The organism is Chitinophaga sp. Cy-1792 (assembly GCF_011752935.1).
In the GTDB taxonomy this organism is placed as follows: Bacteria; Bacteroidota; Bacteroidia; order Chitinophagales; family Chitinophagaceae; genus Chitinophaga.
In genome coordinates this window covers 1095760-1153430 of record NZ_VWWO01000001.1, presented here as the reverse complement: position 1 = coordinate 1153430, position 57671 = coordinate 1095760, and the positions used below count along the sequence as shown (strand labels likewise).

Sequence of the window (57671 nt, the reverse complement as noted above, 5' to 3'; positions counted from 1 at the left end):
AATAGTTGCAGGTCCTAACCCTTCATCCGTTTATCGCTTTTCTTATCTTCTGTAAATATTTATCTTTAGCCCAACCTATATTCATAAGAAGACATGATCAAAAAACTTTCATGCCTGCTGCTATTGGTATTTTCAGTGCGGATGGCAGGCGCGCAGGACATTACTCATCTTTACCAGAACTGGTACACTTATTTCGGTACCGCTAAAATCAACAGCAAATGGGCGGTTCCTTTCGACGTTCAGTTACGACTCCGTGACGGTATCAGCGACAGAGGCCAGCTGCTGATGCGGGGAGGCTTACAGTACTCTCTCAACAAACAGAACCACGTATTATTGGGATACGCCTATGTGCCTACCTACAATAATACCGCCGACTCCTGGTTACCGGAGCACCGTATTTTCGAGCAGTTTATTCACAAAAGCAAAAAAGTGGATATGACGCACCGCTTCAGACTGGAGCAGCGCTGGGTAGGACAACCGGACCCTGCCGGTGAGCACAAGCCAGTAACCAACTGGAAATATGGTAACCGTACACGCTACTTCAATCGTACTCAGCTGGCAATCAAACATAAAGAGACGACCACGCCGTTTTATGTAGCCCTCCAGGACGAAATCTTTCTAAATCTCTGGGGAAACCAGATCAGCAACCTGCTATTCGATCAGAACCGCTTCCTGGTAGCGGCCGGTTATCAGTTTAATGCCAATCTCAAAGCCGATATCGGTTATATGAACCAGCTCATCCAGGTAACTTCAGGTGCTAAAACCATGAATCATATTCTGCACCTCTCCGTTTTCCACACATTTGAGCTATAATACATTATTCCGGGGTTCGGGGGGCTGGCCTCTACGAAGTAGAGGCCAGCCCCCCGTCCAACAAAAAGCGATGCCGGAGGCATCGCTTTTTGTTGGACGAAATAAATCATACGCACATAAAAAAAGCGCCATCAGGCGCTTTCTTACGATATCTTCTCTTTCAATAACCTCAAACATTCTTTATACGCCTCCGGCGTCTCAAATGCACTGCTGGGAATAAGAAAAAATGTTTTTTGATCTCTATATAGGTAGATGAATTTTTTTGTTTCTACCACCTTCGAAAACTTATTCCAGCCGATTACCCGTTCATGATAGGTAGCTCCGGTAGAAATCACTAATCCGTCGTCATTGAATCTCAGGCGGATATCATCTTTAAAGGTAGCTGCTTTATTGTAGATAGAAACCGGGAGTAAATACCAGAATATCCATACTAATGCCAGGATCATGATGGTAATACCAGTCAAGGCATTGATGGTAACCAGGTGGTAAAAATACCCGGCAAAGGTCGCTAGCAGGAAGATAATGATGGTATTGCGAAAGACTTTTATTTCGCCTCGATGCAGAAAATGATACCGCAATGCACTCAACACCTCATTTCTATCGTAGTTAAACTCTAAATGCATTAGGCAATCCCGACTTTCAATGATTTACTATCTGTTTACAGAAATGGATAATGGATTATCCATATCGTCGCGTCTGGTAACGGGTTCGTTCTTACGCGGACGTTTTACATTACTCAGGTCATCTTCGCTGAAACCTGGAAAATTCTTTTTTACAAAGAGAAAATACTGTTGCAGCACCTTAGGATCCACTTTAAATGGAAACAAAGGAGAACTACCATCCGTCGTCTTCAGGAAGTCGTTGGTATTGATCTTATTTTCGTTCTGCAGGTACCATTTGTACAGGTCCACAATCGCTTTTTCCAACTCACCTTCATCTACTTTTTCAGTAGTTTCAGCTTTGGGAAATAATAACAAAAACTCTTCTAAACGAACAGGCTTGTTATTGGTAGTGACGGTTTTGGAATCTTTACGGTTATCGTTGTTATCTCCTCCGTTTTTATCCCCGTTGTTATCTCCATAGATGAAGATCTTTTCTCCGTACTTTATTACCCCAGTGTTGGCATTTGCTGATGCGGCTGCGGCCAGTACTACCAACAGCAAGAACAACAGCTTCTTCATAAGGCGTAAATTTTTCGAGTCTAAAAATACAAATTATTTTCAGAAATCCTGCCTCGCCACAAAATTTTGCGCTGGAAAATTAACGCTTCTTTTTTTGCCAAAATCAACCAAAAACTCAAAGTTTTAGTCATTTTTGACTTAAAAAAGCAATCTGATCAGCTTTTTTATCTCTCTAAAAATCAATAAAAAAGATAATGAAAACTCAATCTTTGCCATTACCAACAAAACATAAGCCTTATGCTGCTTTGCTCCTTATGCTGCTCTGCGTGAAAGAAAAAGCGCCGAAGGCGCAACTCCCGGAAAAAACAAAAGCAATGGGCGAACCATTGCTTTCGAGAGTCATTTACGTGCGTGAAGAGTCACGCTGTAGGAATATTTGGTTTTTCATAGGACAGTAACCATAATAAAAATTAATACAATAACAAATATAATAAAATTATATCATGATGATCAGATCATGACAAATATTGAGAAATGAAAAAAATAACCCCTTGATTTTTCGATATCTCGAAAAAAAAGGCTCGTTTTTAAATGAAAATGAAAATCCTGATCAGCCGATGGGAATATCGGAGATAGAGTAGATGGTAAGTATGGACCGCAAATAGTAGTATTCCAGGAAAAAACACCCAATCGGGGTCTTTTTTAAAAAGTAAAAGGGCGCCTAGAAAAGCGCCCTCAATTTGTTACTATCCTATGAAAACCCTATTTGAATACAAAGGTAAGGGCATGTTATTTTTCTTTGAAATTTTAGAGCCTAAATAACATATCATTAACAAGAAGTTGCAACACCAAATCAGCTACAACCCATACTGTTACCGCAATTCAGGCATTTGTAGCACGTTCCCGAACGCACTGTTATATGACCGCAAACATTACAGGCAGGCGCATCACTTTGCATGCTTCGCATATAATCTTGCGTACTATTTTCACCTTTATGCACACCGGCAAGAGACTGCTTCACAGGCCTGGAGGCCGGCTGACCACTATCCACCTGGTTCCCCGGCGCCGTTACCCGCACACCCGACAGGGGAGGAGCAGGCAATTCCTCCGCAGTACCATCATCTTCCCCGGTATTGCCAGGCGCATCCAGCAAATGCACCAGGTCGGTCCGACCCAGGTACTCGTAACCCAACACCCGGAATATATAATCCACCAAAGACGTAGCCGTCTTTATATTCGGATGGTCTACCATCCCCGCAGGCTCAAACCTGGTAAATACAAACTTGTCCACAAACTCTTCCAGCGGCACCCCATACTGCAACCCCACCGATACCGCAATGGCAAAGCAGTTCATCAGACTGCGCAACGTAGAACCTTCCTTCGCCAGATCAATAAATATCTCTCCCAAAGTGCCATCGTTATACTCGCCCGTCCGCAGGAAGATAGTTTGACCTCCTACCTGTGCCTTCTGCGTAAAACCACCCCGCTTACCCGGTAATGTCTTATGCTCCACAATCCTCGACAACTGACGCTTTAATGTCGTATCCTTGCTGGCTATCATCCGTTTACTCACCTCTTCCAGCAGCTCTTCTGTACGCAGCTGTTCCAGGTCCGTCAACTGCAAAGGCTGCGCTGCGGAGGCATCTGCAGTCTTCTTCTTGTCGGCCTTATTACTCAGCGGCTGACTTAATTTACTGCCGTCCCTGTATAATGCACAGGCCTTCAATCCAAGCTCCCAGCTTAGATAATAAGCATCCGCAATTTCTTCCACCACCGCCTCATGTGGCAAATTGATCGTTTTTGAAATAGCCCCCGATATAAATGGCTGAGCTGCCGCCATCATGCGAATATGCCCGTGCGGATGAATATATCGCTGACCATTTTTTCCACATTTGTTGGCACAATCAAATACCGGCAGATGCTCTTCTTTCAGATAGGGCGCACCTTCCACCGTCATTGTACCACACACATAATCATTTGCTGCATCTATCTGATCATCTGTAAAACCCAGGGCATGTAACAGACTAAATTCTAAACTGAAATATTGTTCAGGCGTAAAACCCAATCTTTGTAAACATTCTTCTCCCAATGTATGTACATTAAAAACAAATGATATATCAAAGGAAGAAATAACCGCATTATCCAGCTTTTTCAATTCATCCCCGATAAATCCCTTCTCGCTCAGCGACTGATGATTGATATAAGGCGCTCCTGCAAAAGACCCCGTACCTTTCGCATAGGCTACTATCGCTTTTATTTCTGCAGATGAATAACCTAGATTTTTTAATGCAGTGGGTATAGACTGATTAATGATCTTGAAATATCCTCCTCCTGATAATTTCTTAAATTTCACCAGCGCAAAATCAGGTTCCACGCCGGTTGTATCACAATCCATCACTAATCCGATGGTGCCTGTTGGCGCGATCACCGTTGCCTGTGCATTACGGTACCCATACTGCTCTCCTAACTGCACGGCCTCGTCCCAGGCTACAGTTGCGGCTTTCAGCAGATAATCCGGACAATACACCGCATTGATCCCACCGGGCTTTATCTCTAATCCTTCGTAGGCATCAGCAGCATCATAAGCGGCAGCACGATGATTCCGCATAACGCGCAACATATCTTCCCTGTTAGCTGCATACCGCGCAAAAGGCCCCAGATGCGCCGCCATCTCCGCAGATGTTTTATAGGCAACACCTGTCATAATAGCGGTAATAGCACCGGTAATGCCACGCGCTTCTTCGCTGTCGTAAGGTATCCCACTCACCATCAGCATAGAGCCTAAATTGGCATAGCCCAGCCCCAGCGTTCTGTAATCATAACTCAGCTGCGCCACTTCCTTCGAAGGAAATTGTGCCATCAATACTGATATCTCCAGCACCACCGTCCAGAGACGCACCGTATACTCAAATCCAGGTACATCAAAACGGTTCGAATCTTCATCAAAGAACCGGCGAAGGTTCACCGACGCCAGGTTACAGGCAGTGTTGTCCAGGAACATATATTCCGAACACGGATTCGACGCATTGATTCGCCCTCCCTGCGGACAGGTATGCCACTCATTGATAGTGGTATCGTACTGGGTGCCGGGATCGGCACAGCGCCACGCCGCATAGGCTATCTGATCCCACAACTCGCGCGCAGCAATGGTTTTGACAGACTTACCCGTGGTACGGGCAATCAGGTCCCAGTCGCCACCTTCCTGTAACTGATGGAAAAATTTATTAGGAATACGAACGGAGTTATTGGAATTTTGTCCGGATACAGTTTTATAAGCTTCCCCTTCATAATCAGCAGCATATCCCGCAGCTATTAATGCGGCCACTTTCTTTTCTTCCTCTACTTTCCAGTTGATAAAATCCAGGATCTCGGGATGGTCGAGATCCAGACAAACCATTTTGGCTGCACGACGGGTTGTTCCACCTGATTTGATAGCGCCGGCAGCACGGTCACCTATCTTCAGAAAACTCATCAGACCACTACTGGTACCACCACCACTCAGCTTTTCACCTTCTCCTCTGATGGCGGAAAAATTAGTACCCACACCAGAACCATATTTGAATATCCTGGCTTCCCGCATCCACAAATCCATGATACCACCTTCATTTACAAGGTCGTCTGCTACACTGAGGATAAAGCAGGCATGCGGCTGAGGCCGCTCATAGGCAGAGGTAGATTTTTCCAGTTTCCCTGTGTTTTGTTCTACATAATAGTGTCCTTGTGGCTTGCCTTTTATACCATAACTTTCATATAATCCGGTGTTGAACCATTGGGGAGAATTAGGCACGCAGCCCTGATTCAGCATACTATACACCAGTTCATCATAGAACACCTGTGCGTCTTCCGGCGTTGCGAAATAATGATATTTTTCGCCCCAAGCCCGCCAGCAGTTGGCCATACGATGTACTACCTGTTTTACGGAAGTCTCCTTGCCGGTACTGCCATCTGCCTGTGGTACGCCTGCCTTGCGAAAATATTTCTGTGCAAGAATATCCGTAGCTATCTGCGACCAGCCCGACGGGACCTCCACATTCGTCATCTCGAATACTATATCACCCCCGGGGTTTCTGATGACCGATGTTCTGTAATCATATTCAAACTGATCGAACGCACTAACATTTTCCTTCGTATATTGACGTGAAAATGTAAGCCCGGCGCTAGTGTTTGCTGGATTTTTCATGCTGAATTTTTTCTAGGATCAGACAATAGTTAACAATACGTACTTTCTTAAACGCGGTTACTACTAAAATAATTTTTTAATTGCGGAGGACAACCCATTTATTTTGCACAAGTTGTGGATAATTCCACAAACTCTTTGGGGCCGGAATTGTTATACCAACAGTGGTACTATTGTCGTAAATCGGCTTAAATTTTGACAAATACTATCAGATGTAATTAACCTTATATAAAAAAGTATTTATCTTGATCTTCATGAATAAAAAATGAATCTCATGCATATTTATTTATCAATGTAGGTTATTAACAAAAAAATTATACATTTGCGACAACCGGAACAATGCGCTATTGATGTACAATAAAATTTACAATTCGTTCATCGAAAGGAAGTCTAAGAAGGAAAAAGCATTCGCGGTTTTAATTGACCCCGATAAGGTCACTCCTGCGGGCATCATTGAACTAGCCGCCAAATGCACCGCTGCCAAAGTGGACTATATCTTCCTTGGTGGCAGCCTTGTTATCACAGACCATCTGGACGAATGTGTCCAGCAGATGAAAGCCAGTTGCGATATCCCGGTTATACTATTCCCGGGAAGCCCATCACAGGTATCACGCTACGCTGACGCCCTTTTGTACTTATCCATGATCTCCGGAAGAAACCCGGAACTGCTGATAGGACAACATGTGGTTTCTGCCGCTGCTGTTAAAAAGAGCGGCCTGGAAGTCATTTCAACAGGTTATATGGTAATTGACGGTGGTGCACCTACTACTGTTTCTTATATCAGTAATGCTACGCCCATCCCGGCAGACAAGGCGGATATTGCCATGTGTACCGCTATGGCAGGCGAAATGCTGGGTATGAAAGTGATCTATATGGACGCCGGAAGCGGGGCTAAAAACCCGATCACCGAAACCATGATCAGCAGGGTATCCAGCCAGGTAAGCGCTCCTATCATCGTTGGCGGTGGTATCAGAGATGCTGAAAAAGCCTACCGCAACTGCAAAGCCGGCGCCGATATTATCGTTGTTGGCAATGCCATCGAAAATGATCTCTCTCTCATCAAAGAACTGGCTGACGCCGTACACTCCGTACCAGTCAACGCCTGATTCAATATCTGATCTTAAACGCTTTAATAAAGAGGGCCTTCACAGAAGTGAAGGCCCTAATATTTTATTTAGCAACTTTACAAGTCAGGCTCTTGGCCGCCTGTTTACAACACACTTTTTAATGGCCCCCCAAATATTACCAGCAACGGGGTTTCTGGCCTGATCATATCAGAGACTCATCATCTCCTTAAACTTCACTGCCTGTCTGCGGCTGACTTCAATTTTTTCACCGCCACGCATTTCAAGTAGTAATCCACCATTGAAATACGTATCAATTTTTTCAATCATACGAAGATTGACGATATGTTTACGGTTGGCACGGAAAAATACCCGCTCGTCAAGACGTTCCTCGAGCGCGTTCAATGATTTCAAAATCAATGGTTTATTAGTTTCAAAATAAACCCTGGCATAGTTACCCACACTTTCAAAAAGACGGATTTCCTGCAGTTTCACAAACCAGCAACGGTCCCCATCTTTCACAAAAACCTGGTCACTCTCGGATAAGGTAGTACGAATAGCGCCGGTAGCAGCCATACGCTCTTTCTCTTCCTGCTGGTGCAGCTTCTGAATCGCATCCGCCAGTCGTTTCGGCTCTATAGGCTTCAACAGGTAATCCAGCGCATTGTACTCAAAGGCTTTCAACGCATACTCATCGTAGGCAGTAGTGAAAATCACCTGCGGTGTTTTTTCCAACTCAGCCAACAGCTCAAAGCCAGTCTTGTCAGGCATTTGAATGTCCAGAAACAGGAGATCAGGATGTAACGTCTCAATCTTCTCGATACCATCCTTCGCATTAACGGCTTCTCCCACCACCACTATCTCCGGGTGATCGGCAAGCAGCTTCTTTAGCTCACTCCTGGCCAGGCGTTCATCATCTATTATCAATGCTTTTTTCATTGGCAATATGAAGTTTGGTTGAATGATTAATTTAGTTAATATAAAAATGCCATAGCAAGAATACTCCTGCTATAGCGGTTAAACAAATACATTTTCCTGCTTATAATATCGGCATTAATACCCTCGCCTCTACAATCTGTGCGTCCTTATTACGGATAGCAAAGGATGCACGGTTACCAAATAACAAACTTAACCGCTGCCTGGTACTTTCCAGCCCAAAACCGTGCCCATTCCTCGCGTTTTCCACAAACTGCCCGGTATTTTCAATGGTTATCTCATGCTGCAAGCCCTTCAAATGAGAACTAATCATCACGTTTCCACCATTGATGGTCTTGGAAATACCATGCTTGATCGCATTTTCTACCAATGTCTGCAACATCATCGGCGGTACCTGCAACGACAACGTATCCGGATCAATATCGTAAGTCACTACCAGCCGCTCCTCAAAACGAATCGTTTCCAGCGCCAGGTAATCCCTTACTATATTCAACTCCTTCTCCATACTCACCGTTTCCGACTTCTCCGCCGCCATAGAGCTCCGCAGGATATTCGACAACTCCGTTATAGCCGTTCGCGCACGCTGCGGATTCTCATCCACCAACGCACGGATACTGTTCAGCGCATTAAAGATAAAATGCGGGTTCAGCTGCGCCTTGATCGTCTTCAGCTCCAGCTCCTTTACCGTAGCCTGCAACGTCAGCTGGTCCACCTTCTCCGCCGTAGTACGCTCTACGTAATGGTACAGGAAGTAGATGGTCCACCACATCGTCGCAATCAGGTAAGCCGTTACCAGCCTTCTGAATACATCCGATATTGGCTGCTCATCCATAAAAATAAAACGCAGAATGAGATAATAGCAGATGAATAACAGCGTACCCGAACCTACCAGTATCCAGAAAAACAACAGCAATTGCTTATCCAGGCTATAGGTTCCCCAGTCTGCTTTGTGTATCAGATACCGGAAAAGATGTGTAGACATTACCCCCATTAAGGTAAATACCAGCAAATCTGCCGAAACAGAAAAGATAAAGGCATTAATCAGGAAATATGCTAACCATCCCAGAATCTGGCACCACCAATATTTAGAAATTACTTTAAACATTAATAAAAATTAGTATATCTCCTATTCTTCCAAATATACCGTTTGAACTTTCGGGGTAAAACCTAATTGTTACAAAAGGCAGATTGCATTTTTAACTGGTTTAGTTGGTCACTCACTAACAATGGGGCTGAAAGTATTCAAACAGTGCGATGGTATTTAAAATACAATTCTGTAAATTTAGGAAACTTATCAGATAGTCAAATAACCGAAGACCAAACGCCCAAAACCACAGCATTTTTACTTATTTTTGTTTTTTAAAATAAACCCTGAGCCATATTATGAATATTACGGCTGGTCAACTGTTGAGCCAAATCGAATATCCTGCTGATCTGCGAAAGCTCAGTAAGGAACAACTTCACCAGGTTTGTGAAGAACTGCGTCAGTACATCATTGACGTTGTAAGTGTGCATGGCGGGCACTTTGCTGCCAGCCTGGGTGTGGTGGAGCTTACAGTGGCATTGCACTATGTATTTAATACGCCTTATGATCAGCTCGTTTGGGACGTAGGCCACCAGGCTTACGGCCACAAAATCCTGACCGGAAGGAGAGAAGCATTTCCTACCAACAGGAAATACAAAGGCATCAGCGGTTTCCCTAAAAGAGACGAAAGTAATTACGATACCTTCGGCGTAGGACACTCGTCTACGTCGATTTCTGCTGCCCTCGGCATGGCCATGGCCTCCGCCTATAAAGGGGAGTTCGACCGCCAGCATATCGCAGTCATCGGCGACGGCGCCATGACAGCAGGTATGGCCTTCGAAGCACTCAACCACGCCGGCGTTGCCAATGCCAACGTGCTCATTATCCTCAACGATAACTGCATGTCCATTGATCCAAACGTAGGCGCCCTGAAAGAATATCTCACCGATATCACCACCTCTCCAACCTATAACAAATTACGCGATGACGTATGGAACCTCCTCGGTAAACTGCCGGTAGGTAAAAACTTCACCCGCGATATGGCCTCCAAACTGGAAGCCAGTCTGAAAGGTGTGGTGTCCAAATCCAGCAACCTCTTTGAGTCACTCAAAATGAGATATTTCGGCCCCATCGACGGCCATAATATTACCAAACTCACAGATACCCTGCTGGACCTGAAAGATATCCCCGGCCCTAAACTGCTCCATATCGTTACCACAAAAGGTAAAGGGTACGCACTCGCAGAAAAAGACCAGACCACCTGGCACGCACCAGGCCTCTTCGATAAAATCACCGGCGAAATCTTCAAAAAAGTACCGGAAAGACCACAACCGCCTAAATATCAGGACGTTTTTGGTCATACCATCATTGAACTCGCCGAACAAAACGATAAAATTTTAGGCATCACGCCTGCCATGCCTTCCGGCTCCTCCCTCAAATTCATGATGGAGAAAATGCCCAACCGCGCATTCGATGTAGGTATCTGCGAACAACACGCCGTTACCCTCTCCGCCGGTATGGCCACTCAAGGCATGCGTGTTTTCTGTAATATATATTCTTCCTTCTTCCAACGTGCATTCGACCAGGCCGTTCACGATGTAGCCATCCAGAAACTGCCGGTAGTATTCTGCCTCGACAGAGCCGGACTCGTTGGAGAAGACGGACCTACGCACCACGGCGTTTATGATATCGCCTACATGCGCGGCATCCCTAACGTTATCATCAGCGCACCAATGAATGAGGAAGAACTCAGAAACCTCATGTATAGCGCCCAGCTGCCTGATAACAACCTGCCTTATGTTATCCGCTATCCACGCGGACAAGGTGTTATGCCTGAATGGCGCACGCCGTTCAAAGCCATTAAACCCGGTACCGGCCGCAAACTCCGCGATGGTAAAGATATCGCCATCCTCTCCATCGGACACCCAGGCAACTTCGTGACCGAAGCTATCAGGGAACTGATGGCAGATGGCCTCCAGCCTGCACACTACGACCTCCGTTTCGTAAAACCACTGGACGAAATACTCCTCCATGAAGTATTCCAGCAATACGATAAAGTGATCACCGTGGAAGATGGAACCATCGTTGGCGGATTTGGCTCTGCCATCCTCGAATTCATGGCTAAACATAACTACAAGGCTGATATCCGCATGCTCGGTGTTCCTGATACCATCATCGAACACGGTAAACCGGAAGAACTCTTCCGCGAATGTGGCTACGATGCCGCCGGTATTGCCCGCGCTACCCGCGAAATGATGAAAAATAAAATCACCGTTACTGTCTGAAAATAACACAGCAGTAATCACCATATTTTTTCAGGGAGTTACAGGGTTTTCCTGTAACTCTTTTTTTATCCTCCCACTGCCATGTACCTGCAATTACGCATAAAAGATATCATCAGGGAAACAGAAGATACCAGAACCTATGTACTGGAAAATACCGACGCCACACCGATACACTGGCTCCCCGGACAGTTTCTCACTTTCCTTATTACCTTACATGGCATCACCCATCGCCGCTCCTATTCTATCAGCACCACGCCAGGAATAGACCCATTACCGGCCATCACCGTACGCCGCAAGGAAAATGGGGAGATATCCCGCCATATCCTGCACGACTGGCAAACCGGAGATGTTATTTCCGCCATTGCCCCCTCCGGGAGATTTACACCTGTTGCGCCATCGGCAACGCCCAGGGATATCTTCCTCCTGGCCGCAGGCAGCGGCATTTCCCCGGTTTTCTCCATACTGAATTATCTTTTAAGAGAAGAGCCCACGGCCCATATCAAGCTTATTTACAGCAATTCTTCGCCAGACAGAACAATCTTCCTCTCCCAAATACAATCGCTGGAAAAACAATACCCGGAACAACTGCAGGTCATCTACCTCTATTCCGGCGACCCGGATGCTACCCATACCTACCGCCGGCTCAGTAATCTGCTGCTGGAAACCATGGTAAAGCAATATATGCGCTATCAGCCGGCAGATGCTCATTTCTATCTCTGCGGCCCTCCGGATTATATGCGGATGATTATGTTTACGCTTACTTTTGCCGGCTTCAGCCAGGATCAGCTGCATAAAGAGAATTTCGTGGTAAATACAGCCGTTAAAATCGAAAAAACAGGCATTCCGGACGACAGCTCCCTGAAAGCCCTCACCATCCGGTTAAACGGTCAGGATTACGAACTGAAAATACCCGGCAATAAAACTATTCTGCAACATGCGCTGGAAAACAGCATTGCCCTTCCCTACAGTTGCAAAGGTGGCGTTTGCGGCTCCTGTACCGCCCGTTGCAGTACCGGAAAAATCAACATGAGCGTGAATGAAGTACTTACCGACAGGGAAATCGGAAACGGCTATATTCTTACCTGCGTTGGTTACGTAAAAGAGAGTCCCGCGACCATTGAAATCTAGTCCGGTACATCATCTGCACACATTAATTATTTTATCAAAATGAAAATAATTCAATCACAATACAGAGTATAATTATTTAATCTGCGAAATATTTATTTCCGATTTTTTATGGAAATTCAGGTATGCAAAGGGCTCCGTTGAAAGCTATACTCATGTGTCTGTTAGCTATTGTCGCTTGCATAAATGGATATTTCCTGGTTGCGGCCAATAGCGGTTTACAGAATATACCTGTCCATTTCCAATACCTGTTACTCTGCAACGAATTGTTGCTGCTTGTTGCAATTGCAACACTGGTAGTCATGACTGTACGTAAGGTGAAACACAGCGTTCAGTACGAAAGGCTTTTCTATGACCATCCTATCCCCATGTGGATTTACGAAAAGGACACCCTTCATTTTCTTTCTGTCAACAATGCGGCGGTCAACAAATACGGCTATTCCAGGCGGGAATTCCTTCAGCTAACAATCAAAGACATACGTGATCCGGGTGAGCTGAAATATCTCATGAATAATATTAAAGACCGTTGTGATGGTGTCGATTATCGCGGCATCTGGAAACACCGCCAGAAAGACGGTACTGAGTTTTTCGTGGAGCTTTATGCCCACTCTGTGACATATCGTGGAAAGGAAGCAAGGTTTATCATGGCCAAAGATGTGGATGATCAGGTGAAAGCGGCCAACAAGGCAACGGAACAGGGCAGCAGGTATGAAGTACTGGCACAAACCACCAACGACGCCATTTACGACCGTAATCTCCTGACCGGCGAAATCGCCTGGAACCACGGGTTATCCACCATCTTCCATCATCATAATGCCAAAGCAAACGATAATCTTCACTGGTGGAAAGACAATATTCACCCGGAAGACTCTCAGAAGGTGGTCAATATGATGGAAAATGCCATGCTGAACAAGCAACATTACTGGTCTGCCGAATACCGCTTCCGCTGTGCAGATGGCACCTACAAGTATATCTCCGACAGGGCCAGCATCACCTATAATGGTACTGTGGCTGTTCGTATGATCGGTATCATTCAGGATATAGATAACCATGTCCGCCAGGCTAAAAAGCTGGAGGAGCAAAATCGGACATTAAAAGAAATCACCTGGATCAACTCCCATGAAATCAGAAGGCCGGTAGTTTCTATTTTAAGTATAGCCCAGTTGTTTGATGTAAACAATAAAGATGCACAGTTCAACGCGCAGCTCATGGATTGGCTGCATCAGTCAACTTTACAGCTGGATGAAATCATTCATAAAATAGAAAAGAAAGCAAGGGAGATACACAATGATGTTTAACCCAGGCTTGCAATGAAGTGGTTGAATTCACTCTTCAGCTGCATGTATAATTGCTGGAATGTTTCCATGCGGCTTTGTAATGTGGGATAATCATGTACCGGGCGATCGTCGTGATGTACCTGTGATGGAATGTCTGAATGCTTTTTAGCGCTTTGTTTAATATCGTGGAACATTTCATCTGCAACTTCCCGTTGACGCAGCAAACGGTTTTCAAAATGCTCGACCTGGCTAAGTACTTCTTTAGGTGCCTTACTCAATGCGATCTGCTCTAAACGCTCCCGCATCAGGGTTACTTCTTCTTTTACTTCTCTGACTTCTTCCTTCCAGGAATTGAGCTGTTCATTCAGCTCAGTTGGTTGTGCGGTTGTACTCATGGTGTATAGTTTAAATGATGATGAAATAGCATCATTTCCAACGCTGTAGTCTTTATCCTGTCAACAGATTACACCAGACTATTGTTACCTGAGATTCACTTCGAAGGTACGTACTTTATTGATCCGAAACTGTAAAGATCCTATACTATTTTAGTGTTGAATTTCCTAGTACTGCAGCCAATTCCGGGAACTTTCCAAGTGCTTCCAGAATACCTCCGGCGCCAGGTTGTATGGATTGCAATACATGCGGCATTCCGGCAGTACTCCTTACCAGTTCTGCTTCAGATTCACCTACTACCACACCGTTAAATCCTGCGGCAAACATGGAATAATCATTCATCGTATCTCCTGCTACCAGTACTTTCTCCCTGGGTATCTGCAGATATTGGGTAAGTTTTAATACAGAAAAGCCTTTATTTACACCTTTGGGAAGAAAATCGAGATACTTGCCATCAGAGAGCAATATATCGCAGGCCAGCTGTTCTGCCATCTGCGAAGCATGTGCAAAATCCGTGTTTTCATCGTAGAAATAGGAGCAACGGTACTGCTGATGGGAATCCAGATGCAGTAAGCCATTCACCACTTTTAATTCCTCTCTGATATGGTCGCCGGGCCACAAAGCAGCAATCTGCTGTTGAATGGCAGCTACAGGCTGCTTTGATTCATAATGCGTTACCGTACAACCTACATCACAGATGATATATTCCGGCCTTGGTAACCAGTCTGAGCTGTCGAGTAAATCGAATACGCCGGCAACACCCCTTCCAGTTACAAAAACCAGTTTGATATCGTTATTATTACGAACAAGGTCATACAGTATTTTTCTATCGTTGTCTGTACCGCCCAGGAAGGTCCCATCAAGATCTGTAGCTAAAAGCATAGGCTAATATTATGCTGCAAAGTTACCTCATTTACGCCGCTAAGCCATATTAAAAAAGGGTGAACAGGTTTTGAAAGCCTGTTCACCCTCTATATAATGGGTTAGTAATTAGTACGACTGTTTACTGTATCATTGGCACATCTATCAACAAAAACTCTGCCGGTTTGGTTACATCAATTGTTAATGTATCATAATCAGCAATACCAATTCCATCTCTGGCACTCAATTTATCTTCTCCGATCGTAGCTTCTCCACTGATAAGAAACAGGTAACTTCCTTGTCCAGCCTGCTTCGGCTTAATGGCGAACTGTTGTCCTTCATCGAAATTTCCCAATGAAAACCAGGCGTCCTGGTTCAGCCATAACTTACTGCTTTCTTCGCCTGGCGATACAACTTCCTGGAATTTGTTATGCCTGTCTGCCGGGTCAAATGCCTGCTGGTCATATCTTGGCGCCACGTTCCTGTGTTTAGGGAATACCCATATCTGCAGGAAGTTTACATCATCTGTTTTAGATGCATTAAACTCGCTGTGCACGATACCTGTACCGGCGCTCATGATTTGAACTTCGTTCTTATTAATTACTTTATCTCTGCCGGTATTGTCTTTATGTGCAAGTGCACCATCCAATACGATGGATACAATTTCCATATTGTCGTGCGGGTGTGAACCGAAGCCCATGCCACCTTTAACGGAGTCGTCGTTCAGTACGCGCAATGCACCGAAATGGATCATATCGGGATTGTAATAGTTAGCGAAACTGAAAGTATGATATGATTTAAGCCAGCCGTGATTCGCAAAACCTCTGTCAGCCGCACGATGTATTACCTTTTTCATAATTGCTCCTGTGTTTAATTACGATACAAATATCGTACATCTGTGAGCGGTAGAGAATGGACGTTATTTAGAAAAGGGTGAACTTTTTTTCTTTCTCGCAAAGTGCGCAAAGATCCGCAAAGCTCGCAGAGACACTGTTGTTCCGCCTGCTGCGGGCTCGCAAAGCCAAACTTAGCTGATGGCGCGTGAATGGGGCGGACCTGAGGTCGATCCCGCCATGCCAGGGTGATTGGGGGTACGGGGCCCGAGGCCATTATTGGCATAAAATAAAAAAGCTGCTTCTACTTGTAGAAACAGCTTCTTTAAAAACATGAAACAATGGTAATTATACCAGTGTAGCGTCCATAGTAATTTTAGTATTCAGCAGTTTGGAAATAGGGCAGTTAGCTTCTGCATCTTTCGCAAACTCTTCAAATTTAGCGGCATCCAGACCAGGAACGCTGGCTTTCACTTCGAGGTGGCTTTCAGTGATAGCACCGTTTTCGAAGGTGATAGTGCATTTAGTATCGATGTTACCTGGGGTAAGACCGGCACCAGAGATGATGAAGCTCAGTTTCATAGTAAAGCAACCTGCGTGAGCAGCAGCGATCAGCTCTTCAGGGTTAGTACCTGCGCCATCTTCGAAACGGCTGCTGAAAGAATATGGAGTGTTGTTCAGCGCACCTGCCTGAGAAGAGAGTGTTCCTTTACCTTCTTTGCCGGTACCTTGCCAATTGGCTGAAGCGAATCTTTTCATAGTATTATCTGTTTAACTTTTTGCGGTGAAAAAAGCAGTGTAGGCCGCCAAATTACAAATAAATTCCGGGATTTACTGCAGGTTAGCAGATTGAAACATAAGCATAACAAAAGGCCCCCCGGCAATGCCGGAAGGCCTGTATTACTCCTGTCAATTGATCCCTTAAATTACTTCTACGAATTCTTCCAGTGGCTTACGTACTTTCTTCGCATGTTGCATCTGATCATCAGCAGCTCTGAAGCCTACGGCCGCAATTACTACTGCAGACAATCCCTTATCTTTCAATCCTAAAATTTCATCGTATTGCGCCGGATCGAAGCCTTCCATCGGGCTGGCATCAATTCCTTCAGCGGCGGCGGCTGTCAGTAAAAATCCCAAAGCAAGATAAGCCTGCTTTGCTGTCCAGGCAGCGGCACTGCCTGCATCCAGTCTCTTAACCGTACCTTTCATCACAGCAGCAAAATCATCTAACATCGAATGATCTATATTACGGGTAGCCGCAATATTCTGAGTATAGGCATCTACGTGAGCTTCCTGTAAATCAGCCACACGCGCAAATACGATCAGTTGAGAAGCATCAGTAACCTGAGACTGATTATAGGAAGCAGCTCTCAGTTTTTCACGTACTGCCGGGTTCTCTATCACCAGTATTTTATAAGGCTGTAAGCCATATGCAGACGCAGATAAACGTGTTGCTGTAATCAGGTTATTCAACTGTGCTTCGGTCAGTTTTTTAGCCGGATCATATTTCTTTACAGCGTAGCGCCATTCCAGCTTTTCTATAATGTTCATCGAAATTATTCTTTATAATTATTACTGTTGTTTAACCATTTGAACGCTAGCCAGCAATTTCACATCGTCGCTCAGCATTACGCCACCAGCTTCGGTTACAGCGTGGAAAGTCAGACCGAAATCTTTACGGTTGATTTTACCGCTCAGTTCAAAACCTGCTTTTACCTGGCCCCATGGATCTACAACTTCACCACCGTATTCAACGTTCAGTTCAACAGGGCGGGTATTGTCGCGGATAGTCAGGTCACCGATCAGCTTATAGGTTTCGTTGTCGATTTTCTTCACTTCTTTAGATACAAAATTCAGTTTTGGAAACTTCTCTACTTCGAAGAAATCGCCCTGTAACAGATGTTGGTCACGTTGTGCATTCTGAGTAGTGATGCTGTTAACATCTGCCTCAAAAGATATAGTAGCATTGGTAAAATCATTACCAGTAGTTTGCATGGTTGCATCGAATGTACCGAACTGGCCGGTAACAGTAGTGATCATCAGGTGTTTTACTTTAAACTGTACATCACTGTGGGAAGGATCAATTTTCCAGGTAGTCATTTTATTTAAAATTTTAAGTATTAATAATTGTTTATAGAGAGATATTTAAATGCTTTTATTAGTTCAGGAAGCCCATTTTACCGGCGTTGTAGTCATTGATGGCCGCTACAATTTCTTCTTCGTTGTTCATCACAAACGGTCCATAAGCGAAGATGGGCTCGTCAATAGGTTCACCACTCAGCAACAGCAATGAAGTATCTTCCTTAGCGGTGATCATGATTTCTGTACCCTGCTGATCAAAAAATACTGTTTCAACAGCTTTCGCAGCAGTACCGTCGAAGTCAGCTTCACCTTGCATCAAAACCGCCATGGTATTGAAGTGTGCAGGGAAAGAAACGGTTACGCTATCACCTTTTTTCAATTGCACATCAAATACATTTACCGGCGAATATGTGCTGGCAGCACCTTTCTGACCATTGAATTCACCTGCAATTACACGCAGGTAACTGTTTGCAGTAATGTCTACTACTGGTATTTCTGCTTTGGTAAGATTCTGATAATGTGGCTGGATATTTTTATATGCCTTCGGCAGATTTACCCACAGTTGTGCCATTTCTACCTTTCCACCTTTTTTGCTGAACGCTGTTTCATGCTTTTCTTCGTGTACAATACCACCGGCAGCAGTCATCCACTGTACATCCCCGGGAGCCAGTTTACCATAGCTGCCTGTAGAATCACGGTGTTCCAATGCGCCCTGATATACCACGGTCACGGTTTCAAAACCTTTATGCGGATGCTGGTCCACGCCACGCGGCCTGTTCGTAGGAGGGAAGTAAGAAGGAGCGCCATAATCCATCAGGATAAACGGACTTACCTTATTCTGCTCGTTACGGGTACCTCCAGGCAGTACACTGTGTACTCTGAAGCCATCACCCACCATATGCGGTGCAGGTGCTTTATAAATGTTCGTTACATGTTTTATCGTTTTCATATCGTCCTCCGATTAAGACAATACAAAATTACATGTCGCAACACCTATTTGAAATGGATAAATTTCAGCTAGTAATGGACTTTTTTCAAAAAGGGGAGATTTATGGCTGTGTATTGACCACTTTGGCAGCTTCTTTAAACTCAGAAGGGCTCTGGTTGGTATATTTTTTAAAGAAGCGGCTGAAATAATGAGGATCCTCAAAGCCAAGTTTGTAGGCTATTTCTTTGGCTGTCAGATCCGTAAAGTGCAAATAGCGCTGCGCTTCAAGGATGACCCTGTTACGGATATGCTCCCCGGCTGTGATACCGGAAAGTTGTTTGCTAATTTCGTTTAATAATACCGGTTTTATGTAAAGCAGATTGGCGTAATCAGATACATTCTTCAGCTCGGTATATTTATCTTCGATTAAGTTCTTGAATTTCAGGAATATAGAGCTATTATGTGCAGCATGTTGCTCGTTCGTGGCGATAACGCTTTCTCCTTTCACACGGGAAGCCAGTACAAGAAAATACCGCAGTAATCCATGCAGGGCGGTATCATAATCCGGTTCACGCAACGATAATTCCTTCATCATCAGCTTGATAACGGCGTCAAAATCTTCCGTATCACTTTCTGATAATTGGATAACAGAACTAAACTGGCTGTTGAAAAACAGGCTGGATTTGATAGCGGAGGTCTGTGACTGGTCCCGCAGGCACATAAATGAATCCTGGAAGGCGATCATGTACCCTTCAATTTTTTCGCTGGACTGGATGTTATGAACCTGTCCCGGTGCCAGGAAAAACAGGGTATTATCTTTAACCTCATGTGCTACAGAGTCAATAGTATGGCGTAATTTGCCCTTTCTGATCCAGTAAATCGTATAGAAATCATGGCGATGCGCTTTTCCGATCTGGTCAAAAAAGCTATCACCTAGTTCACACAAACCCGAAACGATAAAAGTAGGATTCGTGTGATTATACTCCGGTAAGGACAAGATTTCTATTTTTCCACGTTTATCAGCCATCTATTAAAACTCCTGCTTGTTCTTCCTCCCTGTCGGAAGGATCTATATAATCAATAATAAAGTTATTTCTGCCTTCTCCGACCATGATGGTCATATGTTTCATCTGCACTAACTCCAGCATACTGAGGAACAGAAAGATAGCATGTACACGGTCTTTACAATGATCAAAGATCTTCTCAAAAGACAGCGTGCGTTCATGTCTTGCCAGTTCTTCCATGTACATTCTGGAACCTTCCATGGTGTAGTCGTATTTATACACCACGTGCTGCGGTTTATTGTCACGCTCTTTCATGCGCTGCATGACCTTTTCAAAGGTTTTCGCCAGCTTGAAGAGTGTAAGTGTCTGTACCTCAGTACCTTCACTGGTAGCTTCCCCGATTTCGGCGAGCTCTTTCTGGATGTTACCACGTTTGATGGCCAGCATCCTGTCGGCCTCCATTTCAGCCAGTTCAATGGCGGCCTGCTTATAGCGCTTGTATTCCAGGATTTTATCGATCAGCTCTAAGCGGGGATCGATTTCATTTCCCTGCTCATCCAGCTCTTTACGTGGCAGCAGCATTTTTGCCTTGATACGCATCAACGTAGACACAAACAAAATAAACTCACTCGCCAGTTCTATGTTTAAAGCCTCCATCTGGTGGATATAACTCAGGAAGTCCTGCGTAATCCTATTTATCGGGATATTGTAAATATCCAGCTCATCGCGCTCGATAAAGAACAGCAGCAGGTCAAATGGCCCTTCAAACTGTGGTAGTACAATTTTGTATGTCGTTTGCTCAGTCACGTATATCTGTTTAATTGTCAACAGCAGCAGGTGTCTTATTAAGAACAGTTCCTGCTGCTGTATATATCAAAAATAACAAAATTCCGGCTAATTAAAACTTGGCGGCAAACCCGACCCCAATCACCTGCTTTACCTGTAATCGTGGCCCCATTACTCCAGTCTCTTTATTCTTAAAGACTTTCACATCATCATCATAAATCATATCTAAGGTCAGTACGGCAGAGATATATTTATTCACCTTCAGTTCCAGCGCATTCGTAAAGTAAACGTCTATATTCTGCGGATTATGACGATAATCGGAGAATAGATCTAAACGGCCTTTGTAGGCAATATTTTTTCCTATCGTTTTTATATAATTGGCAGAAAGGTAAGCACCCATTTCATATTTCACTGTTTTACCGGTATCAACACCATAAGCGCCCTGGTCAGACAGATACTTATTGAATACCGTTACAAATCTCGCTGTGATTGGAGATAAGAACAGGGAGAACTCCTTGTTTGGCCTCCAGTCAAAACCCGGAGACACCAGGATATAGGCAGGAGAGAAGAAGGTAGAGGAGAAAGTATGAGAAGTATCCGTATACAGATAACCATCTGTAAACTGTGTACGAAGGTTCACCAATCCGCTTACGTACCAGTTTCTCCCGATATCATAACCATATTTGGTGGTAAGGTCAATACGGTCATCGCTTTTACGACTTCCCAGACTGGTGGTACTGATGTAACCATATGCCAGATCAGCGACGTTGCTCCATTCTCTTCTGCCTTTTTTATAATTAGCCCAGGCGAAAACAGTAGCACCAAGAGAAAAAGAAAAATTATCACCACCCGCAGCCCAGTTACTTAATGATCCCTGGTTGATGTTGATATTCAGGTTCAGCCCCTTGTCCCATAATTTCGGAATAGTGTCTTTGGGGTCTTTGACTTTTAACTTTTTCGCAGCGGTTTCACGATCTGTCTTCATCCAGTCATTCTGTGCCTGTGCTGTCATTCCAAAAATCATCAGGCAGCAGGCAATGGATAAAGTAAATTTTTTCATCAATTTCATTTTACTCATTAGGATAAACAATAAACATATGATGCCTGCCACTTCCGGGTAGAAGCGACAGGCATAAAAATATTAGTCAGGAACTTAGTTTTTTGATTTTAATGTATCGCGGATCTCTGTCAGCAATTTCTCCTGGGTAGTAAGTTCTGCAGGAGTTGGGGCTTCTTCTTTCTTCTTCATTAGTTTATTCATTGCTTTCACCATCAGGAAAATACAGAAAGCGATGATCAGGAAATCGATAACACTCTGAATAAAGGAACCATATGCCAGCACGCTCTGGCCGTGGGCTTTTGCAGCAGCTATAGTAGGATACTTATTCGTATCAGCACCACCTATAACAACAAATAGGTCATTGAAATCTGTGCCTCTTGTAAAAAGACTAACGATAGGCATCAGCACATTATCTACCAATGATGTAACGATCTTTCCAAACGCTCCTCCAATGATCACACCCACAGCAAGATCCATTACATTGCCCTTCAAGGCAAACTCTTTAAACTCCTTAATGAATGACATAATGCAAGGTTTAAGTGGTTAAGTCTATAACGAAATTAGTATATTAATTGCGGAACATCTTCATTCACAATACATTATTTCTTCAGACGGGGATATTTCATCTTCAGAGATTTCAGTGTATCCCTTAACGTTACTGCAATCAGGTACTCTTTATACCAGTTCTGATCTGCCGGTATAACCATCCACGGTATATAGTTGCAGTTGTTAATGGCATCTTCATAGGCAGACATATACTTATCCCAGAGTTTGGCTTCTTCCAGGTCCTGCTCATTGTATTTCCACATCTTCCTTGGGTCTTCTGTGCGCTCTATAAGTCTTTGCTGCTGGGCTTCCCGGGATACATGCAAATAGAATTTCAGGATTTGTGTATTGCCATGTACGGCCAGTAATTTTTCAAAATCATTGATGGCATCCATTCGCTTATAGGCCACCTTATCATCAATCCACTTGTGTACCCGTTGTATCAGGATATCTTCATAGTGCGAGCGGTTAAATACCTGTATCATACCTTTCCCCGGCGCCTGCTTATGTACTCTCCATAAAAAGTCGTGATCCATTTCCTCCTTGGTAGGCGTTTTGAAGGAAACAACCGTACATCCCTGCGGATTCAATGTACCCGTAACGTTTTTGATTACACCATCTTTGCCGCTGGCATCCATTCCCTGGATGACCATTAAAATACTATGCTTATGTTCTGCATACAGGAGATTCTGGAGTTCGTCTAGTTCCAGTAAGATCTCTTTCGTTTCTGCTTTCAGTTTGTCTTTATCTGCTTTTTTGGGAGCGGTAGTGCTGATATCTGCTAGCTTGATTTTACCCATGGAATTGCATTCTTATAATTAAATTTAACAAAAACATCCCGGATGTGTTGCGTGTTTTCCGATCTTTTGCAGAAATAATCAGACCTTTGCTGTTCAAAATCTCGCTGCATTGAACCAACGAATTGCCAATTGGGGTATCTTTCTGCTACTGTCGCTTACCTGGGGAAGTTCCTTCATACTCATGAAAATCGGGCTGGAAGCCTTTAGTCCCTACCAGGTAGCCAGCTTGCGGCTTGTAGCGGCTGGTGTGGCATTACTGCCTTTTCTTCCCAAATACCTGCGGGAAACGCCAGTAAACAAATTACCTGTCATCATACTTTCCGGATTACTGGGTAATGGTATTCCGGCTTTTCTTTTTTGTCTGGCCGAAACAAAGATCGACAGCTCCCTGGCTGGCATTTTAAATTCACTGACACCGCTGATGGCGTTACTTACCGGTTTCCTGATTTATAAGGCACCGATTAAGAAAGCGCAGCTGACAGGTGTTTGCGTAGGTCTGTTAGGGGTAGTGCTACTGTTTATGAATAAAGGCATTGCCTCCAACGAATACTGGTATTATGGCCTGCTCGTGGTGGTGGCCACAGTCAGCTATGGCGCCAATATCAGTCTGGTACATCATCACCTGAAAGGATATGCCTCTTTACAACTGGGATCAATAGCCATGTTTTTCTGTGGACTATTTACTTTACCTATTCTTTTATTCACCGGTTTCTTCCAACAGTTCACTACTGAAAATGCGCCATGGCGCTCACTTTCAGCCGGACTAGTACTTGGTGTTATGGGCACCGGTGTGGCGGCAGTACTATTTTATCTGCTGATCCGCAGAGCTGGAGCTGTTTTTGCATCGATGGTAACATATGCGTTACCGATAGTCGCCATGGGATGGGGTTTGCTTGCCCATGAACCAATTACCTGGGTATCGGTATTATGTATGCTGATTATCCTGTTTGGAGTATTCCTGGTAAATAAAGCTAAAAAAGCCGGATAACGTTTATTACATGCCGTTAAAAAAATAAATAGCCGTCTCTGCTAAGTAGAGACGGCTATTTTTATTTTTTTATGTCCTGGTATAATCTTTTAAGATTAGATAGACATAATTTCTTTTTCCTTGGCTTCGCAATGTTTATCAATAACCACGCTGTTCTTGTCGGTCATAGTCTGAACATCTGCTTCGGCATCTTTGGCGGTATCCTCGCTCAGGCCATCTTTCTGCAATTTTTTAATTGCTTCGATTGCATCGCGGCGAATGTTGCGGATGGCAACTTTTGCCTGTTCACCTTCACCATTTACTCTTTTTACGAACTCTTTCCTTCTTTCTTCTGTGAGAGGAGGGAGGAAGAGACGAATGATAACACCATCGTTCTGAGGGTTCAGGCCAATGTTGGAAGCGATGATCGCTCTTTCGATTGGTTGAAGCATATTTTTCTCCCAAGGCTGTATGGTAAGGGTACGGGCATCAGCAATTGCCACATTTGCCACCTGGTTAAGTGCAGTAGCAGCGCCATAGTAATCAACATAGATACCATCCAGGATAGCTGGATTGGCTTTACCAGCCCTGATTTTAGTCAGTTCCGCTTCCAGGTGCCCGATTGCTTTCTTCATCGAGTCTGCTGCATCATCAAGGATAAGCGTTAGATCATCTTGCATAACATAAGTAGTTAAGTGCGTGCAAACCTACAGGTTTTCTTTTAATCGTCAAAGAGAGGCCTTCATTAAGCTATTAAAAAAGGGTCCCTACACGGTAGAGACCCTTTATATATAAAAAATATATTCTATTTATCTTGTAAGATCCCCTCTGTACTGACCTTCAGGATTTTAGCCTGTGCAGCATTGGTAGCTACCACGGCTTCAGCTGCCGGCGCCAGCATAGGCTGAATCGCAGCCAGGCGGCGCTTGCGTGCAATATATAACATGCCTGTAAGCACAATTGCTGCGGTGATTACTCCCATTACCATCGCTGTTGTACCAACAGACTGTAAGGAGAAAGCTACGGCGATGAACAGTGCATTAATGGTAACAGCCACCAGGGTAGTCTGCTTATGATTCAGTTTCAAATCCAGCAGGTAGTGATGGATGTGATTTCTGTCTGCAGAAAATGGAGATCTTCCATTCAGCATACGAACCGTAAACACACGCAGGGTGTCAAATAAAGGAACTATCAGGATAGCAAAGGCAACACCCGGACTGGAGCCAATAGGCATTTTACCAGCAGGATTACCAGCTACATCAATAAACTTTAGCACCAGCACTGCATTGACTAACCCAATCAGCAATGAACCGGTATCACCCATAAATATTTTTGCAGGAGAGATATTGTAGATAAGGAAACTTGCCAGACCACCCGCCAGTGCAAACCCCAGCACAGCATAGGTGATTTCCCCTACATGTAGAAAATAAGCCCCTAACAGCGCACTCACCAGCAAGCCTATACTACCCGCCTGACCATCCACCCCGTCGATCAGATTAAAGGCATTTATAACCACTATAAAGGTGAAATACGTCAACATGAGGCTGATACTAGGAGGTAGTTCGTGTATCCCCAGAAAGCCATACATGTTTGTTAGCTGAATATTGCCCAGGTAAACAATGGCAAAAGACGCCATTAACTGACCAATCAGTTTTTTAAGCGGAGAGAGCCCAACGATATCGTCTTTCAAACCAACCATGAAGATGATAAAGAAAGCAGCCATCATGTACTGAAAAGGGGAATTCTGCAACATCGGTACGCATACCGTAGCAGCAATGATGAAACCGGAAAAAAATCCGATTCCTCCCAGTGTCGGGATTCTCTTTTTATGAGCCTTTCTTTCGTCCGGTTCGTCGTAGAGGTGTTTTAATTCCGCCACCTTGATGAGTATTGGAATCGAAAAATAGGTAACAACAAAACTTAGGACGGTAGCAATTAATACATTCTCCATTTAATAGGGGGGTTAGAGTGCAAAGATATTAATTTCAATGAAATGTGAAAAGAATAGCAGAAAAAATAAAGATTTTGTGATATTTTGGCCTCGCAAAAAAAACATTCAACAGCCTCAATTCTATGAAATTCTATTAGTTTTGCGGCTCATAAAAATCACAACTATCATGCCACAGCTTCAAGATATAGCCACGCAAGTAAGAAGAGATATCGTACGAATGGTACATGCTGTACAAAGTGGCCACCCTGGTGGTTCTTTAGGTTGCACCGACTTCCTTACAGCGCTCTATTTCAAGGTAATGGACCACAAACCTTCTCCGTTTGACATGGACGGTAAAGACCAGGACCTGTTTTTCTTATCTAACGGGCACATATCTCCGGTATTCTATAGTGTACTGGCTCGTTCCGGTTACTTTCCGGCTGCTGAGCTGAATACTTTCCGCAGATTAAACTCACGCCTGCAGGGTCACCCTACCACACACGAACACCTTCCAGGTGTACGCGTTGCTTCCGGTTCACTCGGCCAGGGTATGAGCGTTGCCATCGGTGCTGCACTCTCTAAAAAACTGAATGGTGATAAACATCTCGTATTCTCCCTCCATGGCGATGGCGAACTCGAAGAAGGTCAGAACTGGGAAGCAATTATGTTTGCTCCTCACCACAAAGTGGATAATCTTATCGTCACCATTGACGCAAATGGTCAACAGATAGATGGTACAACAAATGATGTTGCCGGACTCGGTGATATCGGCGCCAAATTCGAAGTTTTCGGATGGCATGTACTCCACATGGATGGTAATAACATGGATGAAACTGTTGCTACACTGGAAAAAGCCAAAGGACTCACCGGTCAGGGCAAACCAATCTGCATCATCATGAAAACCGTGATGGGACAAGGTGTTGACTTCATGGAAGGTCACCACGAATGGCATGGTATCGCTCCTAACGATGAACAACTGGCTAAAGCACTGGCACAGCTGCCTGAAACTTTAGGTGACTACTAAGCATATAAACGCTTTAACATAAAAGAGGCGCCTCTACCGTGTGTAAAGGCGCCTCTTTCTTTATAATAGCTTTCCAATCAGGTTGCCTTTAACTCAATTACTTCATTCGCCGCCTTACGGGCAGGATACCAGCTGGCCAATAAACCTATAACCATAATCGTTAGTAACACCAATCCAAAATCACCCGCATGCATACTTACCGGGTATGCAGGTATGAGAAACGAATCTCCATCTAATTTTATCAGGCCAAAGCGCTGCTGAATAAGACAGAATAATCCTCCCAGTGCAAAACCAATCAAGGTACCAATACCGGCAATAATCATCCCCTCCGCTAAAAATATCTTCATAATTAATGAACGGCGTGCACCCATTGCCTTTAGTATGGTAATATCCTTTTGCTTTTCTATGACCAGCATCGTCAGCGAACCTATCATGTTGAATGCCGCTATCACCAGGATAAAGCTCAGTATTATATACACCGCCCATTTCTCCGTAATCATGACCGCATATAACGACTGATTCTGCTCGAAGCGGGTTTGCACCTTATACCCCGGCCCCAGCAAACGCTTCAGCCGGCCCTTCAGCTCGTCTTCACTTACACCCGGTTTGGCAGCCACTTCCAGGGCCGACATCTCATCAGGTCCCATTTCCAGCAGCTTACGCATAAAGGCGATATTGGTAATAACGTATTTGCTGTTAAACTCCTGCTGGATCGCAAAAGTACCTTTGGGATAGATAATCCCGCTATTCAGTGCCTCTTCCGGAATGGTAAAGGAAGTAGCACTTCGCCTGGGCACATACACGGTAACGGGTGCGATACTACGCGCCACATCCACACCCAGCGCCCCTTCCAGCTCCAACCCCAAAACAGCACCATAGCCGTTCTCATCGTCGCCGGTGTCGAACGTACCTCGTACCATCTTGTTTTTTACGTCGGTAACCTTATTGTAGTTGCTGTCTACCCCCTTCAGCACGGCAATTGTCGGATCATCGGCAAAGCGAATAACCGCCTTCTCCTCCACTATAGCCGAATAAGCCAGTACGCCAGGCGTACCGCCAATAGCCGAAAGCTGACCGGCATTCAGCTGAATCGTTTTCCCCGAAACAGGGGCCACCTTAACAGAAGGATAAAAAGAAGAATAAAGGGATTTCACCAGGTCTTCAAAACCATTGAATACACTCAATATCACTATCAGGGCTCCAGCACCTACAGCAATCGCACCTACACTCACCCAGGCAATGATATTGATAGCATTGGTAGATTTCCTGGCCCAAAAGTAACGGGAAGCAAATTGCCAGATCATATCTTATAAGCCAAAAACCCTCTCTACGAGAGGGTCTTAATTATTTTGTGTCGTTTTTGATATCGTTATTTCCTTTGATATTGGAATCATCTTCCTTTATCTTCTTAAATAACTCTTCCATCTTAAACACATAATCCAGGGTATCGTCCAGGAAGAAGGTCAGCTCAGGTACCCGACGCAGCTGTTTGCCTACGCGCATACCCAGCGATTTACGGATTTCGCCCATCCGCTCATTGATACGGTCCAGCATCCCATCCTTGTCCTTTATCTGAAACATGCTCAGATATACCTTGGCTTCCAGCAGGTCAGGAGTCATTTTCACCGCTGCTATAGAGATCATTCCGCCCTCTAACACATTGAAACCCATGCGTTGAAATATATCACTTAATTCCTCCTGTATCAGCTGTCCTATTTGTTTTTGGCGCTTTGTTTCCTGCATGTCAATCAATTTTTTCGTTAATAAACGGGACATTACGATAATAACATATTTGTCCCACAATCCCAAACTTCACTAAAGCTCTCACTCCTCTTATGACGCGAAATTAACCATTTCCCGCAAAGAATAACCCGAATTCAAGCTCTTGTCTCTCATTTCTATGATATTGTGCTATTTTTGCCTGTTCTTAAAAATTAAGATTAAAGCAACAGGAATGAAGACGTTTAAGCGATTATTACAATATGCTACTCCGCTGCACCATTACCTGCCCGAATATCTGATCTATACTATTATCGGTATTATTTTCGGACTGGTCAATTTTTCAGCACTTATACCATTACTCGACCTATTATTTAACCAGACGAATGCACAGGAAGCAGCAAAAAACCTGGTGCAGCCACATTTCGAATTCTCTGTATACTATTTCATTGATCTCTTTAAATACCATCTCAGCACCTATATCGTACAGGATAAAATGCATGCCCTCTACTTTGTAGGTATGTTTATCGCTTGCTGTACCATCCTGGCCAACTTCGGCCGGTACATGAGTGCACGCGTGATCGTCCGCCTCCGCATGACCATGCTGAAACGTGTAAGAAACGATCTTTACACTAAACTCACAGAGCAATCACTGTCTTTTTATCACGATAAGAAAAAAGGTGAGATACTGACTATCATGGCCAGTGACGTACAGGAAATTGAATCAAACGTGGTAAACTCCATCCAGGTATTCCTGCGCGATCCGTTTATCATCATCGCGTATTTTATCGCGCTGTTCTTCATGTCTACCAAACTGACCCTGTTTACCATCTGGTATTTCCCGCTTTCCGGCTTTATCATCTCCTATATCAGTAAAAAACTGAAGCAAAAAGGACATTTCAGCCAGTCATTATTGGGAAGGGTATTAAGTATTTTTGAAGAGAGCATTGGCGGGATCCGTATTATCCAGGCATTTGGCGCCAAGAAATTTATGCAGAACAAGTTTGGATCTGCCAACCAGGAGTTCATCGATGTGAGCCGTTCCATGTATAACCAACGTGAACTGGCATCACCTATTACTGAAATCCTCAGTGTTTCCGTTATCCTCATCCTGATCCTTTACGGAGGCAGCCTGGTGATAGGCGAAAACCCAATCATGTCCGGCGCTGTTTTCATGACCTACCTGGTATTCTATTCCCAGATCCTGCAACCGGCAAAAAATATTTCTACGGCTATCACTACCATTCAGAAAGGACTGGTATCCAGTGAAAGAATTTTTGACGTACTGGATGCGCCGGTTACCATACAGGAGAAACCTAATGCGGATGCGATCAAAGATTTCAACAACGAAATCGTTTACGATAATATCAACTTCTCCTACGAGCAACAGCCTGTACTTAAAAATGTGAACCTGACAATTAAAAAAGGTCAGATCATCGCATTGGTAGGGCGCAGCGGTGCCGGTAAATCTACCATGGCCGACCTGCTTCCGCGCTTCTATGATGTACAGGGAGGCGCTGTTAAAATAGATGGACATGATGTACGTGACCTGAAAGTAGAAGACCTGCGCAGCCTGATGGGCGTGGTTTCTCAGCAAGCCATCCTGTTCAACGACAGCGTATTCAACAACATCGCTTTCGGCTATCCTGATGCCAATAAAGAAGAGGTGATCCGTGCAGCGAAAATTGCCAATGCACACGAATTTATTGAACAGCTCGAAAACGGCTACGATACCAATATCGGCGACGGTGGTATGAAACTCAGTGGTGGCCAGCGTCAGCGCCTGACCATCGCAAGAGCGGTATTCAAAAATCCGCCTATTATGATCCTCGATGAAGCCACTTCTGCACTGGATACAGAATCAGAAAAACTGGTACAGGGCGCACTGGATAAATTGATGGAAAGCCGTACCAGCATTGTTATTGCACACCGACTCAGTACCATTCAATATGCGTCTGAAATTATTGTTATGGAGAAAGGAGAAATTGTAGAGAGAGGTAATCACCAGGAACTCCTCGCTAATGGCGGCATTTACAGACGTTTAGTCGAAATGCAGGAATTCAAATAACTCATCTAACGATAATGCATATATGTAAAACGCTTCAGGAAATCCTGAAGCGTTTTTTTTATTCGTATTAATACCTGAAGATTCGCATCAGTGGCCGGTTATGGCCCCGTTTTTGTTATACGCCCCATTGATAATGCCAACCAGCTCTTTGCAGCTTTATTTTATTAACCTTTAACATAGCGAACTCCTATGATTTCAATCGTAATTCCTGTATTAAACGAAGGCGCTACCATCCGCCAGGTTATTAAAACGATAAAGAAGACATCCCGTAAAATTGAGATTATTGTAGTAGATGATAATTCAACGGATAATACCGTAGCAGAAGCTATGAAAGAAGATGTACGGGTAATTACCAGCAGCCAGCGCGGCAAAGGTATTTCCATGAGAGAGGGAATGATGGCCGCCAAAGGCGACATCATCGCCTATGTAGATGGTGACATCCTCACCTATCCTGATAACATTGTAGACTTATTAACCATTCCGATTGAAAAGGACGAAGCTGACTTCGTCAAATCCTACTTTGAAAGGCAGGCAGGCAGGGTCACACAATTAGTGGCCAAGCCACTGCTGAGTATTTTATTTCCTGAACTTGCTCACTTTCAGCAACCACTCAGCGGCATGATCGCAGCACGCAAATCATTGCTCTCCAGTGTACATTTTGAAAATGACTATGGCGTAGATATAGGCCTGTTGATAGACGTACACCTGCAAGGCGCACGCATTACAGAAGCGAATATCGGCAAAGTGGAAAACGCCATGCAAACATGGGAACAACTGAGCAAGATGTCCAGGGAAGTATCCCGCACCATCCTTCGTAAAGCAGAAAACATTCCTTCTGAAAACCTGGAAACACTGGGGAATATCAATGTGATCAGGGAACAGATGGAATATTCTATCCTTGAATCTATTGAGAAAATGGAGAAGATGGTCATCTTTAATATGGACCATGCTGTTTTTACGCAGGACTACCTGCACTGGGCAGCCATCGCTTTCGACGAAGAAGCTACCTATCTTCGTATACAGGCCAGCGTTACAGACCCTGTGGACCGCATGAAGCAGATTACCACATTGTTTGAACACAGAAACCTGGCGGAGCTGCTGGAAGTGGCTGATGCTATTCCTGTAGTACCCGGCATTGCAGCTGTGGTGAAGGAATTGAAACGACGCGGCTATGTATGTGGCATGGTTACAGACAGTTACGGATGTGTAGCACGTCATATCAAAAACAAGCTGGGAATGGATTTCGTGTTTGCCAATAAAATACAACTGGTCAACAGTATTTCTACCGGTGTATTTACTGCAGCAGACTATTTCATCAAAGATGAAGTGTATGATAAACTGAATTTATTCTCGTACATCACTGCAGAATATGGCATACACGCTCAAAATATTGTGTATGTGGGAGATGGTAAGCAAGACGAACAATTATTGATTAACGCGGGTATAGGTGTTGCATTTTGTCCACAATATCAGCGGTCAGCTGTAGAAAAGATTGCTGATAAAATAATTACTGGTCTTTCTTTGCAACCATTACTGGAGATAGTTCCGGATGTTTCTGTAGAAAAGAAAAAATTAAGATTGCCACCTGTTAAGATTGATAAGCGACAGGCCAGGCGAATTGGTATCGGGAGTCTGATGGGGCTGGGAGCAGCCGGATTGATATACCTGGCGATGCGGAACAGGGGAGCGGATAGAAAATGTGTTTAGGCAGATGACCAGGTAGTACTGGTACTGCGTTTGACTGGCAGTCTTTAAAAACAATGCGCCCTTCCGGCTAATGCGGAAGGGCGCTTTATTTTTACGCAGATGCGTTTTAAAGCTTTATTTGCTTTTAGCCAGTTTGGCTTCGATGCTAAGGGTAGCATGAGGTACTGCTTTCAGACGAGCCTTATCGATCAGTTTGCCGGTTACGCGACAAATGCCGTAAGTCTTGTTTTCTATACGTACCAGTGCTTTTTCGAGGTGGTCGATGAACTGAATCTGACGGCTGGCCATCTGGTTGAGCTGCTCTCTTTCCTGGGAGCCGCTACCATCTTCCATGCTCATGTATTTATTTTCAGTATCATCAGTACCAGCTTCGTCCTTGCGGGTGATAAGGCCTTGCAGGTAAATCAGTTCTTTCTTAGCTGCTTCCAGTTTTTTGAGGATAAGCTCTTTGAATTCCTGAAGATCTGCATCACTATACCTGAATACCGGACCTGCGGGTTGTTCTGGCTGATCCAGTACAGATTTGGTAAATTCAGGTTGATAAGCGACGAGGTTACCTGCTTTGCTGCTTTTCTTTTCAGATTTTTCAGCTTTCTCAGCTCCTTTTTCGGGTTTCACGGATTTTTCTTTTTCCGTCTTTACTGATTTTTCAGCTTTTACAACTGGCTTATCCGCTGCTTTTTTTGTGGATTCTTTCTCCTTAGCAACTTGTTCCTTTTCTGCTTTCTTTACTGCCATCGTTTTAAGTTCTTTTTCTTCTGACTTAGAAATTAATGGTTTCTTTGTTTCAGCGGAAACGCTTTTGGTCACCACTAGCTGCTTTGCAGCAGGTTCTTTTGTTACGGTCGATTTTGCAGGTACAGCAACTTTTTCTTTGACGGATGGTGCTTTGCTTTGGAGGGCAGAAGCCTTTGTGGCAACGGGTGCTTTTTTCGCAGCTACGGCCTTTTCAGGCTTTTTAGCTTCGTTTTTCGCACTGGAGGCTGCTGGCTTAACAACTTTTGCAGCAGTTTTTACACTGGCTGCTTTCGTGGTAGCGGGCGATGCTTTTTTAGCGGGAGCAGTAGCAGATACCTTCTTTTCGGATGATGCTTTCTTTGCTGCAGGCTTTGGCGCCGCTGCCTTCTTTGTCGATTTGCTAGCAACCTTCTTTTTTGTTGCCATGGGGGATTAGCTTTTTTTGTTAACTAATACATTAAATTTAAGGTCGTTAACCTCGATTTCTGTACCATCTTGTAGCGTCGCTACTAAATCCAAGCTATCTGCCAAAATTTCCGTGCAAATATAGTCATTATAGTTAATAATCGCCGACTTCAGCGTGTCTACCACCGCTACTTTAACATCAATTCTGTCAGTCAGTTCAAAACCACTGTCTTTACGTATTTTCTGGATGCGGTTAACCAGTTCCCTTGCATTACCTTCATCCTGTAACTCAGGTGTAATAGTAATATCGAGTGCTACTGTCAGTGCACCCTTATTCGCAACTGTCCATCCAGGTATATCTTCGGAAATGATCTCAACATCAGAGAGTTGGATTTGTACATCCTCTCCTTCCACACGCAATACATAGTGACCGTCCTTTTCGATAGTGGCAATTTCTACATCTGTAAAGGCGCCGATAGCGGCTGCAACAGATTTCATTTTCGCCCCCATCTTACTCCCGAGAGATTTGAAATTAGGCTTAATCTTTTTCTTGATAAAACCCGCAGTTTCTGTAAGATAATCAATTGCTTTGACATTCACTTCACTTTTTATCAAATCCGCCACTTTAGCGATCTGTTCCTGCTGGTGTGCATTTGATACCGGGATAAGGATTTTATGCAATGGCTGGCGAACCTTGATATTCACCTTCTTACGCAAACTTAAAACCAATGATGAGATATCCTGCGCCAGCTGCATCCTTTCTTCCAGATCCGGATCAATTGCTTCCGCTACTGCCACCGGAAAATCGGAATGATGAACAGACTCTGCCTTAAGGCGGCCTGTCACACTGTTTAGGTTGTTAAACATCCAGTCTGTAAAGAATGGAGAAACCGGAGCCATCAGCTGGATCACCGTCTCAAGACATTCATACAGTGTCTGATATGCACTAATCTTATCATGTTCGTACTCACCTTTCCAGAAACGGCGACGGCATAAACGCACGTACCAGTTACTCAGGTGCTCATCTACAAAACGCTCAATGGCTCTGCCCGCCTGGGTAGGTTCATAATCGTTGAAGTAGGCAGTTGCTTCCTTCACCAGTGTATTCAGTACAGAAATGATCCAGCGGTCAATTTCCGGGCGTTCTTCCAGTGGAATGTATGCTTCCTTGAATGTGAAATTATCCAGGTTCGCATACATAGCGAAGAAATTATATGTGTTATACAGTGTACCGAATAATTTACGCTGTGCCTCGCCAACACCTTTCACATCGAACTTGAGACTATCCCATGGCGATGCATTGGTGATCAGGTACCAGCGGGTTGCATCCGCACCGTATTGCGCAATGGTTTCAAATGGATTCACCACGTTACCGAGGCGTTTACTCATTTTCATACCCTGAGCATCGAGTACCAGACCATTGGATACTACGGTTTTAAACGCCACATTATCAAAGAGCATTACGCCCAGTGCATGTAATGTGTAGAACCATCCACGTGTCTGATCCACACCTTCAGCAATGAAATCCGCAGGGAATGCCTGGCGGCCGTCGATTGCCTCTTTATTCTCAAACGGATAATGCTGCTGAGCATAAGGCATGGCACCGGAATCAAACCAAACATCTACCAGATCCGGCTCACGGCGCATAGGCTGACCGGATTCACTTACCAGGATGATATCATCTACATAAGGTTTATGCAGATCGAGGATACCTTCATGGAGATAAGACTTATTCACATCACCGCCCAGTACCTCATTGGCTTTGCGGATCTCGGTGTTCAGTTCTTCGATGCTGCCGATACATTTCTCTTCGGTACCATCTTCTGTACGCCAGATAGGCAGCGGAGTACCCCAGTAGCGGCTGCGGCTAAGGTTCCAGTCTACCATGTTTTCCAGCCAGTTACCGAAACGTCCGGTACCGGTGAATGCAGGTTTCCAGTTGATGGTCTTATTCAGTTCTATCATCCTGTCTTTTACTGCAGTGGTTTTGATGAACCATGCATCCAGCGGATAATACAGTACTGGCTTATCGGTACGCCAGCAGTGTGGATAGGTGTGTTCATATTTCTCCACCTTAAATGCACGGTTTTCCTTTTTCAGTTTTACCGCGATATCCACATCTACGTCTTTGTAATCAGGATCATCTTTATAATTCTTCACATAACGGTTGGAGAATTCGCCAACGTTTTCTGTGAATTTACCGGCTTTGTCCACGAGGGTAAGGATGCCGATACCATATTTTTTACCTACACGGTTATCGTCTGCACCAAAAGCAGGAGCAGTGTGTACGATACCGGTACCGTCTTCAGTGGTAACGAAATCGCCGATAATTACGCGGAATGGATCTCCTTCTTCCGGCTGTGCATAAGGCAGCAGCTGCTCGTAACGGAGGTTTTCCAGGTCTTTTCCTTTGAAGGTGCTCAGGATTTTCCATGGGATTACCTTGTCGCCTTCTTTGTATTCAGCGAAGTCAGCGTTTTCGCCTTCTGCCTTGAAATATTTGTGTAACAGCACTTTAGCCATTACAACATTGATTGGCAGATGGGTATATTGGTTAAAAGTACTTACCAGTACGTAATCTATATTAGCCCCAACGGTCAGACCGAGGTTGGAAGGTAAAGTCCATGGGGTGGTGGTCCAGGCCAGGAAGAATACTTCATCGTTGCCGGCTGCATCGAACAGGAACTGTGAGTTGGCTGCTTTTGCCGCTTTGAACATGGCTACCACGGTAGTATCTTTTACATCCTTGTAGGTGCCGGGCATGTTCAGCTCTGCGGAGCTAAGGCCGGTACCGGCAGCAGGAGAGTAAGGCTGGATACTTACGCTTTTATAAAGCAATCCTTTCTTATAGAGGGTTTGGAGTGCCCACCAGAGGGATTCTATATATTTATTGTCGAATGTGATGTATGGATCCTGCAGATCCACCCAGTAACCCATTTTCTGGGTCAGCTCATCCCATTTGTCTTTGTACTTTAAAACTTCACGGCGACAGGTGTCGTTATAATCAGCAATAGAAATTTTCTTACCGATATCTTCTTTGGTGATACCCAGCATTTTTTCCACGCCTAATTCAACAGGCAGACCGTGTGTGTCCCAGCCGCCTTTTCTTTTCACCTGGAACCCCTGCATGGTTTTGTAACGGCATACAAGGTCTTTCAGGGTACGGGAAATTACGTGGTGAATACCAGGTAATCCGTTTGCGCTTGGAGGGCCTTCATAAAATACAAAGGGAGTAGCACCTTCGCGGACTTCCACGCTTTTCTCAAAAGCCCGTCGGAGCTCCCATTGCTGGAGTATATCTTTCTCTATCTGAGGTAAATTCAGTTGGTTATATTCCTGATATTTGCTGGACATAAAACAATTCCCCGTCCTTTGATGTTATATGATACAATAATTGATTAAAATTGTGCGAAGTTAATAAAATAGGCTGGGACGAGAAGCCGTTACTTTCTTAAAATCGCAGTTATTTCAACTTTTTTTGTTCTTTTTTTAGTAATTTACAATAAAGAGTACTTATTTTGCGTTTTTGGCATTGTTTTGGTGTCAGAGAAGAAGAATTGAGAAACCTTGTAATTAATTTAACCCAACGCAAAACCATATCATTCTTTATGAAAAAGTTGACGTTAATTATTTGCGCGGTCTTAGTCTCTTCCGGCATAACTTTTGCACAGCAAAAAAAATCAGTTAAAAAAACAAAAACTGCTACAGTTAAAGTTGTAGAAGCTCCGGTAGCAGTGAAAAGCTCTTTTGAACAGAATTTTGCGGGTACAACTGACGCCAAGTGGACAAAGACTAGTGCAGGACTCTGGAACGTTAGTTTCCTGAAAGATAATATAAAGACTGTTGCGCAGTATAACGCCGATGGAAGCTGGGTAGCGACCAAAAGCGAATACGACGCACAAAACCTGCCGGAATCAGTGGCAACAACACTGAAAACAAAATACCCGGCTGCCACTATTAAAGATGGCTGGAAAATTGAAAGGGCAGATGTTGCTGCCTACTATAAGGTTAATATTCAGGACAATGGTGCAGATAAGGCAGTGCTACTGAACGACGCAGGCACCATCACTGAATAGCATTAAATTCGTATTTCATAGGTATAGGGATAAATAGGACAGACCCTGCTCTTTTGGGCGGGGTTTTTCATTTTAAGGCGCCTCAGGCGCTTTTTTTATTTAGGACAACCTCAACGACAGGTCGGACTCCAAACCTGTCAGAAAAGCGCTTAAATGCATGGTCAATAGCATATCAACGTCTGCCATAAAGTATATCTCCTGACAAACAGCCAGCATAAGCATTTACCTAAAAACAAAATCGCCCCGCGGAGGCGAGGCGATTTTATATTGTGGTCGAAATCTTTCCTGGCAAAAATTGCACTTTTATTCAATGGTGTTTGATATATAAGGCAAGTATTTTTGGCTTTACTTACTTAATTGCCAGTTAAAGTTTCTTCCATGGTCAAATCTGATAAGGAAGCTTGAGGAATTGCAGATAGATATCTGCTTATCGTGTTACAAAGAAACGACGATATTCCGGCTTCCGCATATCGGATCGGGAAAACTATTAATCGAAATGGGAAAATACTATAAACCCTTTACTGTAGAGGGTTTAACGAAGCAGTAACTCACAAGGTTTAAGCCCCGTGTGCTTCTTGAATGCAGTGGAAAAATGGGAAATGCAGGAATACCCCATCAGCATAGCTACTTCCGACACTGACATGCCCTTCTCATACAACAATCCTTTCGCTTTTTCCATGCGTTCTTTCTGGAAATAATCATAGATCGTTGTACCGTACATCGCCTTGAAACCTTTTTTCAGGTAACATTCATTCATGGCTACTCTGCGGGCAAGATCACGAATGGTAACCGGCGAATCCAGCTGCTCCAGTAATATGGAACGCGCCTTCTCTATCTTCTCACGGTCTTCCATCTGTGTCAGGAAACGACAACCATAACGCTCGTCGGTATCGTTCTCTATAAACTGATCAGAGCTGAATAATAGCAGCTCCAATGCCTTACTTTGTAAAAAGATGTTCTTTAACATCCCTTCGTAATTGTGATGTACCATCGTTTCCAGTACACCCTTGGATTTGGTGCATGGCTGGATCGTTTTCACAAAGGGTTTACGGCTCTGCATTTCCAGGAAAGAAACGGTAGTAGAGCCCTTCTGAAGGGATTGTATAAATGCAGGTTGAAAACGTACAGTAATCAGGTCTACCGTAGCAGCCTGGTCCTTACATTCACCTTTTTTACCTTCCGCACATGCCTGATCAGTACAGGAAGGATTTTCGCAGTATTTATTGCCAGCTACGCAATAACGTAACTCAATTGCTGCAGAACTTCCCCTCTTGGCCGGCTGATATACCACCATAGCGACGTCTTCCACCGGCAACGGCTTATCATACGTAAACCGCTGTAAGGTGAAATCCAGACAGTCAGGTACCGACACATTATCCTGCTCTACCATTTGCAATTGGTCGCTCATGGCGGGCTGGGGAATGGCCAGTGACAATATTTCCTGTACTTCTTTCATCGCGCTAGTGTTAAATCCGTCACAAATTTAGGCATTCAGAATTAATTCAAAATGAATATGACAATTGAGTTACAATTCATCGATACTTTTCGATATATCTGACAAAACTTAAAAATTTTTTCCGCTTTAGCAAGACAACCATTTTGCGTAATTTCCGTTTAGATCAATTATACATGGAAAGGAAGTTTCATATTAACAAGGGATTGAAAGTATTGCTGCTGGTACTTAGTGTACTTATTGTAGCGGTACTGGCCCTGGGTATATATCTGAATATACGATGGAACAAAACGATACGAAATGAGCTGAAATCCTATGTGCGCGATATATCCGACAGTTTGTATGTAGCAGAGTTCAAAGATGCCAGACTGAATGTTTTTACCGGCAGTCTTACCGTTGAACAGGCCAGCATGCGCCTGGATTCGGCGGTTTACCAAAGGATGCTGGCAAAGCATATAGCGCCTTCAGCCACCTATCAGTTTAAGGTGGAAAAACTACAGCTGAAATACTTCAGACCATGGCGGTACTTTCAGCGTAAGGTACTTAGTGCCAGCGAGCTTACCGTAACTGCTCCCGACGTCATCCTCGAGGAAAATGAAAATGTTGTAGATACCAGCAAAGAGGAAACAGCCTACGAGCACATCTCCACAAAAATGAAATCGATCCTGATCAGCACCCTGCAGCTGGACAGTACCAACATTAAATACACTTTTATCAGGAAGGATTCCTCCCGGATTATTCACCAGTTTCGTAACCTGGGTATCCTGGTAAATGATTTTCTGATAGATTCCCTTGCCCTGGAAGACCCGGGCAGGATCCTCTATGCAAGAAATTATGTGGTGAAGATGAGAGATTACCGGTTTATGAGCAAAGACAGTCTGTATTGGATGAATATCCGTAATATCAGCTACGATGCGGCCGCACAGATCTTCAACATCGGCCAGTTTGATATGACGCCGGCATTAAGTAAAGAAGAATTTCAGCAGAAAATCGGCTTTCAGCAGGATTATTACCAGCTTTCCTTTTCGGATATCAGTACCGAACATCTTAGTATCACCAGGCTATTGCAGGACCAGCAGATATGGGCAGATAAAATAGTCATACATGGCGGGAATATCGATATATACAGAGACAGGCGGCCACCTATGCCGCCGGGCGACAAACTGGGCCAGTTCCCGAATCAGCAGCTGGCCAGGGTACCCATTCCCCTGTTCATCGATACCCTGGAAGGCAGGCGGGTACATATTCAGTACACGGAAACCAGTCCGCTGACCAATGAAACCGGCACCATCCGGTTTAGTAATATCAATGGCATCTTCCGGAATATAACCAATATCGATTCCATGGTGGCACGCAATGACCAGCTCACTGCCGACCTCGACGCCATTTTTATGGGCAGCGGCAAGCTAAAAGCCCATTTCGACTTTACCTTGGGCAGTAAAACCGGTAATTTTGGGGTATCCGGGGAATTGAGTAATATGAATGGCAAAGACCTTAACGCGGTTACGAAGCCACTGGGCAAACTGGAAATACGTTCCTGCGACCTGAAGGAACTGACCTTCCAGCTCAGGGGAGACGAACGAAAAGCCGGGGGCAATCTGAAGCTGCTTTATAGCAATCTGCGGATAGCCATCCTGGAACAGGATAAGACCAGTAAAGGGTTTGTACGGAAAGGGCTGATCAGTATGGTCGCCAATATCCTGGCTTTGCACCCCGCAAATCCCGCTATAGGCGAACCCGTTAGGACAGCCAAACCCCAGCTGCAAAGGGATATACAGAAGTCATTTTTTAACCTGGTCTGGAAAACCATACTGGAAGGGGTAAAAGAGACGGTCGGGACCGGAAAAATATAGAAAGAAAAACCCACATCCATCCGGCTTAAAAACAGTATCTTTTTTATTGAAATGAGGCTTATTTTTCGTACTTTTGCATGATTGTCGACTTATTTTATTTCAAACAGATTTCTAATAGATTTTACACCAACATATGAGCGAAGAATTAGTGCAAGCAACCAGCCCCAGCAACGGTTATGATGCGGGGAGTATCCAGGTATTGGAAGGACTGGAAGCCGTGCGCAAGCGCCCGGCCATGTACATTGGCGATATCGGAGTCAAAGGGTTACACCACCTTGTGTATGAGGTGGTAGACAACTCCATTGATGAGGCTTTGGCCGGATATTGCAAAAACATTGATGTAACTATCTTAGAAGATAATTCCATCCGTGTTGTGGATGATGGACGTGGTATTCCTACCGGTATTATCCCGAAAGAAGGCCGTTCTGCACTGGAGGTGGTAATGACCGTGCTTCACGCCGGTGGTAAGTTCGACAAAAACACTTACAAGGTATCCGGTGGTTTGCACGGGGTAGGTGTGAGCTGCGTAAACGCATTAAGTAGCCGTCAGCACGTAACTGTACGTCGTGAAGGTAAATTATTCGAACAGGAATATCATCGCGGTATCCCGCAGTATGCTGTTCGTGAAATCGGCGTGAGCGACACCACTGGTACTACTGTACATTTCAAGCCAGATAACGAAATCTTCAAAGAAACTACCTATAACAGGGAAATCCTGGCAGGTCGTTTACGTGAACTGGCATATCTGAACCGTCAGATCCGCATCACCCTCACTGATGAGCGTGATAAAGACGAACAGGGACAGCCTTTTAAAGAAGTTTTCTATAGTGAAGGCGGTATCCAGGAGTTTGTACAGATGCTGGATAAAAACGGTCGCAGAAATGCGCTGGTGCCTTCTCCAATCTATATTGAAGCATTCGACAAAGACGCTAACGTAACCGTAGAAGTAGCTTTGCTGTATAACGATTCATTCAGCGAAAGCATCTTCTCTTATGTAAACAATATCAACACCATTGAAGGAGGTACACACGTTGCAGGTTTCCGCCGTGCCATCACCCGTGTATTCAAATCCTATGGTGATAAAAATAAATTATTTGAGAAATCCAAGGTAGAAGTTACCGGAGATGACTTCCGCGAAGGTTTGAGCGCTGTAATCAGTGTGAAGGTTCCTGAGCCTCAGTTTGAGGGCCAGACCAAAACCAAGCTGGGTAACTCTGATGTAATGGGTATCGTGGACAGCTCCGTTGCAAACGTGCTGGACGCTTACCTGGAAGAGCACCCACGTGAAGCCAAAACCGTTATCAACAAGGTGGTACTGGCCGCACAGGCACGTGAAGCAGCGCGTAAAGCACGTCAGCTGGTACAGCGTAAGTCTGTAATGACCGGTAGTGGTTTACCTGGTAAACTGGCCGATTGTTCTGATAACGATCCTGAAAAATGTGAGCTCTACCTGGTTGAGGGTGACTCCGCGGGCGGTACTGCCAAGCAAGGCCGTAACCGTCAGTTCCAGGCGATTCTGCCGCTCAGGGGTAAAATCCTGAACGTGGAAAAAGCCATGGAACACAAGATCTACGAGAACGAAGAGATCAAAAATATCTTTACGGCACTGGGTGTGACCATCGGTACCGAAGAAGACGACAAAGCCCTGAACCTGGCCAAGCTGCGTTACCACAAGCTCATCATCATGACGGATGCTGACGTGGATGGTAGTCACATTGCGACGCTGATCCTGACTTTCATATTCCGTTATATGAAAGCGATGGTGGAACAAGGTTATGTATATATCGCACAACCGCCACTGTACCTTGTTAAGAAAGGTAAAGAGCAGGAATACTGCTGGACAGAAGAGCAGCGTAAAGCCGCCATCGCACGTATTGCGGGTAATAGCCGTGAAGACAGTGTAACTGTACAGCGATATAAAGGTCTTGGTGAGATGAACGCAGAGCAGCTGTGGGATACCACCATGAACCCTGATAACCGTACGCTGAAGCAGGTAACTATTGAAAGTGCTGCTGAAGCTGACCGTGTATTCAGTATGCTGATGGGTGATGAAGTACCTCCACGCAGGGAGTTCATCGAATCTCACGCGAAATACGCGAAGATCGACGCATAAGACGATTCAACTGTTTTATATAAAGCGAAAAGGTCTGGCAGATAATCTGCCAGACCTTTTCGCTTTATATCATCTTACCGGGTTATCTTTCCCTGGTAAGTACAAAATTTGCCATTAGCTGGTAGATGAAGACACCTATTACCATAACGGTCATACATATATTAAATGGATCGTTATCGAAGAAGGTCCAGGTGATACCGGCCACTGATAATACTGATAAGGTCAGCGTATATACCAGGAAGATGCGGCGGCCTTTGGTGGTGCCGGAGCTGTATATACTGGAAACCGGCAGCAGCATGATGGCACTTGATATGGCCAGTGCCAGCAGTGGAGCGAAGTTTGTCAGCCAGAAAGAGAACCCAGCCACGATGGCTACTGCCATCAGGACACCCACCATGGAGGAGACCTGTGTTTGTTCTTTTGTAAGCGCGTAGCGGCCATAAGGGTTCAGGCGCAGGAAAAGGTTACTAACAGGGCCTATCAGCCAGGTAGAAACCGCCATAACCGCCAGCAGTACTGCTAACGGAAAGAACAGCGTACTCGCCAGCCGGGTGATGATAAACAGCCCGATGATCACACCCCATTGCATGCCGGAGCTGAGGCGGCCCATAAAGAACTGATATTTCAGGAACATGCGGAACAGCCAGTAGCGGGCCTGCATGGCCTGAACCATTCCACTTTTAGCCCATTGCTGGTTAGGATCGATTTTTAAAGCCTCCCGGAAGTGTTCCAGTGCTTTTTTATGGTCGCCGTTTTCCAGCAATTTCCAGCCGAGATTGGCGTGGGTATAGGCATTTTCCGGGTTATGTTCCAGCGCGATATGTAAATCAGAGAAAGCCTCTTCTTTTTTGCCCAGGTTAAAGAGGGCGGTAGAGCGGAGGTTGAGGCAGGTTTCATTTTCAGGGTCCAGTGCCAGTCCTTCTTCTGCTTTTTCCAGTGCTTCCTTAAAATCGCGTTTAATGATCAGTATCTGGCTCCACATGCCGAAGTAGCCGGCAACATTAGGGTCAATACTGACAGCCTCGCTGATAGCCGTAATAGCCGCGTTATACTGGCTTTTATTAAAGGCTATCTGGGCGCGGATATAGTAGAAGCGGTCATCAGCAGGCGCCATTCCGATGGCATTACTGATAATACTTTCTGCTTCCTCTACATTACCCAGCTCCAGGAAACATATTGCCAGCAGATATAGTCCGTCTATATCGTTGGCATAGGTACTCAGATGCTGTCTTAAAGTGGTGACAGCATCCTGAACGCGGCCTTGTTGCAGCAGCAGGTGAGCCCTTTGTATCAAAAAAGCCATAGTTTATTTCTTAATATCCAGATATTTCAAAACATCATCATAGAGGCCGGCCTCGTTGGAATAGAGCGCGTAGTTACGGGCTGTATTAAACCATTCGCGGGTAGTTGCCTTATGTGTTTTGGCGGCCTTCAGCAGTTCTTTCTGCGTGATAGGTTGTGGCACGCCTTTCTGTAAGGCCTCCATTAATTTGTCTTCAATGGCCAGGTCTACGATTGCTTTCAGATCTGCGCCGGAATAGCCGGCAGTATTTTTAGCGATAGCGCGGTAATCGATATCTTCTGTCGGTTTATTTCTCAGTTGAATTTTGAGTATTTCTTCGCGGCCTTCCTGATCGGGAGGTGCAACGAAAATGATCCTGTCGAAACGCCCGGGACGGCGGAAAGCAGGGTCCAGGCTCCATGGGGCGTTGGTAGCACCGATAATGAGCACGTTATCGTTATTGGCGGCGATGCCATCCATTTCAGATAAGAACTGGTTGATCAGGTGACTGGCGCCGCTGTTGCGCATGGAGGTACGGTTAGCGCCCAGCGCATCTACTTCGTCGAAGAAGAGTACACATGGTTTTGACTGGCGTGCCAGTTCAAATAAGCTGTGCAGGTTCTTTTCACTGTTACCTATCCACATATCCAGTACGTCGTGGATGCCGACATTGATAAATTCGGCTTGAATCTGGCCGGCAGTCGCTCTTGCCAGGTAGGTTTTACCACAGCCCGGAGGGCCATATAATAAGATACCGCCACCGGCTTTTTTGCCGTAGGCTTTATACAGATCAGGGAATTGCAGTGGCTTGATGATTTTCAGGTCTATTTCCTGTTTTTCTCTGATCATGCCACCAACATCGTTGAAGTTGATTTCCGGTTTTTCCAGGGTGAAGATTTTTTCCATTTCTTCCTCCTCATCTTCAGCGGCTGGAGAATACTGTTGTTGCGGCATTCTGAAGATGCCGTCCAATGCTTCGTCTCTGAAGCCCGGGTTTAGTTCCAGCATGTGCTGGTACTTGTCGCGTGCTGCTTCCAGCGAGTTTTCCTTTACCAGGATGCGGCAATGCAGGAGCAGGGCGTCGAAATTGTCTGGCTCCTGGTGTTCCAGTTGTTCCAGCACTACTATGGCCACAGAATATTTCTGCTGGTGATAGAAGGTGCGGGCCAGTCCGAGCTGTGCTGGTATATTATCATGGGAAAGCTCGAGTACTTTCCTGTATTGTTCTTCTGCCTGAATATATTGATAGTCCTGAAGAAGCACCTGTGCAAGATGTAAACGCAGGGGCACATTTTCCGGAGAAAACTGCACGGCTTCCTGTAATTGTTTGATCACTTCCGCTGACATAATGTGCGCTATTGATTATTAGGGGCGTAAGATCGTAATTATAGCCGATTAGGTTTAAAAAATATTGTTAAATATGGGTTTTAGGGAGAAAATGTGGGCATCTGCCTAAGCATAACAATTTTTTCTTATAATTTATTTATATAATTTATAATATATGCATTATATTGCATCTGCATTTATCCCTATGCCACCGAGGCAACCGGCAGACCTATGTCGATTTAAAAAGATTGCTGGTCGGGCTTGAAATTGGACAGTAACGGCCAGCAGTTTACCATACCTATGAATTGACACCATACATACCGGGGTGACAGGTAAAAGCATATCATTCCTATAAAAACTGAAATTATGCGATTTAAACTTTGGTTAACAGCAATACTTGCTGTGGGGCTATTTATTACCGGATGTGAGTCGAAGAAGGATGTATCTCCCAAGAGCTTTTTTACTTTTAAGATAGGCGATAGTATTTATCAGTCGTCCTCTACGGAGGCATCACTGGGTGTGGACAAGGAAACGGGCAAGCCTATACTGACCATTGACGGCGTTACCAACAATTTCAGGCAGCATATGGATCTTCAGATCATCTTTGCTGATTCTGCAGTTGCGGGAAAATATACCACAGACATCTTTGTAACATTATCTGATATCAACACGGGTACCGTATCATATTATAATGTAGGTACTGGTGTAACAATTAACTTAACTAGCATCAATAGTAAACACGCCGAAGGAACGTTCTTCGGTAATTTAACCAGTGGTGAAATTGAAAAACCTTTAACGGACGGGACTTTTCAAGTCAATTATTAGTAAATCATCGTTTTAAGTTATTACGACGCCCTGCCTATATAGGCGGGGCTATTTATTGGGTATAGAAGCCAGAAAAAACGAAGCGTCAAATGCCTGAAATTGTTCAACATCAAAATAAAATTTAACATAACCTAAGGATTCTGTTAACACTAAGTTCATCAAACCGATACTTTTTAAACATTTTTTGAAGAGAAAATTATCTAAATATGTTAACCAAATCACTCTCTTAACAATTCCGTAATGATTCGGTAACATTCTGGTTGTATTGCGTTGCGTCCTTTGCGGAGTAAATACAGACAGCAACTTTTATGAAATCATTTATTACGTTATTAGCTAGCTTTATAGTATTGTTCTTTTACAGTGCGCAAGCTCAGGTAACTACATCAACAGTATCCGGGAAGGTGTCCGACGCAAAAGGACAGGCTATCCCTGGCGCAACGGTAGTAGCACTCAACGTTTCAACTGGTATTAAAGCCGGTACGCAAACAAATGCTGAAGGACGCTACTTCATCTCCAACCTCAATCCTGGTGGTCCTTATACCATCACTGTTTCTTTCATCGGCTTTAAAAGCGAAGAGAAAGCAGACCTCAACCTGGGATTAGGTTCTAACAACTTCACTTTCAAACTGGGTGAAGAGAGCAAAGCCCTGAATGAGGTAGTAATTACTGGTGCTGCTGGTAACAAACAAGGCACGAGAGTAGGTCAGGAGCAGATCAAACGTATCCCTTCCCTGAACCGCAGCCTGCAGGACATGACCAAAATCACTCCACAGAGCAGCAACAACTCTTTCCTTGGTACTAACTATCGTTACAACAACGTAACATTAGATGGTGCCATCAACAACGATGCGATTGGTTTCAGTCCATCTATGGGTGGCCAGAGCAATACCAGCGGACAGCCAGGTAGCTCTACCCGTACTAACCCGGTATCTCTGGATGCGATCCAGGATGTACAGGTTTTACTGGCTCCATTCGATGTTAAAGTTGGTAACTTCCTCGGTGGTTCTATCAACGCGGTAACCCGCAGCGGTACCAACGAGTTCCACGGTTCTGTATACGGTTATGGCCGTACTGCCGGTATGATCGGTAAAGACAAAGCTGGCGACGGTTCCAAACTGCCTAGCGATTTCCACGATTACCAGACTGGTATCCGTTTAGGTTTCCCTATCATCAAGAACAAATTATTCTTCTTCACCAACGAAGAAATCACCCGTCGTGTAGATCCGGTTATCCTCGCTGCAGGTTCCAAACTGTCTGCCAACATTCTGAGCGAAGCTGATGCAAAAGCTATCAGCGACAAAATGAAAGAATATGGCGTAGACGCAGGTACCTATGGTAACACCAGCATCTACTCTAACTCCACAAAATTCTTCAACCGCCTCGACTGGCACATCAATGGTAAACATACCCTGTCGCTGCGTAACAACACTATTACTTCTGAAGCAACTAACCTGGAACGTGACCAACAGAACTTCCGTTTCAAAGGCATTGACTTCGTACAAACCAACAACCAGACTTCCACTGTAGCTGAACTGAAATCTAACTTCAACCAGTCTGTTTCCAACAGCCTGATCCTGGGTTATTCTTCTGTACATGACTACCGTACGCCACTGTCTGATCCTGCTACTCCGCAGATCCAGATTGCCGGCAGAACGCCTGGTACTACTATCTTCCTCGGTACTGACCGTGAAGCAAGTATCTTCAACATGAAACAGAAAACTTTTGAAGTAACTGATAACGTTACCATCTTCAAAGGTAAAAATACATTCACCATAGGTACTCACAATGAGTTCTACAACATTACCTATGGTTTTGTTAACTCCTGGAACGGTCGTCTGGACTACTCTTCCGTAGAAGACTTCCTGAACAACAATCCATCCCGTGTACGTGGTAACTACAACTATACCAACAACTCACGTGATGCGATCATGGCTAATCCTCCTGCACAGTTCAAAGCTAACCTGCTGAGCCTGTACGGACAGGATGAAATCCAACTGACTGACCGTTTCAAAATCACTCCAGGTATCCGTTTAGACTATACTGGTATTCCTAACAAGCAACCACTGAGCGACAAAACAATCCACGCACCAGTTGATGCCAACTACGGTACCACTTATACCTACACTAAACCACAGGATATCAAAAATGACTTCCTGAATAACGTACAGATCTCTCCACGCTTAGGTTTCAACTACGACATCAAAGGTGACAACTCTATGGTGTTACGTGGTGGTAGCGGCTTCTTCACAGGTCGTATTCCTTTCGCATGGTTAGGTTATGCATTCTACAACAACGGTGTAACTTTCGGTGCTTACGATCAGAAATCTTCCAGCAAGGCTTTTGTAAATACACCTAATCCTGCTGCCAAACCTTCACCAAACGGTATCGCTGATTTCGCGAAACAGAATGGTGTAGACGTTACCAACGCTGCAGGTGCTACCCAGGTAGATATGATCGACAACAACTTCAAAATGCCACAGGTATGGAGAAGCAGCCTCGCATTCGACTACACAACTGCTGACCAGTGGAAATTCACTGCAGAAGGTATCTATACTAAAGTTATCAAAGACCTGATGTTCCAACAGGTGAACCTGGTTGACAACCCTACTTACTATGTTTACGATGTAAATAAGCAACAGCCTATTTTCTCTGGTAAAGGTATCAACCCACTGTTCACTAACGCTTACCTGTTATCTAACACTGATAAAGGTTACCGTTACAGCATCACCGGTCAGGTTAGCAAAACCTTCCCTTGGGGTCTGAACTTCATGACTGCTTATACTTACGGTCAGGCTAAAGACATCACCAACGGTATCCGTAACTCTATGGAGTCTAACTGGCAGCTGAACCAGGCCCTGAACCCTAACAACCCAGGACTGGCTTACTCTAACTTCGACATCCGTCACCGTATCGTTGCAACAGTTAACTACAAACAAGACTGGGGCACTAAAGGTAAATGGGTTACCAACTTCAGCCTGTTCTTCAACGCACAGTCTGGTACTGCATTCACTTATGGTTTCGTGAACGCTACTGTACAGGGTACTCCACAGCAGGTTAGCTTAGCTTACATCCCTAAAGATGTAGCACAGGCAACTAACTTCTTCGCTGACATCGCTGGTGGTAAAACTGCCGCACAGCAAGCTGCTGACTTCATGGCTTACGTTGATGGCAACAAATACCTGAGCGGTCGTAAAGGCAACTTCACTGAGCGTAACGGTGGTCGTACTCCTTGGAACTACCAGGCTGACTTCCGTCTGACACAGGATTTCAACATCAAAACTGCTAAACGCACTCACACTATCACATTAACTTATGATATCGTGAACCTGACTAACCTGCTGAACAAAAACTGGGGTGTACAGACATTCTCTCCTAACACCTTCAACTCTACTTCCAGCGTTGGTCTGAAATCTAAATCAGTGGCAAACGGTCAGCCAGTTTACACCTGGGCTAACCCAGGCGTACCTTACGCAACTGACTTCTTCGGTTCCCGTTCACAAATGCAACTGGGTCTGAGATATAGCTTCTAATCTGAGTTAGTAAGATTATATAAATAAAAAGAGCGCTGTCCATACGGACAGCGCTCTTTTTTTATTGAAACAGTACCTGATTAATTATTTGATAGAGAATACAGTTCTTACTTCAGCGCGAACTTTAATAGTTTTAAATTCGATGTCAGAAGTGTAACCATCAGCAGAAGCCATTTTAGCGTTGAACTGCGCCATCATTGGTCTTACGTCTGTGTAGTTATCCGTATTGATTTCCTGGATTTCGATGATGCTACCCATTTTTTCGCCGAGTGCAGCTACCATATATTCCGCTTTAGCTTTAGCAGCCTGCAACGCTTTTATTTTAGCTTCTTTACGGTACTCCTGCATTTTAGAAGAACTGTAAGAAGAGATGCGGGTGTTTTCGATACCTTCATCATCTACAGCACCGAGGATCTGGTCAATTTTATCCAGCTTGTTCAGTTTAAGACGATATTGTTTGCTTGCCATAAACTCTACCGGATCTTTCTTTTTACGAGGCCAGGTGTAGTTGGAACCGGCCACGTTTTCGATGGTCAGGCTTTCTTTAGGAAGACCAGCATCAGCAACGGCTTTCACCAGTTGTTTTTCCAGTGTGGAGATATCTACCTTCGTTTTATTTTTCTGATATTCTTTCAGGGAGATATCCACATAGATTTCGTCAGGAGTGATTTCTATTTCTGCAGAACCAGTTACTTCGATTTTCTTTTCTGGTTCCTTGACATTTGCGTTCTGGGCAAAAGAGCTAACGGCTAAAAATAATCCTGCGGCTAATAACATTACCTTTTTCATGACTCAACTTTTTTTCTTTTAATAAATGTGCTTTTTCGTTTAACACCCTTATGATGCTACGTACAGATACGATTCCATAAGAGCGGTGAAAAAATTTTTAAATAGTTTAATTAATAATCTGTTATAGACTATAATTGAAACGATTGCAAGAGAAAAAAAGTTACAAGGGTAGGGTTACTTATTAGTTCCGGGAAAGACCAGGGCAGCTACAGCACAGCAAAAGTAGCTTTTACTTTGGCAGTTACCTTTATTGATTTCACATTTAAATCGGTGCTATTATTTTCATTCTCCATAAAATTATTCATTATACTATTGGAATAAGTATTTTTATAGGATGACAGGAAATTCGGTTCATCAACTTCTGTCACAGTTATTACCTGTCCTAATTTAGCACCAATAACAGCCAGCATCTCCGTCGCTTTTTCCATGGCCACCTTTGTAGCCTGTACTTTAGCCTGCCGGCGATACATAGCCATCTTTGTGGAATTTACGGAAGCGATACTGGCTTTTTCAATACCCAGGGCGTCTATGGCATTCAGGATCTGATCAATTTTATCCAGGTTTTGCAGTTTTAGTTTATAATTTCTGCTGGAGAGGAATTCTACGGGGTTCTTTTTACTTCCTACCCAGTTACGACCAAATCCAAATACATTATCGATAGTTAGATTGTCTTTGGATATTCCGGCCGCTTCCACGGCCTGCAACAGCTGTTTTTCCAGGATAGCTATTTCTATCTTTTCTCTTGATTTCATGTATTCTTTCAGGGAGATATCGAAATATATTTCGTCGGGAACTACCTGAATCTCCGTTGATCCGGTTACTTCGATGGTACGCTGGATATCTCTCTTATCTAATTGTTGTGCATAGGAATTGACGTACAGTACTAAGGCTGCTACGAATGCAATGACCTGTTTCATAATTATAGGTTTGTTTCGGGCAATATATCAGAAGAAAAGAAAGCAAAATGTTAAAAATGGAAAAGATTGGCTTGATTTCAAGTCTGCAAAGGGTTTTATAAAGCAAAATAACCCGGATGCTGGCATCCGGGTTATCAAGTTATATAGTTTAAAGCAGGTTATTTTTCGTTGCGGCTGTCGGTCATACCTCTGAGGAAGTCGTACAGGTCGTTCATATTTTTGATACGACTGGCCACAAGCATGAAGTTTTTACCTACCTGTTTGAGTTTGGCGTTGTTGGTACGGGTCTGGATATACGTTAATAAGTGATTAAACGTAGGGGACTCGAAGTACGGGGAATCCGGGTTATTGATGAAGTAGCAGCGCAGGCTTTCTTCTTTGAGCATCATTTTCTCGAAGCCCAGCTGGATGGCCATCCAACGGCAACGGATCATGGTGAGCAGGTCTTTCACTGGTTCCGGCAGTGGTCCGAAACGGTCTGCCAGTTCCCCTTCGAAAGCTTTCAGCCTGGATTCCTCGACGATATTGTCCAGTTCCTGGTAGAGGTTCAGGCGTTCCTGGATACTTTCGATATAGGTATCCGGGATGAGAATTTCCAGGTCTGTATCGATGGTACAGTCGCTGACGAAGTCTTTTTTCTCTTCCAGTTGTTCTTTGAAGAGGTCGCGGAATTCGTTTTGTTTCAGTTCACGGATGGCTTCGTCCAGGATTTTCTGGTACATATCGAAACCGATTTCCGCCATGAATCCGCTCTGTTCACCACCGAGCAGGTTACCGGCGCCGCGGATATCGAGGTCGCGCATGGCGATCTGGAAACCGGAGCCCAGTTCACTGTGTTGTTCCAGTGTTTGCAGGCGTTTGCGGCTATCGGCAGGCAGCGTGCTCATTGGCGGGGCGATGAGGTAACAGAATGCTTTCTTGTTACTGCGTCCTACGCGTCCGCGCAGCTGATGGAGATCGCTGAGTCCGAAGTGGTGTGCATTATTGATGATGATCGTATTGGCGTTAGGGATATCCACACCGCTTTCCACGATGTTGGTACAAACCAGTACGTCGTATTTACGATCGATAAAATCGAGAATAACTTCTTCCAGCTGGTGGCCTTCCATTTGTCCGTGGGCGGTAGCAATGGAAAGATCAGGACAGAGTCCCTGGATGAGCGCCGACATTTCGCCGAGGCCTTTAACACGGTTGTATACGAAATATACCTGGCCGCCGCGTTCGGTTTCATAATAGATCGCGTCCCGGATCATATCATGGTCGAACACGTGCACTTCCGTTTCGATAGGCTGCCTGTTAGGCGGCGGTGTATTGATGATGGAGAGATCGCGGGCACCCATGAGTGAGAACTGCAATGTCCTTGGGATAGGCGTTGCCGTTAGTGTAAGTGTATCAACGTTGTGTTTGATTTGTTTCAGTTTCTCTTTTGCACTCACGCCGAACTTTTGTTCTTCATCTACTACGAGTACACCGATATCTTTGAATTTCACATCTTTCCCCAGCAGGGCGTGGGTGCCAATGATGATATCTATCTTACCTTCTTCCAGGCGTTTGAGTGTTTCTTTTTTCTCTTTTGAAGATTTAAATCTGTTAAGATAATCCACTGTACAAGGGAAATCTTTCAGACGCTCTGAGAAAGTTTTATAGTGCTGGAATGCCAGGATGGTGGTAGGTACCAGTACGGCGGCCTGTTTACCATCCACAACAGACTTAAAGGCAGCGCGTACGGCTACTTCTGTTTTTCCGAAGCCTACGTCGCCGCATACGAGGCGGTCCATAGGTGACGGTGATTCCATGTCTCTCTTCACATCGGCTGTTGCCTTACTCTGGTCCGGAGTATCCTCATAGATGAAGGATGCTTCCAGTTCTGTCTGGAGGTAGGTATCAGGCGTATGAGAGAACCCTTGCTGTGCTTTGCGCACGGCATAGAGTTGGATCAGGTCTTTAGCTATATCTTTTACCTGTGTTTTAGCCTTTTCCTTGAGCTTATCCCAGGCATCGCTGCCCAGTTTATTCACCCGCGGTTCCTGGCCTTCTTTACCGGTATATTTACTGATTTTATGCAGTGAGTTGATATTTACATACAACAGGTCGTTGTTTTTGTAAATAATACGGATGGCTTCCTGCATTTTCCCACCGGATTCTATCTTCTGTAACCCGCTGTAAACGCCGACACCGTGATCGATATGGGTTACATAGTCGCCCGGCTGCAGTTCACGCAGGGTTTTCATGGTAATGGCCTTATTCTTATTGTAGGCCTGCCTTACCTTTGATTTATGAAAACGCTGGAATATCTGATGGTCTGTATAGCATACCAGTTTCAGTGAATGGTCGATAAAACCTTTACTGATAGGCACTGGAATCGGATAGAATACAAAAGATGCTTTCAGGTCTTCAAAGATGGAGCGTAAACGTTCCAGCTGACGTGGGTTATCAGCGAATATAAACAGTGAATATTTGTTGGCGTTATGTGTGCCGAGGTCTTTCAGCAGCATATCAAACTGCCTGTTAAAAACAGGTTGTTCGAGCGTATCGAAAGTAATATCTGTGGCAGGGAGTCCGTTTTCTGCAAACCAGTTTTTGCTACCGAAGGTGATGGCTGTTCTTTTGAGCAGCTGTTCCATGATAGGGGCGGCTTTAACGAAGTCTTCCTCAGTGATGGTCATTTCATCGTCTTCGTCTACCCGTACTTTATTGCCGGTTTGCAGGAAATCGTCCAGTCGTTGTTCCATCTGTTCGATTACCCCGCGGATGTATTCAGGATCTTTCATCCAGACAACCGTATTTTCCGGGAGGAATTCCAGGAGGGAGGTTTTCTGGTGCTCTGCCGCACGGGTGTCCATGTTGGCGATGAGCGTCACCTGGTTCAGTTTGCGTTCGGAGAGCTGTGTTTCCGGATCAAATAAGCGGATGGAATCAATATCTTCCCCGAATAACTCCACACGATATGGTTTATCATTACCGAAGGAGTAGATATCGAGGATACCGCCTCTCAGCGCGTACTGGCCGGGCTCGTATACGAAGTCGGTGTAATGGAAGCCCCATTCCACCAGCTTTTCCAGGAGGGGATCTACTTTAAGCACATCACCTACCTTGAGTTGCACCATGTTGGCATTGAAGGCTCTGCTGGCAGCTACCTTTTCCCAGAGGGCTTCGGGGTAGGTTACCAGGATCTTTTTCCGGGAAGCATCTCCGGAGAATTTCATCAATGCTTCAGTCCGCAACATGCTATGACTGCTGTTGAGATCGGAGAACTGACCGGTTTTCTTGAAAGAGTCCGGGAAATAGAAGATATCGAGCGCCTGGGAGAGTTGTTCCAGGTCGTTTTGAAAATAGGCCGCTTCCTCTTTATCGTTGAGGATAAAGAGATGGTTTGCGTCTGCCTGGGCCCAGGTACTTACCACCACAAAATTGATCGAACTTCCGTTCAGGTTAGAGAGCTGGAAGTACTGTGGGGTGGGGGTCTGAAGCCCTTTCACCAGGGATTGCAGACGTGCATCCCGCTGATATAGATTTATTACGGCTTGTAAATTCATGAAGGCTGCAAAGATACGAAGAAAATAAATTTTTGTAGTAAGGAGAACGTTAAAATAAGAAAGAGATACGGTGACCGTATCTCTTTCTTATTAAAAAAAATTATATAGTATTTATTACTTCCGTAAACAGCACTTATTTTTTATAGATATACCTGTATTTAAAATCGAGGTGACCGTTATTGGTAACACAGGTCAACGGATAATTCTTTTCATTATAGGTATAATTATAAATGTAAGTATAATTATTGCCGTAATATACTTCTTCCTGCTTTACGATATTGTTTGCAGACAAGTTTATCAACGGCATATCCTCATCTACAATAAAAGCCGCAGCCGTTATCATCCGATAGGGATTTATTTTATTATCATAGGTATAGGTGTAAGTATTTACCTTTAGATCCAGGCCATTGAATACAGAATCAACTTCCTTAACCAGGTTACTGTTCTGCCAGGTGTAGGTGTAAGTATGTTGCAGTGAATTGTCTGATCCAAACGTGTGTTTTTTCACCAGTTGCTTTTGTGCATCGAATTCATATGAATACTTGTATCCCTGTACCATGGCAGTAGAAATAGTGCCATTTGCAGCATACGTAAATGTTGCATATTCGGTAGAATCGCTTCTGCCCACTTTATAGTTCAGCCATACAGCAGCCATTCTATTATTCTGGTACTTGTAATAGTAGCCAAGTAAGTTACCTGAAGACTGTTGCCAGTAGCTTTTTCCCAGCGAACTATCTGCATTGTAGATAAAATTCTGGTATTCTACATCGTTGCCAGATTCGATATAGACAGAATCCAGTAATGCCTGTTTGGGTGGAGTAACAACAGGATCTATCGGTGTGATTGGTTGCTCTACATCAGATTTAGAACAAGCCATCAAAAAAATTGCCAGCAGTATTGCTGCGGATAACATTGATTTCATAGTATGGTACCGATTAAATTACTACAGTTTACTATTCAGACATCTATCCAAATGATTTAACTCCAGATAATCTGCCTTTCAAATATTTAAAATTTATATAAAATTATATATTTTCTGATAAAACAATCAATTTCAATTATCTAGATAAAAATAACTTTAATCTCCTTGAGTCAGTTCTATTATAAAAATAAAGGAAGGCAACCTACCTTCCTTTATTCTTTACACATAAAAAACAGTGTTACTTTTTATAGACAAAACGCTGTGTCCCTGTTTTAAGGGTAGTAGTACCATCTTTCACTGTGTAGCTTGCGCTAACCGGATAATTTTTATCATTATAAGTGAATGTAAAACTGGTAGTGGTGGTACTTGCCGGTTCTGTTTCAACAATCTGCGTACAATTATTTTCACTTAACCAATAATCCATTTCACTACGCGTATATACAGCACATGCACGTACATTAATAGCGGCATTTTTCTTATCGTCATATTTGTAGGCATAAGTCCTGATATATGGATCCTTTTGGTCTATCAAATACTGCGTGCTTTTGATCAATGTAAGATTGTTACCTGTCCAGGTGAAAACCTCTTCCGTGCGAAGTCTTTTTCCGTCAAACCCAAACTTACCGGAGAGGCGGCTCTTATCGTTATACACAAAAGAATCCACTACTATACCTGCTTTTGATTTCGTCAATGCCAGCCGGCCTGCGTTATCATACACATAATAGTAATCGCTTGCCAATGTATCCTGGATATTTGCAGGATTAGCATAATTGTGTCGTACAACCTGTTTTTTGGAATTGTAGGTAAAGAAATCACCATATGGAACCACCGGTTTAGCGCCGCTGGAGTGGAGTTCCGCCTGCAACGTACTATCGGTATTATACCTGAAAATCCAGTTGTATGGCGTACCGTTGTTTTCAATTTCGATCAGGGAGTCCAGTAGGGGCGCTGCAGTAACTACTATCGGATTTGTTCCCGGATCCGTGCCTGGATTCGTATTTGTATCAGGCGAAGGGTTATCCGTTTTAGTACAGGAATAGATAGAGAGCATGACGGCTATCGCGCCGGTTAGGAGTTTAACATTTTTCATTTTAATGATCAGTTAGATATAGGATATTTTATATAAATATACTTCATATTTATTATCTATATAATTATCAATCATCTAGATAAAATTACGAGGAGATATTTTTTATAATCACCGCATCATAATGCACTGGAATATGCTTAAATTCAGTAACTAAAATTCCACTCCACATGATTGAAAACTGGCACACCGGCATTGTTACAAAGATTGTGGATGAAACCCACAATACGCGCAGGTTTTGGATCAGGATTCCTGACATGGATATTTTTGATTTCAAGCCGGGGCAATT

At 44.3% G+C, this 57671-nt stretch carries 48 protein-coding genes (1 of these 48 running past the window's edge); 17 read left to right on the top strand and 31 right to left on the bottom strand.

What is annotated here, in order from left to right:
• The first annotated feature begins 93 nt into the window (after window positions 1–93).
• Window positions 94–813 (top strand): DUF2490 domain-containing protein, encoded by a 720-nt coding sequence (locus F3J22_RS04795; protein ID WP_167014824.1) that lies wholly within the window; start codon window positions 94–96, stop codon window positions 811–813.
• A 143-nt stretch (window positions 814–956) separates the two neighbouring features.
• Here F3J22_RS04795 and F3J22_RS04790 read toward each other — a convergent pair whose 3' ends face one another.
• Together F3J22_RS04790 and F3J22_RS04785 are read right to left on the bottom strand one after the other, a co-directional pair.
• Window positions 957–1436, bottom strand: coding sequence for a YcxB family protein (locus F3J22_RS04790; RefSeq protein ID WP_167014822.1), 480 nt, complete (start codon window positions 1434–1436; stop codon window positions 957–959).
• A 27-nt stretch (window positions 1437–1463) separates the two neighbouring features.
• On the bottom strand, window positions 1464–1994 hold the full coding sequence (locus tag F3J22_RS04785) for a hypothetical protein (RefSeq protein ID WP_167014820.1): 531 nt from the start codon (window positions 1992–1994) through the stop codon (window positions 1464–1466).
• A 194-nt stretch (window positions 1995–2188) separates the two neighbouring features.
• On the opposite strand from F3J22_RS04785, the gene F3J22_RS04780 reads away from it, so the two are divergent.
• Entirely contained in the window at window positions 2189–2392 is a 204-nt protein-coding gene (locus F3J22_RS04780; protein ID WP_167014818.1) for a hypothetical protein, read from the top strand.
• A 395-nt stretch (window positions 2393–2787) separates the two neighbouring features.
• Here the strand turns inward: F3J22_RS04780 and F3J22_RS04775 are convergent, their stop codons facing one another.
• Complete coding sequence (locus tag F3J22_RS04775; RefSeq protein ID WP_167014816.1) at window positions 2788–6114, bottom strand: vitamin B12-dependent ribonucleotide reductase; 3327 nt, start codon at window positions 6112–6114, stop codon at window positions 2788–2790.
• A gap of 347 nt (window positions 6115–6461) precedes the next feature.
• Between F3J22_RS04775 and F3J22_RS04770 the strand changes: the two genes are divergently transcribed.
• Window positions 6462–7217, top strand: coding sequence for a geranylgeranylglyceryl/heptaprenylglyceryl phosphate synthase (locus tag F3J22_RS04770; protein ID WP_167014814.1), 756 nt, complete (start codon window positions 6462–6464; stop codon window positions 7215–7217).
• A 168-nt stretch (window positions 7218–7385) separates the two neighbouring features.
• On the opposite strand, the gene F3J22_RS04765 is transcribed toward F3J22_RS04770, so the two are convergent.
• Both F3J22_RS04765 and F3J22_RS04760 read right to left on the bottom strand, forming a co-directional pair.
• The gene (locus F3J22_RS04765) at window positions 7386–8114 is read right to left on the bottom strand and encodes a LytTR family DNA-binding domain-containing protein (RefSeq protein WP_167014812.1); all 729 of its coding nucleotides are present in this window, start codon (window positions 8112–8114) and stop codon (window positions 7386–7388) included.
• A 100-nt stretch (window positions 8115–8214) separates the two neighbouring features.
• Window positions 8215–9216, bottom strand: coding sequence for a sensor histidine kinase (locus tag F3J22_RS04760; RefSeq protein ID WP_167014810.1), 1002 nt, complete (start codon window positions 9214–9216; stop codon window positions 8215–8217).
• Window positions 9217–9494: 278 nt separating this feature from the next.
• On the opposite strand from F3J22_RS04760, the gene dxs reads away from it, so the two are divergent.
• From dxs to F3J22_RS04745, 3 genes are all read left to right on the top strand, one after another.
• Entirely contained in the window at window positions 9495–11420 is a 1926-nt protein-coding gene (dxs, locus tag F3J22_RS04755; RefSeq protein ID WP_167014808.1) for a 1-deoxy-D-xylulose-5-phosphate synthase, read from the top strand.
• An 81-nt stretch (window positions 11421–11501) separates the two neighbouring features.
• On the top strand, window positions 11502–12548 hold the full coding sequence (locus tag F3J22_RS04750; protein WP_167014806.1) for an iron-sulfur cluster-binding domain-containing protein: 1047 nt from the start codon (window positions 11502–11504) through the stop codon (window positions 12546–12548).
• A 299-nt stretch (window positions 12549–12847) separates the two neighbouring features.
• A complete protein-coding gene (locus tag F3J22_RS04745; protein ID WP_167014804.1) occupies window positions 12848–13843 on the top strand; it encodes a PAS domain-containing protein in 996 nt (331 codons plus the stop codon).
• Here F3J22_RS04745 and F3J22_RS04740 read toward each other — a convergent pair.
• The 12 genes from F3J22_RS04740 to F3J22_RS04685 form a co-directional block, all read right to left on the bottom strand.
• Window positions 13840–14217, bottom strand: coding sequence for a hypothetical protein (locus F3J22_RS04740; RefSeq protein ID WP_167014802.1), 378 nt, complete (start codon window positions 14215–14217; stop codon window positions 13840–13842). The two genes, F3J22_RS04745 and F3J22_RS04740, sit on opposite strands and share 4 nt — an antisense overlap.
• Window positions 14218–14362: 145 nt before the next feature.
• Window positions 14363–15097 carry an HAD-IIB family hydrolase gene (locus F3J22_RS04735; RefSeq protein WP_167014800.1) on the bottom strand — a complete coding sequence of 245 codons (735 nt, stop codon included), beginning with the start codon at window positions 15095–15097 and terminating at the stop codon, window positions 14363–14365.
• A 121-nt stretch (window positions 15098–15218) separates the two neighbouring features.
• On the bottom strand, window positions 15219–15932 hold the full coding sequence (locus F3J22_RS04730; RefSeq protein WP_205195141.1) for a pirin family protein: 714 nt from the start codon (window positions 15930–15932) through the stop codon (window positions 15219–15221).
• 325 nt (window positions 15933–16257) lie between these two features.
• Window positions 16258–16668, bottom strand: coding sequence for an OsmC family protein (locus tag F3J22_RS04725; RefSeq protein WP_167014798.1), 411 nt, complete (start codon window positions 16666–16668; stop codon window positions 16258–16260).
• A 162-nt stretch (window positions 16669–16830) separates the two neighbouring features.
• On the bottom strand, window positions 16831–17460 hold the full coding sequence (locus F3J22_RS04720; RefSeq protein WP_167014796.1) for an NAD(P)H-dependent oxidoreductase: 630 nt from the start codon (window positions 17458–17460) through the stop codon (window positions 16831–16833).
• A 21-nt stretch (window positions 17461–17481) separates the two neighbouring features.
• Entirely contained in the window at window positions 17482–18009 is a 528-nt protein-coding gene (locus F3J22_RS04715) for a YceI family protein (protein ID WP_167014794.1), read from the bottom strand.
• 58 nt (window positions 18010–18067) lie between these two features.
• Window positions 18068–18940: a pirin family protein gene (locus F3J22_RS04710; RefSeq protein WP_167014792.1), complete on the bottom strand. Its 873-nt coding sequence runs from the start codon at window positions 18938–18940 to the stop codon at window positions 18068–18070.
• Between the two features lie 100 nt (window positions 18941–19040).
• Window positions 19041–19916: a helix-turn-helix domain-containing protein gene (locus tag F3J22_RS04705; RefSeq protein WP_167014790.1), complete on the bottom strand. Its 876-nt coding sequence runs from the start codon at window positions 19914–19916 to the stop codon at window positions 19041–19043.
• A gap of 22 nt (window positions 19917–19938) precedes the next feature.
• Entirely contained in the window at window positions 19939–20730 is a 792-nt protein-coding gene (locus F3J22_RS04700) for a segregation/condensation protein A (RefSeq protein ID WP_167014788.1), read from the bottom strand.
• 91 nt (window positions 20731–20821) lie between these two features.
• On the bottom strand, window positions 20822–21769 hold the full coding sequence (locus F3J22_RS04695) for a DUF3078 domain-containing protein (protein ID WP_167014786.1): 948 nt from the start codon (window positions 21767–21769) through the stop codon (window positions 20822–20824).
• A 93-nt stretch (window positions 21770–21862) separates the two neighbouring features.
• Window positions 21863–22294 carry a large conductance mechanosensitive channel protein MscL gene (gene mscL, locus F3J22_RS04690; protein WP_167014784.1) on the bottom strand — a complete coding sequence of 144 codons (432 nt, stop codon included), beginning with the start codon at window positions 22292–22294 and terminating at the stop codon, window positions 21863–21865.
• Between the two features lie 74 nt (window positions 22295–22368).
• A complete protein-coding gene (locus F3J22_RS04685; RefSeq protein ID WP_167014782.1) occupies window positions 22369–23115 on the bottom strand; it encodes a PPK2 family polyphosphate kinase in 747 nt (248 codons plus the stop codon).
• A gap of 109 nt (window positions 23116–23224) precedes the next feature.
• On the opposite strand from F3J22_RS04685, the gene F3J22_RS04680 reads away from it, so the two are divergent.
• Window positions 23225–24103, top strand: a complete 879-nt coding sequence (locus tag F3J22_RS04680; protein WP_167014780.1) for a DMT family transporter — start codon at window positions 23225–23227, stop codon at window positions 24101–24103.
• Window positions 24104–24198: 95 nt separating this feature from the next.
• On the opposite strand, the gene frr is transcribed toward F3J22_RS04680, so the two are convergent.
• Together frr and F3J22_RS04670 are read right to left on the bottom strand one after the other, a co-directional pair.
• Complete coding sequence (gene frr / locus F3J22_RS04675) at window positions 24199–24762, bottom strand: ribosome recycling factor (RefSeq protein ID WP_167014778.1); 564 nt, start codon at window positions 24760–24762, stop codon at window positions 24199–24201.
• Between the two features lie 125 nt (window positions 24763–24887).
• Entirely contained in the window at window positions 24888–26033 is a 1146-nt protein-coding gene (locus F3J22_RS04670) for a glycosyltransferase family 4 protein (RefSeq protein ID WP_167014776.1), read from the bottom strand.
• A gap of 166 nt (window positions 26034–26199) precedes the next feature.
• Between F3J22_RS04670 and F3J22_RS04665 the strand changes: the two genes are divergently transcribed.
• Window positions 26200–27036 (top strand): transketolase, encoded by an 837-nt coding sequence (locus tag F3J22_RS04665; RefSeq protein WP_167014774.1) that lies wholly within the window; start codon window positions 26200–26202, stop codon window positions 27034–27036.
• Window positions 27037–27113: 77 nt separating this feature from the next.
• On the opposite strand, the gene F3J22_RS04660 is transcribed toward F3J22_RS04665, so the two are convergent.
• Together F3J22_RS04660 and rbfA are read right to left on the bottom strand one after the other, a co-directional pair.
• Window positions 27114–28340, bottom strand: a complete 1227-nt coding sequence (locus F3J22_RS04660) for an FtsX-like permease family protein (RefSeq protein WP_167014772.1) — start codon at window positions 28338–28340, stop codon at window positions 27114–27116.
• A 40-nt stretch (window positions 28341–28380) separates the two neighbouring features.
• On the bottom strand, window positions 28381–28779 hold the full coding sequence (gene rbfA, locus F3J22_RS04655; protein WP_167014769.1) for a 30S ribosome-binding factor RbfA: 399 nt from the start codon (window positions 28777–28779) through the stop codon (window positions 28381–28383).
• A 211-nt stretch (window positions 28780–28990) separates the two neighbouring features.
• Here rbfA and F3J22_RS04650 point away from each other — a divergent pair, with 211 nt between their 5' ends.
• The gene (locus F3J22_RS04650) at window positions 28991–30823 is read left to right on the top strand and encodes an ABC transporter ATP-binding protein (protein ID WP_167014767.1); all 1833 of its coding nucleotides are present in this window, start codon (window positions 28991–28993) and stop codon (window positions 30821–30823) included.
• A gap of 189 nt (window positions 30824–31012) precedes the next feature.
• Entirely contained in the window at window positions 31013–32530 is a 1518-nt protein-coding gene (locus F3J22_RS04645) for a glycosyltransferase (protein ID WP_167014765.1), read from the top strand.
• 114 nt (window positions 32531–32644) lie between these two features.
• Here the strand turns inward: F3J22_RS04645 and F3J22_RS30510 are convergent, their stop codons facing one another.
• Window positions 32645–33148 carry a TraR/DksA family transcriptional regulator gene (locus F3J22_RS30510; protein ID WP_370459404.1) on the bottom strand — a complete coding sequence of 168 codons (504 nt, stop codon included), beginning with the start codon at window positions 33146–33148 and terminating at the stop codon, window positions 32645–32647.
• Window positions 33149–33215: 67 nt separating this feature from the next.
• Between F3J22_RS30510 and F3J22_RS30505 the strand changes: the two genes are divergently transcribed.
• Entirely contained in the window at window positions 33216–33704 is a 489-nt protein-coding gene (locus F3J22_RS30505) for a hypothetical protein (RefSeq protein ID WP_240155002.1), read from the top strand.
• Here F3J22_RS30505 and ileS read toward each other — a convergent pair.
• The gene (ileS, locus tag F3J22_RS04635) at window positions 33701–37027 is read right to left on the bottom strand and encodes an isoleucine--tRNA ligase (protein ID WP_167014761.1); all 3327 of its coding nucleotides are present in this window, start codon (window positions 37025–37027) and stop codon (window positions 33701–33703) included. The two genes, F3J22_RS30505 and ileS, sit on opposite strands and share 4 nt — an antisense overlap.
• 254 nt (window positions 37028–37281) lie before the next feature.
• Here ileS and F3J22_RS04630 point away from each other — a divergent pair, with 254 nt between their 5' ends.
• Window positions 37282–37749: a PepSY-like domain-containing protein gene (locus F3J22_RS04630; protein ID WP_167014759.1), complete on the top strand. Its 468-nt coding sequence runs from the start codon at window positions 37282–37284 to the stop codon at window positions 37747–37749.
• A 532-nt stretch (window positions 37750–38281) separates the two neighbouring features.
• Here F3J22_RS04630 and F3J22_RS04625 read toward each other — a convergent pair.
• A complete protein-coding gene (locus F3J22_RS04625; RefSeq protein WP_167014757.1) occupies window positions 38282–39205 on the bottom strand; it encodes an AraC family transcriptional regulator in 924 nt (307 codons plus the stop codon).
• A gap of 173 nt (window positions 39206–39378) precedes the next feature.
• On the opposite strand from F3J22_RS04625, the gene F3J22_RS04620 reads away from it, so the two are divergent.
• Window positions 39379–41055 (top strand): hypothetical protein, encoded by a 1677-nt coding sequence (locus F3J22_RS04620; protein ID WP_167014756.1) that lies wholly within the window; start codon window positions 39379–39381, stop codon window positions 41053–41055.
• Between the two features lie 133 nt (window positions 41056–41188).
• Window positions 41189–43168, top strand: coding sequence for a DNA topoisomerase (ATP-hydrolyzing) subunit B (gene gyrB / locus F3J22_RS04615; RefSeq protein WP_167014754.1), 1980 nt, complete (start codon window positions 41189–41191; stop codon window positions 43166–43168).
• 82 nt (window positions 43169–43250) lie between these two features.
• On the opposite strand, the gene F3J22_RS04610 is transcribed toward gyrB, so the two are convergent.
• Both F3J22_RS04610 and F3J22_RS04605 read right to left on the bottom strand, forming a co-directional pair.
• The gene (locus F3J22_RS04610) at window positions 43251–44471 is read right to left on the bottom strand and encodes a lipopolysaccharide assembly protein LapB (RefSeq protein WP_167014752.1); all 1221 of its coding nucleotides are present in this window, start codon (window positions 44469–44471) and stop codon (window positions 43251–43253) included.
• A 3-nt stretch (window positions 44472–44474) separates the two neighbouring features.
• Window positions 44475–45797 carry an ATP-binding protein gene (locus tag F3J22_RS04605; protein WP_167014750.1) on the bottom strand — a complete coding sequence of 441 codons (1323 nt, stop codon included), beginning with the start codon at window positions 45795–45797 and terminating at the stop codon, window positions 44475–44477.
• A 345-nt stretch (window positions 45798–46142) separates the two neighbouring features.
• On the opposite strand from F3J22_RS04605, the gene F3J22_RS04600 reads away from it, so the two are divergent.
• Together F3J22_RS04600 and F3J22_RS04595 are read left to right on the top strand one after the other, a co-directional pair.
• Window positions 46143–46601, top strand: coding sequence for a hypothetical protein (locus F3J22_RS04600; RefSeq protein WP_167014748.1), 459 nt, complete (start codon window positions 46143–46145; stop codon window positions 46599–46601).
• A gap of 308 nt (window positions 46602–46909) precedes the next feature.
• A complete protein-coding gene (locus F3J22_RS04595) occupies window positions 46910–50131 on the top strand; it encodes a carboxypeptidase regulatory-like domain-containing protein (RefSeq protein WP_167014746.1) in 3222 nt (1073 codons plus the stop codon).
• Window positions 50132–50215: 84 nt separating this feature from the next.
• Here the strand turns inward: F3J22_RS04595 and F3J22_RS04590 are convergent, their stop codons facing one another.
• The 5 genes from F3J22_RS04590 to F3J22_RS04570 all read right to left on the bottom strand — a co-directional run bounded on the left by F3J22_RS04590 (window position 50216) and on the right by F3J22_RS04570 (window position 57385).
• Window positions 50216–50920 (bottom strand): SIMPL domain-containing protein, encoded by a 705-nt coding sequence (locus tag F3J22_RS04590; RefSeq protein ID WP_167014744.1) that lies wholly within the window; start codon window positions 50918–50920, stop codon window positions 50216–50218.
• A gap of 206 nt (window positions 50921–51126) precedes the next feature.
• Window positions 51127–51837 carry an SIMPL domain-containing protein gene (locus F3J22_RS04585; RefSeq protein WP_167014742.1) on the bottom strand — a complete coding sequence of 237 codons (711 nt, stop codon included), beginning with the start codon at window positions 51835–51837 and terminating at the stop codon, window positions 51127–51129.
• A 158-nt stretch (window positions 51838–51995) separates the two neighbouring features.
• A complete protein-coding gene (gene mfd, locus F3J22_RS04580) occupies window positions 51996–55373 on the bottom strand; it encodes a transcription-repair coupling factor (protein WP_167014740.1) in 3378 nt (1125 codons plus the stop codon).
• 133 nt (window positions 55374–55506) lie between these two features.
• On the bottom strand, window positions 55507–56295 hold the full coding sequence (locus F3J22_RS04575) for a hypothetical protein (RefSeq protein ID WP_167014738.1): 789 nt from the start codon (window positions 56293–56295) through the stop codon (window positions 55507–55509).
• A gap of 238 nt (window positions 56296–56533) precedes the next feature.
• Window positions 56534–57385 (bottom strand): hypothetical protein, encoded by an 852-nt coding sequence (locus tag F3J22_RS04570; RefSeq protein WP_167014736.1) that lies wholly within the window; start codon window positions 57383–57385, stop codon window positions 56534–56536.
• Between the two features lie 167 nt (window positions 57386–57552).
• Here F3J22_RS04570 and F3J22_RS04565 point away from each other — a divergent pair, with 167 nt between their 5' ends.
• Window positions 57553–57671: the 5' portion of a ferredoxin--NADP reductase gene (locus tag F3J22_RS04565; protein ID WP_167014734.1), read on the top strand. 601 nt of this gene lie beyond the right edge of the window; 119 of the gene's 720 nt are visible here — the first part of the coding sequence; it begins with the start codon at window positions 57553–57555; the stop codon falls past the right edge of the window.

What these genes read in the sequence shown, in the direction of transcription:
- F3J22_RS04795 (WP_167014824.1), top strand. Translation starts at nt 94, where the DNA reads ATGATCAAAAAACTTTCATGCCTGCTGCTATTGGTATTTTCAGTGCGG.
- F3J22_RS04790 (WP_167014822.1), bottom strand. Translation starts at nt 1,436, where the DNA reads ATGCATTTAGAGTTTAACTACGATAGAAATGAGGTGTTGAGTGCATTG.
- F3J22_RS04785 (WP_167014820.1), bottom strand. Translation starts at nt 1,994, where the DNA reads ATGAAGAAGCTGTTGTTCTTGCTGTTGGTAGTACTGGCCGCAGCCGCA.
- F3J22_RS04780 (WP_167014818.1), top strand. Translation starts at nt 2,189, where the DNA reads ATGAAAACTCAATCTTTGCCATTACCAACAAAACATAAGCCTTATGCT.
- F3J22_RS04775 (WP_167014816.1), bottom strand. Translation starts at nt 6,114, where the DNA reads ATGAAAAATCCAGCAAACACTAGCGCCGGGCTTACATTTTCACGTCAA.
- F3J22_RS04770 (WP_167014814.1), top strand. Translation starts at nt 6,462, where the DNA reads ATGTACAATAAAATTTACAATTCGTTCATCGAAAGGAAGTCTAAGAAG.
- F3J22_RS04765 (WP_167014812.1), bottom strand. Translation starts at nt 8,114, where the DNA reads ATGAAAAAAGCATTGATAATAGATGATGAACGCCTGGCCAGGAGTGAG.
- F3J22_RS04760 (WP_167014810.1), bottom strand. Translation starts at nt 9,216, where the DNA reads ATGTTTAAAGTAATTTCTAAATATTGGTGGTGCCAGATTCTGGGATGG.
- dxs (WP_167014808.1), top strand. Translation starts at nt 9,495, where the DNA reads ATGAATATTACGGCTGGTCAACTGTTGAGCCAAATCGAATATCCTGCT.
- F3J22_RS04750 (WP_167014806.1), top strand. Translation starts at nt 11,502, where the DNA reads ATGTACCTGCAATTACGCATAAAAGATATCATCAGGGAAACAGAAGAT.
- F3J22_RS04745 (WP_167014804.1), top strand. Translation starts at nt 12,848, where the DNA reads ATGACTGTACGTAAGGTGAAACACAGCGTTCAGTACGAAAGGCTTTTC.
- F3J22_RS04740 (WP_167014802.1), bottom strand. Translation starts at nt 14,217, where the DNA reads ATGAGTACAACCGCACAACCAACTGAGCTGAATGAACAGCTCAATTCC.
- F3J22_RS04735 (WP_167014800.1), bottom strand. Translation starts at nt 15,097, where the DNA reads ATGCTTTTAGCTACAGATCTTGATGGGACCTTCCTGGGCGGTACAGAC.
- F3J22_RS04730 (WP_205195141.1), bottom strand. Translation starts at nt 15,932, where the DNA reads ATGAAAAAGGTAATACATCGTGCGGCTGACAGAGGTTTTGCGAATCAC.
- F3J22_RS04725 (WP_167014798.1), bottom strand. Translation starts at nt 16,668, where the DNA reads ATGAAAAGATTCGCTTCAGCCAATTGGCAAGGTACCGGCAAAGAAGGT.
- F3J22_RS04720 (WP_167014796.1), bottom strand. Translation starts at nt 17,460, where the DNA reads ATGAACATTATAGAAAAGCTGGAATGGCGCTACGCTGTAAAGAAATAT.
- F3J22_RS04715 (WP_167014794.1), bottom strand. Translation starts at nt 18,009, where the DNA reads ATGACTACCTGGAAAATTGATCCTTCCCACAGTGATGTACAGTTTAAA.
- F3J22_RS04710 (WP_167014792.1), bottom strand. Translation starts at nt 18,940, where the DNA reads ATGAAAACGATAAAACATGTAACGAACATTTATAAAGCACCTGCACCG.
- F3J22_RS04695 (WP_167014786.1), bottom strand. Translation starts at nt 21,769, where the DNA reads ATGAAAAAATTTACTTTATCCATTGCCTGCTGCCTGATGATTTTTGGA.
- mscL (WP_167014784.1), bottom strand. Translation starts at nt 22,294, where the DNA reads ATGTCATTCATTAAGGAGTTTAAAGAGTTTGCCTTGAAGGGCAATGTA.
- F3J22_RS04685 (WP_167014782.1), bottom strand. Translation starts at nt 23,115, where the DNA reads ATGGGTAAAATCAAGCTAGCAGATATCAGCACTACCGCTCCCAAAAAA.
- frr (WP_167014778.1), bottom strand. Translation starts at nt 24,762, where the DNA reads ATGCAAGATGATCTAACGCTTATCCTTGATGATGCAGCAGACTCGATG.
- F3J22_RS04670 (WP_167014776.1), bottom strand. Translation starts at nt 26,033, where the DNA reads ATGGAGAATGTATTAATTGCTACCGTCCTAAGTTTTGTTGTTACCTAT.
- F3J22_RS04665 (WP_167014774.1), top strand. Translation starts at nt 26,200, where the DNA reads ATGCCACAGCTTCAAGATATAGCCACGCAAGTAAGAAGAGATATCGTA.
- F3J22_RS04660 (WP_167014772.1), bottom strand. Translation starts at nt 28,340, where the DNA reads ATGATCTGGCAATTTGCTTCCCGTTACTTTTGGGCCAGGAAATCTACC.
- rbfA (WP_167014769.1), bottom strand. Translation starts at nt 28,779, where the DNA reads ATGCAGGAAACAAAGCGCCAAAAACAAATAGGACAGCTGATACAGGAG.
- F3J22_RS04650 (WP_167014767.1), top strand. Translation starts at nt 28,991, where the DNA reads ATGAAGACGTTTAAGCGATTATTACAATATGCTACTCCGCTGCACCAT.
- F3J22_RS04645 (WP_167014765.1), top strand. Translation starts at nt 31,013, where the DNA reads ATGATTTCAATCGTAATTCCTGTATTAAACGAAGGCGCTACCATCCGC.
- ileS (WP_167014761.1), bottom strand. Translation starts at nt 37,027, where the DNA reads ATGTCCAGCAAATATCAGGAATATAACCAACTGAATTTACCTCAGATA.
- F3J22_RS04630 (WP_167014759.1), top strand. Translation starts at nt 37,282, where the DNA reads ATGAAAAAGTTGACGTTAATTATTTGCGCGGTCTTAGTCTCTTCCGGC.
- F3J22_RS04625 (WP_167014757.1), bottom strand. Translation starts at nt 39,205, where the DNA reads ATGAAAGAAGTACAGGAAATATTGTCACTGGCCATTCCCCAGCCCGCC.
- F3J22_RS04620 (WP_167014756.1), top strand. Translation starts at nt 39,379, where the DNA reads ATGGAAAGGAAGTTTCATATTAACAAGGGATTGAAAGTATTGCTGCTG.
- gyrB (WP_167014754.1), top strand. Translation starts at nt 41,189, where the DNA reads ATGAGCGAAGAATTAGTGCAAGCAACCAGCCCCAGCAACGGTTATGAT.
- F3J22_RS04610 (WP_167014752.1), bottom strand. Translation starts at nt 44,471, where the DNA reads ATGGCTTTTTTGATACAAAGGGCTCACCTGCTGCTGCAACAAGGCCGC.
- F3J22_RS04605 (WP_167014750.1), bottom strand. Translation starts at nt 45,797, where the DNA reads ATGTCAGCGGAAGTGATCAAACAATTACAGGAAGCCGTGCAGTTTTCT.
- F3J22_RS04600 (WP_167014748.1), top strand. Translation starts at nt 46,143, where the DNA reads ATGCGATTTAAACTTTGGTTAACAGCAATACTTGCTGTGGGGCTATTT.
- F3J22_RS04595 (WP_167014746.1), top strand. Translation starts at nt 46,910, where the DNA reads ATGAAATCATTTATTACGTTATTAGCTAGCTTTATAGTATTGTTCTTT.
- F3J22_RS04590 (WP_167014744.1), bottom strand. Translation starts at nt 50,920, where the DNA reads ATGAAAAAGGTAATGTTATTAGCCGCAGGATTATTTTTAGCCGTTAGC.
- F3J22_RS04585 (WP_167014742.1), bottom strand. Translation starts at nt 51,837, where the DNA reads ATGAAACAGGTCATTGCATTCGTAGCAGCCTTAGTACTGTACGTCAAT.
- mfd (WP_167014740.1), bottom strand. Translation starts at nt 55,373, where the DNA reads ATGAATTTACAAGCCGTAATAAATCTATATCAGCGGGATGCACGTCTG.
- F3J22_RS04575 (WP_167014738.1), bottom strand. Translation starts at nt 56,295, where the DNA reads ATGAAATCAATGTTATCCGCAGCAATACTGCTGGCAATTTTTTTGATG.
- F3J22_RS04570 (WP_167014736.1), bottom strand. Translation starts at nt 57,385, where the DNA reads ATGAAAAATGTTAAACTCCTAACCGGCGCGATAGCCGTCATGCTCTCT.